We start from the raw sequence: 48,418 nt of genomic DNA on the forward strand, positions 1-48,418 counted from the left end.
AGACGTTCCCGAGACGTTCTGCAAGACGGAGCAATCCGAGTTTGTTCCCGATGAGTTTCTGTTGCGTGGTCATCGTCACACGGTCCTTTCATGTGGTGGTTGATGATACGCGTCTGTCAGATATTATCCTAACTTGTACACTTGTCACGTGTTACGTGTCACGTGTTACGTATTTCGTCCTTCCACTTTGCTACCTTGCTACTTTGCTACATTCAACCAACCCCGCAAACTTGTAGCTTCCCCGCACTCCTCATGGATCCCACCGCGCTCAAGATAAAAACCGTGATTCGTTGCGCCGACATCGGACGCTCGCGGATGTTCTATGAGATTCTGCTCGGGTTGAACGTGGTGGAGGAGTGGGAGGAGCGCGAGGGCGCGGGCTGCATTTTCGGCATCGGCGGCAACGGCGGCGGCGGACTGCTGGAAGTGTACGAGATGAACGACGCCGACACCCGCTTCGACGAGGCCTTCGCTCGTCCCGTCCCCAGCGACAAGATCGACATACAACTCTCCACCCCCTCCCTCGAACCCTGGCTCTCGCGCCTCGCCGGCAAGTGGGATGTGACCGGCCCCGAAACTATGCCCTGGGGCGAGACGCGCCTCTCCCTCCGCGATCCCGACGGGGTGCTGGTGGTGTTGGTGGAGGAGCCGGACACGCAGTCCGCACAACACGGCTGAATCACCCTCCCGCCAGCGCGCGCCTCACCTGCTTCAGCACCGCGCCCGCGATACGGCGGAAAGAATCGGATACCATGGTGTTATTTTCGAGGTCCGCCCAGTAGGCCTCGGCGAGTGCACCCGTTGCCGACCAGCGCGCGGACTCGTATCGCTCGGCCGACGGCGCCGTGTACGACACCGGCGGCAGCTCGCCCCGCCGCGGCGCCCATGCCATCGGCAGCATGTCGTAGATGGGATGGACCGTAAAGGCGGATCCTTTGGGACGTACGGCGAGGTTGGCCCCGTGCATGTCGGTGTTCCCGATCCACGCGCCGAACAGTGCGAGCTCCGCGATACGCGCGGCATCGGACGCGCTCAACACACCGCGCCCGACAAGCGCCTCGGCGCTGCCACGCCAGGACGACATGTCGCCGGTATACTCGGTGGAAACACTCTGCAGCGACAGTGTGGGCACACGACCCATCTCGCCGCTCCGGTCGAAGCGCCTGCTCTCGAGGAACACACGGCCGCCGAAGGTACACACGGCCGTATCGGCGGCGGGGAAACCGTGACTGCGGAGAGTGGCTAGGGCCGCGGCCTCCGCCAGCAGCAGATCGCGCCAGCGCCGCGCCTCGGAACCCGCGCCCGCCGGCGAGAACTTCACGATGAGATGACCCGCCTCCTCGTCGTACACCGTGAACTTCGGCTGCTCACCGCCCGCGGACGGTCCCGGGAGACCCTCCCGCATGGATCGTGCTGCAAAGACGGGGTAGTCGACATCCCGCGAGCGGAGCACAAGACCCGGCGGCCGCGCCGCGCGGGCGCATGCGCCCTCACCGATGAGTACATCCCCCGGTGCCTCCTCGCCGAAGTCGAGCAGGTACGAACCCACGAGATCCGCGCTCCATACCTGTGTGTCCTCGGGATACCCGCGCAGGTCGGCGAGTCGGCGCGCAATACTGCGGCCGAGGAAGCCGCCCGGACGCAGATCCTCGAGGAAGTAGGGCAGGCCCGGGTACAACCCGTCTCCCCCCTCGCCGAGCAGCCAGGCTTGCGTTCCGTCCGCCTGCACGAGGAAACGCCCGTCGCGTAACGCGCGCAGCACACCGGCCTGGGTACACTTGCCGCTCCGGTTAACACGGTAGATGTTGTACGACAGCTCGCGGCCGAACACCGCGGCGGCCCGCGCATAGCGCGTGGCGCGTGCCTTGCCGAGACGTATCACCGCGTCACCCTCCGCGCGCAGCAGACGCGAGAGTGTCGGCTGGCTCACACCCAGCACACGGCACAGTTCCGGCGCCGTGCGGAATCCGTTCCCCAGTGCGGAAAGAAGAGATACGGGCATGTGTGTGTGAATGGATTTGTGAATAGATACTGGAATCGTCTCAATCAATATCGGCCAATATAACAGCGGCTCAACGAAATCACAACGAATAGATTCCCGGCCAGCTATGAATAGATACTGCAGGTCCTTCGTCGCACACTCACCCACCGCCGGAGGCGCGGAAATGAAGGGAAGTACGGCGGGTGGCGTGTGAGAATGCAGTGAGTGATCACGGAATATTACGTACGATGCGTGTTTGATTACACGATGCTGCCTTACATTACCAAATACGAGCGGTACACACAGCGATCGAGGAGCCATAGGCATGAAAGAGAGCGCACAGTACGTAAAGATTGTGGAATGGTCCACCGAGGACAGTTGTTACGTCGGGAGTGCGCCCGGGCTCCTGTACGGCGGCTGTCATGGACAGGATGAAAAGGCCGTCTTTGATGAACTGTGTTCGATTGTTGAAGAAACGATAGCACTATACCACCGGGAAGGGCGATCGTTACCGCCGCCAACGGCAGGCCGAGATTCTGCAAATCGTACGCAGCCCGCCGCGTAGGAGACGCGCCACACACTCCACGATCCCGACGGCCTGCCGGTGATGATGATGGAGAAGGGACGTGCGGAGGTGCATCAAAGTCTATAAACTGGTTGCACTTTTCTATAAGGTGCTCACAGAGTCACGTATTTCCCAGGACAGATAAGAATCGCCGTACACGGGGAATGCCTAATCACGAGCTTAGGCCATGTGACAGAAATCGAGACTTCGCATGAACAGTTGGAGTTTCAAGCAATAATATCGCGATAGTGGAATCGAGCGGTCAGGCTAAAGTAGTGCCGCTCGTTGGTTGCAGGTTCCGGGATCGTGTCATGAGCCAGCCGACTGGTAGGTGAGGACAAACCACATAGGGTACGTACGTCTTCGACATTCCTGTCATCGTCATAGTGAAATTCATACGCCGGATTTGGTCGTTGGATTATCCTACGTGAAGGAATACTCTGACGTTTCTACAGAGGAATTAAATCGTCTGACGAAATTAAACGGTTCAAATTGCGTTTGCGCTTTGTATTTGATACGTTGTGAAGAGCGAAAGTATCAACTAGAGATGACGAAGAGATTACAATGAACAGTGTCCTCCAGGTGGACTGGGAGATCGCCCATTCGGGTAGGATTCCATTAAACCGTTCAAGGCCTTGGATGGTAGCGCTGTACGTTCTTTGGAAGACAACCACACAAAATATGGTCTTCTGACCTGAACTAAAGAGTGGTCGCAGTAAACACTTTGTTCAAGCTGCTGTTGGAATATCCGAGGAGTTAATATATGTCGATACCTGATCGCGTTAGGCTGCTACATGATCCAACTCGCATCGGTGTGCTAACTGGCCGCGAGCAATACAGAAGAGAAAGAAAATTGGTTCAAGTACAATTCTCTGACGGACTTAGATGGGTTGCAGAAAATAAACTTGAATATATAAGCGAAATTCGACTTTCGCCGCTGGATATGTTGGAACGGAGAAAACTTGGCCGTGCGATTGATATCCGACGAACACTAACACATGTAAAATTATCCGGACGCCTCGCCGACGTTATATATAGTATGGAGGCAACTAATACCGAATTCTACGCTTATCAATTCAAACCGGTTATTAAGATACTCGAATCGCCGTCAAATGGGATATTACTCGCAGACGAAGTTGGGCTGGGTAAAACGATTGAGGCTGGGTTAGTCTGGACTGAACTTCGAAGCCGGTTCGATATGCGACGTCTTGTTGTAATTTGTCCGGCAGCTCTGCGTGAAAAGTGGAGGCGTGAGTTAACGACGCGATTCGGTGTTTCAGCACAAATCTCGAATGCAAGCGATTGTTTGAAGATATTGAGTGACGATAATTCAAGAGTGCATGGATTCGCATTGATATTAAGTATTCAAGGGATTCGACCCCAGCGTAGATGGGAGGATGCTGACAGTAAAAAACCCAATAGTGAACTTGCTCGCTATCTAAGTGCTATGGAGAATGAGGAGAAATTAGTCGACCTGCTAATTGTTGATGAAGCACACCACCTTCGGAACCCAGAAACCCAAACCAATGAGATCGGCCAACTCTTCAAAAACGTATCCGATTATACCATTCTGCTTACAGCTACGCCAATTCACAATCGCAACGAAGATCTTTTCTCGCTTCTTAATCTAATTGATCCGGATACATTTACGAGAGTAGACGTCCTCAATCAGATCCTGGAAGCAAATGCGCCGCTTGTGGCTGCACGTGAACACATCCTTGGTCATAATCCAAACTCTCATACGCTTCGGCAATTATTAGAAAAGGCGCAGGAGAGTCCATTACTCCAGACAAATCGCCAACTATTATGGATATTAGAAACTGATATCCAGCCCGATAATTTAAAACGTCTCGCATTTAGAAGCCGTCTTGCATCGAGGATCGAAACTGTGAACCTGCTAGCGCATGTTATAACGCGCACTCGCAAGAGGGATGTTCTTGAATGGCAAGTGGTACGAGACCCAAGAGCGGAGTTCGTTAATCTTTCGACGGTCGAGAGCAACTATTATAACTTAGTAAGTGCAATAGTTATTGAGTATGCAGCACACCGCCACGCTAACGAACGCTTTCTTCTTGCACAGCCTCAACGGCAGATGACTAGTAGCATGCCAGCATCCTTGAGTGCATGGCAAAAACGCCTAATTGAAGTAGAGGAGGCTGATTATTCAGATAATAGTGATGATGATAAGCGGCCAATGGATGTGCTCGGACCACTAGTAACAGAGATTGTTCGCCGCTCACATGATTACGTTGAATTGTCTCAATTAATAAAGTACGACTCAAAATATAAACGGCTCATTTTCGTACTCGCCGAACTTCTAAAACAGAATCCTAGAGAGAAGATTGTTGTATTTTCGACGTTTCGCGCTACTCTAGACTATCTTCGAGGTCGTCTTAATGACGACGGTATTAACTGCATAATATTAAAGGGTGGGCAAAAAGAAAGCAAAGACGATGTCATCACACGTTTCAAGAGTTCAGATGGACCGAGTGTCTTATTATCTTCGGAGGTCGGTGGTGAGGGTGTCGACCTGCAATTCTCAAGAATTGTCATCAATTACGATCTCCCATGGAACCCGATGAGAATAGAACAACGAATTGGACGAATTGACCGTCTTGGGCAATCGGCAGAAAAGGTGATTATATGGAATATACTTTATGCCAACACAATCGATGCACGCATTTATTCTCGTTTATATGAAAAACTGGACCTTTGCAGAACGGCATTGGGAGACTACGAAGCGATGCTTGGTGAAGTAATACGTAAACTGGAAATGGATCTCCTTTCTTTGCAGTTGACAGCTCAAGAACAGGAGCTACGCATCGACCTGGCCGCTCAGGTTCTTGAGAGCCGGCGTCAAGCTGAACAAAGACTGGAAAAGGAAGCAGCTCACCTCATTGCCTATGGTGACTATATCTTGAGCCAAGTACATGCAGCTCGTGAACTAAATCGCTGGATTACTTCGACAGATATCAAAAACTATGTCTTTGATTATCTCCGACTGCATTTTCCAGGATGCGAATTGCTAAAATCTGAATCTGACAATGATATATATGATATTGAGTTGTCAAATGAAGCGAAAAGCGCCTTATCAGAATATATTAAAACCAATAAAATTTCTGTAGCAACGCGTTTGACGATGGCTTCGTCCCGTCCCGTAAGGTGCTGCTTTATAAATAGGTCAATAGATTCTTCAAAAAATAATCTAGAGGCTATTACACAGTTCCATCCTTTAGTTCGTATGATATGTTCTCGCATTTCTGAAAGTGATGAACAGCTTACGCCGGCAGTAGCTATCAACATAGATAAGCAGAGTGTCGACTCCACAATCAATACGGGCCTATATATTGTGGCTGTCGCTCTTTGGTCCTTTCATGGTCTACAGGATACAGAAAAGTTGGCGTATGCAGGATGCATGTTCGATTCCGATCATCAGCTTCTACCGCAAGAGAATGCTGAAAAAATGGCGCTGGCGGCGGTACAATGCGGACAAGATTGGTTGGAAGCTAGAAATATTGTCGATTTAGATCTGGCGTATAAAATTATTAATGAAACGCTTTTTGCGGAACTCGACGAGGAATATGAAGAATATGCTAGAGAAATTAGCGCAAAAAATCATGATCGGGCTGATATACAGCTCAGGACTCTAGAACAACACTTGCGTCAACAAGAAGGTAAATTATTGGAAATTCGAAGCAAGCATTACGAACACGGGCGTGAATCCCTTGTAAAAGCTACCGAGGGCAGAATACGAGCACTGCGTAACAGTGTCGACTTACAACGCTTAGGAATCACCCGACGAAGAGAAATCAATTCAGAGTCACGAGAAATTGCTGTGGCTATCATCAACATCAAATAAATACGAGGAGAATCAGCATGAAGTCGGATGAAAAGGTGTTACAGTACGTCCAGCCCGGAAATGAGGGGGAGGGTGAATTAATTATTGGGCTGGACTTTGGTACATCAGCCTCGAAAGTCGTAATACGCGCGACGGATGTACCGGGCAGACCCGGTTACGCAGTGAATTTTGGAGATTACGCACATCACACAATGCCATTTTTACTTCCAACAAAACTATCAGTAAAGAAGAATGGAGCATGCTCGCTCACTCTGACAGACGATGCGCAGTGGGTTAATGACATCAAGCTCGAGCTTTTCTCCAAGCAACGGCAAATGTTCAGTAATCGTGGTGCCACAGAGCTTAGTTTATCCTCGGAGGCGGCAGCAGTCACTTATCTCGCTATTCTGTTCAGGTATGCACGACGCTGGTTCCTTGAGACACACCATGATCTCGTAGGACACTTTTCAAATCTTCGCTGGCAGGTTACGATGGGGGTGCCATCGCCGTGCATCGAGGAAAACGAAGAAAATCAGAGGTTTTTACGAGTTGGAAAAGCGGCATGGATGCTTTCTACGTTGCCGGAAGATAAAATAACTATGCGCCGAGCATTTGCGGAACTCGAGGAAATTGACGATCCCGAGTACTGGAATTCGGACAATTCCGACGCCTGTGAATATGATATACTCCCCGAAATCGTTGCGGGTGCGGTTAGTTATGCCCTATCAGATCTCCGCCGCGACGGACTACATCTGATGATCGACATTGGAGCTGCTACTATTGATGTATGTAGTTTCATCTTGCACAAGCAAGATTACGGAAATCAGTTCAGTTTGTTAATTGCAGATGTACAACAGTACGGTACAATTCGACTTCACTGGGAAAGAATTAATGCACTCACAAGGGCACATGAAAAACAATCAAGTAATTTGCGCGACAATCACGATCCGTTGTCGCCACTCGCAGAGGACCACATATCGTATTTGATACCACATGATCAACTTGTGACGGAGATTAAACACTCTGAAGCTGAATTACGAAGAATGGTAATTCAGAAACTTCGAGGTGTTATATGGAAAACAAAGGTCATGCGAGACCCAAACTCACCGATTTGGCGACAGGGGCGTCTTCCTATATTATTGATTGGTGGTGGGAGTAAGCTAGAATTCTTTTCTGCAGCTGTGTCGCAGCTCCACGATTGGCTATCTACGGTTACACATAATGAAGGGATACAGCTAATTCCTATTCCCGTTCCAGATTTACTAAAAGAAGATAATATCGAGTATCATAGACTTGCTGTGGCATGGGGTCTAAGCTACGGTGTCGTGGACCTCGGCATGTTGACCCCCGCAGATCGTATCGACGATGTTCCACCGCCCGATCACAAAGAATGGATTACTTACCCATATATAGATGATTAGTAGTTAGATGAAAATGCGCGCAAGAGGGTTTATTAGTTCATAGAATCTAGAAAGAACATCGACACGGATAATATACGCGATCCATGCAGAACAGACGGTTCTTCCGTCATTTCTGCGGTATTATTTTCGTAAAAGATTACATAATGTTGTGGCGTCTCATCGGTTTTCTCCTGGTTGGAGAAAAAGTCGATGTGATAGTATTCATAGTTATCAAATCATCGCGCTGTTGATTTGATCTCCTGAAAAGCCGAAACCATGCTTCCGGTAATGTCGTTAATGATTCAATATAGAACGTCCGTAAAATAATCCTGGAGAAGCTGCACCATCGTCTTCGCCGCTGCGATCTTAGGCCGTAGTATACTTTGGGGTGGGGTAGTAGTATCACCGCGTGAAGTACGGGAACGGCTTGTGCCTCATGCCACGAAAGATGGAGGATATCTCTCGTCTTGCTGATCGATTGGACACGCAACGTCCTTACAAGCACGATCTCTTCGAATGGCAGCGACCAGCGCGAGTGGGCTGCATTACAAAGAATTGATGCCGTGTGTGCAATGGGAACTAGACTGTTGCAATACGGCACGTGGCAATACAGGTAGGATTGATGCCGCATTATATCGAGATGGCGCCATACCAAGTTCCTGATGCTGATTCCTCAACCTGACATCTTTCCAGCGGGAAGGGATGTTTCCGCTACAGTCAACCAGCCGCTTTGGAGCAATGTCGCTACGTTGTTCCACAATGACACGAGGTCCGATGGTGATATTCTGTGGCGCACGGAGACTGAGGAGACGACTGAGTATGGGACCATGGTTGCATCAATGACCATAATCCGGTCTCCGACCATTTGAGATTGGTGTTCCGTATCATGCGTGCCTCTATCAAAACCACTATGAACAGCGTAGCGCAACCAATACTTGTCAAAAAACGGAATGCAGGCCTCGAGAAATTCAAACAATTATCGGTCGGGTGCCCGGCGGCGACGTTTCTGGGGCCATGTTATTTTACGTTGGCATGTTCATTTGCTGAGGCGAAAAGCGGCATATCGTCGTACGGTGGCGCGGCCCGATCAAGCAGCTTGATAAAGTCCGCCCATGTGTCGGACACTTTCATCAGGCCCAAAACAAGACCTAGATGTTGGAGCAACTGAGGATTACCCACATCCTCACTCAGATATTGGAAATGCTTTGCCGTTCGATGGCCGGATTCGGTTTTCTTATTGCGTTTTTGGAGTTCGGTCAAGACGTATGGTGCGAGCCTTTTGTAGACCACATCATTCGTAAGGTGGCCGAAATACATGGGTAGTTTCATGTCGGGACGATATGTCGTATTTCGAAGACGGCAGAGTTGTCGGAAGTATTCGTTTGGGAAAGTTTTCACCCACCGTCGAAGTTCCTCAGAAAGAAACTGTTTAAGAAATTCCTGCAGGTCTGACTTTTGTCTTTCGTATTGATATCCTGTTGCTTCGTCAACAAGCGCGACAATACCAACCTGCGCAAGTCCGCGTATGAGGATCTCCGCTTTGTCCGCGATCAATTGTTGCGTCGGTCCTAATACGCCGGCTTTTCGAGCATCAAGCCAGACATCGCAAATCTTCGGAAGTACCTCCGCCTTTATCCCTGAAGTATTTAACGCGCCCTTTTTTGTTCTGTACTGGATAGGTGTGTAGTGTACACCTCCGAAGTGTTTGATCACAAAGGGCTTCAGGTTTTTATGGGCCAAGGATAGCGGGATTTGCCCCCCGTCTTCTTCCGATTTGCGTCGAACAGATAACGCACCACTGCGGTACATTCCCATCGCTTCCATGAAGTTCGATTCAGAGATAACCCGTGTCCCGTCGTCGAGCACGGCGCAATCGAAGGTGATGTCGCCGATGGTAAGTGGACCATCGTGAGTTGCCTTAGGCACCTCTGCATGCTCCTTGTGCCACCTTGCCATGACCGCATTTCTAGCGATTTCCGAACGTTCTTCTGGAGTGAGCGACTCGGCTCTCGCCTTTCCACCTTTGGAAGCATACCCTTCAAGTTCGTTTTTCTTCTTGGCCATTTTAGCGTCTCCATTGTTTGTTAACACGAAGATACAAGCCCAGCAAGTATAAAGCAAGTACCGGTGCACCATACATGCATTATTCATGCCTTGTAAGAATAACGGCGGTTCAGGCAAAAAAATGGACGTGAAATTGAAGCGTCCGTTCGGATGTCTCGGATAGAAACGCAGCAACAAAGAATGGAGCGTGTCTACGCAAAGGACATTTGGGTCCTCGATGGAATCCAGCAATTTCTCTAGAACAAAAAACCCGTCTCGGGATTTGAGCCAATCCGTGGAAGGGGATAGTAACATAGCCGAGGTCTACCCCACCCCACGCTCCTGATACAGGTATTTCTGAAAGCCCACGAACACTTTCCTGATCTCGTCGGGGTCGCCTAGTTCGGCGATGGCGTCGTGGATCGAGTCGTGGTAGCGGAGCATGAGGAGCGGCGTGAGCTTCTCCTGGTCGAGTTCCTCAACGCCGATCTGCACGTAGTGCATGAGTACAAAATCGAGAAACGCCTGGACTGTGCTGCTGAATTGCGCGGTGATGATGATCTTGGCCTTCTCGGCGCGCTCTTCGCGTGTGAGGGGTGGCCGGGAGTACGCAATATGCGTGAGCACATCGAAGAGGTCGCTGTTTTCGGCATCGATCACATGCTGCATTTCAGCGAGTTGCTCTGATCCGAATCCCTGTTCCGCCAGTTGGATTAATAAACGTTTCCGTGTCTCAGGTATGCTCCACAGGGCGCGGAGTTCCGCCTCGTCCTTGAAGAAATCGGGGAGTCTGCCGAACAGCATTTCCATGAACCGCTGTGCCGACATCGGTGTGCCGTCAGGATGCCAGAACGTGGTCATCATCATGTGCTGTATGTTGCGCTCCTTGCCGTCGGCGAGTTTGATTTTTGTCTTCTTCGGCCTTCTCTCGCAGGTGCAGGGTCTTTCGCCACATCGCGGGCAGGGACATTCGCAAGGCTTTTGCCCGCAAACTTGACATGGTTCCGGCTCCAGCTTCTCACATACACAAGGGTACTGCCCGCATTTCTCACACTTCTCCGGTTCGATGGGTTCCCCGTCCCATTCCGGATCGTTGAAGTGATGATGCGCCTTCACAAAATCGTAAATCGTGAAGTAGTTCTTGCTGTCGAATAATCGCGTGCCGCGCCCGATGATCTGCTTGAACTCGATCATGGAGCCGATGGGACGCATCAACACGATGTTGCGGATGTTCCGCGCATCTACGCCCGTGGAGAGTTTCTGTGATGTGGTCAGAATAGTCGGGATGGTCTTTTCATTGTCCTGGAAATCGCGCAGATGTTGTTCGCCCAGGCCGCCGTCGTTCGCTGTCACGCGATGGCAGTAATTCGGATCGGTACTGCTTTTTATCTGATTCACAAGGTCGCGGACCGCAAGTGCGTGCGCCTGGTTCGCGCAGAACACAAGGGTCTTCTCCTTCTGATTGATCTCCGACATAAAAATCTCGACGCGCTTCTTCTCCCTTTCCTTGATCTCGATAATGTAGTTGAAGTCGGGTTCCTTGTACATCTTCACAGGATCGACCTCGCCTTCGAGCACTGTATCGTCGGGCGTGTACTTGTACTCGTCGAGGGTGGTGGAAATCTGCTTCACTCGGAACGGTGTCAGGAAGCCGTCGTTGATGCCCTCCTTGAGCGAGTAAATGTAGACCGGCTCACCGAAGTAGGCGTAGGTATCCACGTTGTCCTTGCGCTTCGGCGTGGCTGTGAGGCCGAGCTGTACTGCAGGCGAAAAATACTCGAGGATGCTGCGCCAGGTGCTCTCATCATTGGCGCCGCCGCGGTGGCATTCGTCAATGATGATGAGATCGAAAAAATCGGGGGGATACTCACCGAAGTACGGCGACAGGTTCCCGTCTTGCGGCGGTCCGCTCATGAAGGTCTGGAAGATGGTAAAGAACAAACTTCCGTTTTTTGGAACCTTGCCCTTTTTACTGATCTCTCCCGGTGCGATACGCACCATGGCGTCTTCGGGGAAGGGCGAGAAGGCGTTGTAGGCCTGATCGGCCAGGATGTTTCGATCCGCGAGAAAGAGTATCCGTGGTCGGCGTACGGGCTCCGTCTCCATCTTCCAATCCGACAGATTCCAGCGGCTGTGGTACAGTTTCCAGGCGATCTGGAATGCGATAAAGGTTTTCCCCGTTCCTGTGGCGAGAGTGAGGAGGAGGCGGTTGTTATTCCCGGCGATGGCATCAATCACCCGCTGTACGGCGATATCCTGATAATATCTGCCTTGGAAGTAGCCGCTCTTGTCTTCGAACGGGACGGCTGCGAAACGATCGCGCCAGATATTACCGGTTGCGAAAATTCGTTGCCAGAGTTCATCAGGGCTCGGGTACTGCGCGATCTCTCCCTCGGATCCTGAATCCATGTCGATGCCGTAGATGCCCTGCCCATTGGTCGCGTAGGCAAAACGCAGTTTCATCTTCCCCGCATAATCCTTCGCCTGCCCTACCCCTTCGGTCAGTTCTTTGTCCCACGCCTTGGCTTCAACCACTGCGAGCTTGGTGTTGTGATATTCCAGCACGTAGTCCGCCGTCAGTGCCTTGCCGCGTTTGCCATGACCCTCGATGCGCCCGAGCGTGATGGACACCTCACGGCGTATTCGACTCCCCTCAACAAGACCCCAGCCGGCTGCTTTTAAGGCGGGATCGATATGTTCAGCACGGGTTTCGGCTTCGTTCATGACGTCAGGAGGCGGTAGAGATTAAGCACGTATGTGCAGCTATAACAAGGACTTGCGGCTGTGTCCTCGGATGAAATGGATTTGCTTTTAAGCACTATTACGCCCAAAACGGAACATAGCGGGCATATCGAGTAGATGAAGACTCAGAGAAGTCGGCCTTGATCAAACCAGCTTCCTTGGTTGCGCTGATTATTTGTGAGGCGGTTACCAGCTTTGTTTCAGGCAGATTAAATCTCTTTCTGAGAGATTGATTCGACATTCGCTGGCTGCTCACGTACTGGAGGCAGCAGTGTTGATAACACGCCCGAACTTTGTCATCCCTTCCCATTTCGGAAAAATCGATATGGGCAAAAAGCACCGCGGTAGTGCGCGTTTCACCAACTCGAAAATCCGGTGCTGGGAGCTGATAAACCTCTGCAGCAGTAACAACCTTGTCTATACCACTACCCCGCTCCTCACAGAAGCCAAGTCGACGCATCAGATCGGCAAGTCTTTCATTTCTAGAGCGGTACTCATCGATGAACCGTTCAACACGAATTGGTGGTACTCCTGGATTCGAGACTTCAAGCCGATCCGAATACATCTCCACCATTACAGACGCGCCCGAGGTCAAGAAATCCTGATGAATCAGTGCATTCGCAACCAATTCACGAATGGCTTGTCGCGGGAACATCTTTACTTCTTTGCGAATAGTCTCCTCCACATATCGATTGTTCGGAGCGGATTCATGAATAAAATTTACGAGATGTTCAAATCCGACAGCGTATCCCCTATTGCCCTGCACATCGTTCCGCATTTCGATTTTATTCTTGCCTGAGTAAAGAATCACGCGCACGGCTTTTCTGGATATTGTTAGTGGAAACTCATCAAGCTTTTTGGCAAACACGATGGCTGCCAGGTTTGTTATCGTCCAATTCTGTGCCGTGTTCACGATCAGTCCCTCTGCACTGAGCCTGTCGAGGACTCCGCTTTGCGTAGTTGGATACGGGATTTTCATCAAATCGAAAAAGGCTTGTGTGTCGAGGAGGCGAATCACCCCATCCGCGCTAACATCGTAGTGTGCAGCCTGAGAAAACCAATCAAGGGTTCCTTCTGCAAAAACCCGTCTCAATTGATCATGTGTCATCTTACGCACTTCTTCGCCGACACGCATAAAATGCACCGCATTATAATCGATAGGGAATCCGGCCGGCCTCGATGGTATATCAAAAACAAGAACTCGGCCATCCGGATGAAATAACTCGGTGACGTTCACTCGAATATGCAACTGCGAAACGATGTGCGCCTTTATTGAGTTCAAGTCCTTCAAGGCTGAGAAGGCGTTTGTACTGACGACTTTCCTGGGTGGCCTGTCAGAGACCCCGAGGATGAGGTGGCCGCCGCCTTCATTTGCAAGTGCAACACAATACCGGAGTAACTTGTCCGTATCAAACTGTATCTTTGCTTCCTTGAACTCCAAGTGTTCATCCTCTGCGGGAGCAATTAACCAGTTCGAGAGAGTTTCGAGGCTAATCATAAGAAGCGAAAACTAAGGATTTCTGTTGCACGTTTCATATAGCAGAGACAGCTTCAACATCACCAACGCGGCCTGCTACTGCGCGGAGAACGTGGCGGGGTGTTGTGTTTCGGCGGTGTTCACGGCTGCTTCTCCTTCACTCCCCCATAACTCACTCGGTCGATATACAGTCGCCCGTGATTCACGGAAATCTCCAGTTCGTCCCGCATGAGTCGCTTTGGCAAATGCCGCAGATTCCCTACCGGAATATTAAAATGCGCGGACCAGGCCTTCCCTGTTGCCGGCATCGGTAATGCCTGATCACAGCATAGGATTGTCAGCACTGTGCCATCGAAGGTAAACTCCACTGTTGCCGTGTCATCTGTATCGGCGAAGATCATAGACAGGTTTTTCAAAGCAAGTCGTAACCAGTCTCTTCGGACCATACAACGCGGGCGGGTCTCATATACGACCTTATCCAGTTCCCAGGGCAACAAATCCCGATTTGCACGGCCCTCATCCAGCCAGGCAACGTGCTTCATGGGGTGGAACAGATTCCCGCGAGCGGCATTGTCCAGATAGTACACGAGCATCGCCGCAAGCTGTTCCCGCGATGCGACCAGACGCGGGAGTTCGAAACAGACCTGCGTCAACGATCGTTGCGAGGCAAGTACGCCGGTAAACAACACAGTCGGTTGGAAATACTGACCCATCGCGACGCTGGCAGTGAGTTTGAAATTGCCGAAATCATAACTGAGTCCGGGCCTGACATCCGACATCACAAACACGTCCGGTGCGAAACCAAACTCCTTGAGTACATCCCAGGTGGCGGTGTGTTCAGTGCTTATCATGTCATGCTACTAAAGTTCACCGTTAAATGCTTGGTGCAGCAGTGATTGCTTCAATGCTGCCAGCGCGAAGATTTTGCGGGTATAGATTCTGGCGAGGTGTTGGGTTTCTTCGGACAAGGCATCGAGCTTGGCGACAATTTGTTTCTGGTCGGCGAGAATTTTCGGAAAAGAAATCTCAATCGTCTTGAGCAGGCTCGCCTTTATGCCTTGGACGGTCGCGCCAGTCCCTTTGGTGCGGATGCGTTCCTGCACCGGCTGCGACAACAGGAGGTATTTCAGGAAAGTGCAGTCGAGCTTTTCTGCGTTCGGCTGCATGATGATTATGCGCTGGGCGAAGGCCACCTTCCCGTCTGTGTCGAGTTGCGCGACATTGGCGAGCGGTGCTTCGGTGGTGAAAAGTATGTCACCCTTCTTCGGAATGCCGCGCGTCATCCAGCTTTGGTAATTGTCGGCGGCGATGAACTCCATCGGCGATTCTTGGACATAGCCCATCTTTACGTTCTTTGCGGTGATGAGCCGAATTCCACTCGAGGTCTTCACTGGCGTCTTGCCGCGATAATCAATAAAACGGTTTTCCGATCCAATGGTCGTCTCCACCCACCCCTCGCCCCGTTTCGTGAACACCTCATTCAGGTGGCTCTCAAACAGCGCGCGGGCGTTCTTGAGGTTCTTCTCGGCATTGGCCGACGCATTTGCCAAGCCTGCAAACGCCTCGTCTAAAATCTTGACTATGCGTTGCTGTTCGGTGAGATGAGGTAGAGGAATTGGAACCTCCTTTAATTTACCGCCAGAAAGTTCTTTGAATGTCGCGCCTGTTCCGAGAGACTCCAATAACTCAACTATACTGCTTAAATAATAATATAAAAACTTGTATTCAAGTTGGTTGCTCGGTATCAAACTCTTGCAACCTTGATTTGTAGACATTGGCTCCGTGTTAATAATCAAATGACCGATCGGCGCACGTGAAGAAAGGACGACCGAGAACGGGGGCAACATCCTTGCTGAACTGTTGCGAAGCCCTGCATCAGTTAGCCTACGCTCCGTATCATGCACATACGGCGATTCACGCTTACCCATTTCAGCGGGCGTGATCCAGCGATGTTCCCCGCCCCAGTATTCAGGCACGTTTGTCCTTGGTGTACCCCCGTTTACAACTTCGCAAACATCACCAATGCATTTCTTTTGCCAGATATGTTTCACTTCAGCGATCCCTTGATGTGCTCCAGCACTTTGGCACTCTCAGCGTCGAGCGCGGCGATCTCGTTTATGATCTCACGCGGACTACGGTGAACGACGGCCTCGCCACCATTCGGATTCTTTACAGAGAGATCACACGAGTCGGGATCCACTTCCTTGACATCGATACTCCAGCTCTTGGGTGAATCGGCGCAGGTCTTCTGTAGCGTGACGAATTCCGCAAGATCGTCGTCGTTGAGTGGATTGGTCTTGCCAAGATTGCGTCCGGGATCGAGCTGGTAGTACCACACCTTGCGCGTCTTTGTACCCTTCTCGAAGAACAGCACCACCGTCTTCACTCCCGCACCCTGAAAGGTACCGCCGGGGCAATCGAGTACGGTGTGCAGGTTGCACGTTTCGAGAAGATGCCTCCTGAGACTCACAGAAGCTTTGTCAGTGTTCGAGAGGAAGGTATTCTTGATCACCACGCCGCCGCGTCCGCCCGCCTTCAGCATCTTGATAAAATGCTGCAGGAAGAGGAAGGCGGTCTCACCCGTGCGAATGGGGAAGTTCTGCTGCACCTCCTTGCGCTCCTTTCCTCCGAAGGGCGGGTTTGCGATCACAACATCCACACGGTCCTTCTCTTGTACGTCCGCCAGGTTCTCCGCGAGGGTGTTTGTGTGAATGATGTTCGGTGCGTCGATCCCGTGCAGAATCATGTTCATGGTTGCGATCACATAGGCGAGCGACTTCTTTTCCTTGCCGTAGAAGGTGCGCTCCTGCAAAACGCGATCCTGCGCGGTGCTGCGTTTCGGATTTGTCCGCTTCAGGTAATCGTACGCCTCGCAGAGGAAGCCCGCGGACCCGAGGGCGCCGTCGTAGATGCGTTCTCCGATCTGCGGTTTTACAACCTCGATGATGGCGCGGATCAGCGGGCGCGGGGTATAGTATTCTCCGCCGTTCCTGCCGGCGTTCCCCATGTTGCGGATCTTCGCCTCGTAGAGGTGCGAGAGTTCGTGTTTCTCCGTCTGCGAGCGGAAGCGCAGCTCGTCGATATGATCGATTATCTCGCGTAGATTGTAGCCGCTATGAACCTTGTTTTTGATCTCGCCGAAAATCTCGCCGATCTTATAGTCTATCGTGTTCGGACCGCTTGCGCGCTGTTTGAAGCCGTGCAGATAGGGGAATAACCTTCTGTCCACGAAGTCACGTAGATCGTCGCCCGTCAGCGCCTTGTTGTGGTCCGTTTTGCCGTCTTTCCCCTTCGGTGCCGCCCACGTGTCCCAGCGGTAGGGCTTGTCGAGAATATAGCTGTACGACTTTCCGTCCAGCTTGGCCTTCATTGCGCGGTCCTGTTCCAGCCCGTCCAGGTATTTCAGAAAGAGCAGCCAGGACGTCTGTTCCGTGTAGTCGAGTTCCGTCGTACATCCCGCCTCTTTCCACAACACATCATCGATGTTCTTGAAGGCTTGTTCGAACATAGTCACCAATAGCGTACGATTTGAGAGCAAAGCAGGAATTTCGGGCAAGATACGGCTAATTCAGATCGTGACGAAGAGATATCAGAGTTGTCCATCTCTTACTGCGAGGCCGGGATTCCTGAAAACCGTGTAGCACCGTCCCAACAGGGACACAAACAGATCCACAGCTATTGCGCTGTGCCACCGGCGGAATCCCGATCGCGAGAAGTTGTATTTTTACATACCGGCGGAACGTGGTTGCTTCGGACTGTCCGGTTGATACAGCACCTGAATCATTCAGCAGAGTGAGTGGACCATGAACAGCACCTCCCGGCAGTCGATGAACAAGCGGGCTCTTACGTCGATGTTCATGTTTTTTTCCTTCGTGTGCCTGCCCGCCTCCGGCATCCCGCTGCACTACTGCCGCTCCGGCGATTTCTCCACCGCCGAACACTTTCTCATGAGTGTGCACAACATGGCCGCGACGATGTTTGTGATCGCCACGGTGTTGCATCTCGTGTGGAATTGGACCGCGCTCACGAAGTACATCATCGACAAGCAGCGCGAGTTCTTCTCCTTCAAACGCGAGATGCTCATCGCCCTGTTCGTCGTCGTCCTTCTCGTGGGCCTCTTCTCGTCACACGCCCTGCACGTACATTGAGCGGCAAGCGTGGGGTCTGTTCTGCTCCGTTGTAGGCGGACGGCCGGTGTCGTTCTGGAGATGTACCAAGGTGGGAAAGTAGCAAAGTGGGAAAGTAGCAAGGTGGGAAAGTAGCAAAGTGGCAAAGTGGAAAGGCGCTGGCCGGCTGGATCTTCTACTTTGCTACTTTCCACTTTTCACGTTCTTCTGCCTTGCCACTTTTCACCTTCAACGTTCTTTCACTTTCCCCGTTTACCGAAGAGCCACCCGCTTCAACACCTCCGCGAATTCGGCGGCTGCAGCCGTCGCCTCGACAAGGTATAGCCGCGCGTTCGTGCCGAGACGCACGGCGCGGCGCCGGCCGTCCTGCTCTCGAATGCTCCAGGATGTTGCATACACGGCTTGTTCGTCGAAGCCCGCGTGGCGGAGGAACGTCGCGCGTGTCTGTGTGTCGCGGAAGGTGATGCGGGCGATGAGGCGCAGACCTGCGGGAGCGGAGATGTCGATGGTCTCGACCGTGTAGCCGTCGAGTCCGTCGAAGAGCGCTTCGAGCGCGGGGAAGGCGCTCTGCAGCCCGAGCGGACCATAAATACGACGATGTTGTCCGATAATATCCGGACGGCCCGGACGGAGCAGCGGAGCCGGCGTGAAGCGCTCGGCGCGGTACTGACTGCGGAGCGCGCGCAGCAGCGCGGGCAGCACGGTGAGTGCCGTGTCGGGCGGCGTGATGGTGAGTTGTATCCACCGCCGTCCCACAAGCGCGCTTGCGCCGTGTGCCCCTATTTCGTCACGCTGTGTGTGCTGCGCCGTGATTCGTGCACCCGGACCACTCGCGCGCAGCGACACGAGTCCGTACGCCGCGGCCGCGTCGGACATCTGGTACACATCCACCGTCGCTTCCATGTTGCCCCGCCTGAAACGCCGTACATCGAGCCGCACAAAGCCGTATTCGTGATACAGCTCCGCGCCGCCGTTGATATACCCGAACAACTGCTTGCCCGCATAGGCCTGTGAATCCACCACCGCCCAGCCGCGCAACACCGGCTGCGCGGCGGCGATCGGTGCAAGGAGGATAAGGGCGAGAAAGAGCTTCATGGTGGAAGGTGGCAAAGTAGCAAAGTGGAAAGGTAGCAAGGTTACAAAGTAAAATCTCGCCTTCACGTCTTTACCCCTTCACATCTTTACGACTTCACGCCTTTATGACCTCAATCTTCGCACGATCCGCCACACCGAGCTTGTACCCCTCGGCCATGGTCATGAAGCCAATGCCGCGCGGACTTTCCTCCTTCTGCACGCCGGTCTCGATGCGTTTTTTCAGGACGATTTCATAGCCGATACGATCGACGGCCACGGGGTCGGATCCGGCGAGAAGGGTTTTGTATTCGGTAAAGAATTTTGGATCGGCTCCGGGACCGCCGTTGTAACACCCGATGATGCCGTCGACGATGTTCAGCACCACCTTGTCGCGCAGCGGCGGGAAGCAGGGCACCTGCGCGCAGGTCTCGGCCCAGAGTTGTTTGTGCAGGCGTCCGGTGTTGGTGATGGCTCCGTACGCGAGATTCTTCAGGCACAGCGTCACGGTGGGGCCGGCATTTTTAAGGATCGGGATATTGATGATCTTCGTCACTTCCTTGGTTACAAAACTCGCGAAGTACGAGTGTTTACCCTGGTTCACCATGTAGGGCAGTGTTTCCGCATCGTAGCTCTCCTCGCAGTCTGCCCAGTAGAAGATGTCGCGGTCGATGCGCTTCTCGCTGTGCAGTTTGCCCTCGGCGTCGTAGAACGATCCGGCGTCGTCCTTGCACTCGGGACCGGTGATGCGTATGCCGGGGAAGGCCGCGGCTGTAAAACCCGCCTCGTGGAGTTCGAACTCGCGGCGGTCCCAGATCACGATGTTCTTCCGCGGGATGCCCGCGTCCTCGAGCTGCGCGATGATGGCGTGCACGAGTTCCGGACTTGTCGAAAGATCCTTGCCCGCCACCGGATTTACCTTCAAGCCGATCACGTCGTCGGGCGTCACGAAGGTGCGCCATGCGTCGGCCAGACTGCCGGCGCCGGTGAGACTCAGCATCGTCGCCTCGAGCATTTTTTTCATCGCGTCCGCGTCTGGACGTCCGTTGCTGATGCAGGTGTCGGAAGAGACCTGCGCCACGCGTCCGGGATATTTGCCCGGCATCGACATCTCCGTGCGAGGGATCTTCAACGCGTCCTCGATGTTGGTCGCGGGTTTGTCCGCGCGCAGCGCGCGCGCCGCCGGATGTGCGCTCACAAGCGACGGCAGCACCGCCGCGGTGGCCGCTCCGCCCGCAACCAGTCGGAGAAAATCTCTCCGCGGAATTCCATTCTCAGGTGGCTGGTGGCTCATGGTGGGGTCCTCCTCACGCGTGTGATGGTGGGTGTTTGGTTGGATCTTCGGAGGGTGAAAGTAGCAAAGTGGAAAGTGGAAAGTGGAAAGTAGCAAAGTGGAAAGTGGAAAGTAGAAAGTGGAATGCGGGATGCCGGACATCGAGTATCTGTTACTTTGCTACTTTGCTACCTTGCTACATAAAACGTTACAACGTTGTTCCACCGACATATGGAATTGGATCCGAATAGCCGGCTTGCGCAAAGCCGCGCAGGCGCAGGGCGCAGGATTCGCAGACGCCGCAGGCGTGGTCTTCGTTTTTGTAACAACTCCATGTGAGGTGCAGCGGCGCGCCGAGTTCGAGTCCGCGACGCACGATGTCGGCTTTGGAGAGATCGATGAGCGGCGTGTGTATGATCATGGGGCGCTCGTTTTTTGTGCCCGTTTCGATCACACGCTGCCAGGCGTCGTAGAACACGCGGCGGCAGTCGGGATAGCCGCTCGAATCCTCCTCCACCGCGCCGATGAACAGCGCTTCCGCGCCGATCACCTCGGCCCAGCTCACCGCGATGGCGAGCATGTTTGCGTTGCGGAAAGGCACATATGTGTTCGGAATCCCGTCTGTCGATTCCGACGCGTCGTTCACATGCAGGGTGGTGTCGGTCAGGCTCGAGCCGCCGATACGTGCCAGATGTTCGATCGACACGATCATACGTCGCGAGTCGGGCACGCCGTAGTGATCCGCTATCGCCTGGAAGGCCTCGAGCTCGCGTGTCTGTGTGCGCTGTCCGTAATTGACGTGCAGAAATGCCAGCGTGTACGTCTCCGCCGCAATCGCGGCGGTGACACACGAGTCCATTCCGCCGCTGGCGAGCACAATCGCGATTGATTCGTTGGGCATCGTTGTCTTTACGTTACACGTAGCACGTATCCATGTGACACGTTGTAGGTAGGAAAGTGGGTAAGTAGCAAAGTGGCAAAGTAAAAGATTTCCGTCGCGATTGATTCGTTGGGCATCGTGGTCTTTACGTTACACGTAGCACGTATCCATGTGACACGTTATTGTGGGAAAGTAGACAAGTAGCAAAGTGGCCAAGTAAAAGATTGTTCCATTACACCTTTACCTCTTCACGCATTTACCTCTTCACGCCTTTACGCCTTTACTCCGTCATACTCCGCAGTGATCACCGAATAGATTCCCCCGCGCGTGTTGAAGGTGCCTGTGACCTTCATGCGGCGGGGTTTGCACACGTTCACAAGATCGTCGAGGATCTGATTCACGGCGGTTTCGAAGAAGATGCCCTTGTTGCGGAATTCGAGGTAGTAGTACTTGAGCGATTTCAATTCGATGCACAATTCGTCGGGCACATACCATACTTCGATGGTCGCAAAATCCGGCAACCCCGTCATCGGACACACCGACGTGTACTCGGGATTCACGTGCCGGATCTCATACTCGCGGTTCGGATACTTGTTCGGAAATACTTCGATCATCACTCCACCTCTGTCAACGGATACTTTCTCCCACGAATATACCGCAGCGTGTGCATACAAGCACGGAGAGCGGGAGCGGAACAACGACATGGTGTCTCGCTGAGCGGAGTCGAAGCGCGGCGGCATTTCTACCTTCGTTTGCTTGCAGATCCATTTCTGCATTCCGAAAGCTGCCGTACCGATTCCATGTCTCTTGCAATGAGGGCTGACTTCTTCGCCCGGCTCCAACCCTTGATTTGTTTCTCTGCACGAATAGCTTGTTCGATCAAGAGGTAGTCCTGCAAGAACACGAGACGCACCGGTCTGCGTTGCGCGGTATATGACGTAGGGTCCACAGCGTCCTGATGCTCTATAAGTCGACGAGTTATATCATTCGTGACACCGGTGTAGTATGAACCATCTGCACATTCAAGGATGTAGACGTAGTACTGTTTCATGATGTGCCCCTTTAATGGCAATGATGTACCCGGGCTTTGTACGCGCGGCGTAAATACTTTGTTCCCATGTGGCGAGGGTGAGGGGTTTTGTACAGATGTCTCAGGGCTTGCAGGCCCGATCCCGTTTCACGGTTACTTCGCGTTCCGCTGTGTGTGTCAGGATGAACGTAGTCGAAGCCGACACGCGCATCAGTCGCGCTTTCCGCCCAAGGCGGATCCTGCGAGACACCGAGTCGTCGCGCTTCGACTCCGCTCAGCGAGACACGGAGTCGTCGCGCTTCGACTCCGCTCAGCGAGACACCGAGTCGTCGCGCTTCGACTCCGCTCAGCGAGACACCGAGTCGTCGCGCTTCGACTCCGCTCAGCGAGACACCGAGTCGTCGCGCTTCGACTCCGCTCAGCGAGACACGGTGTCGTGTTGACGTTGCTCCCTGCGGTGATTTTCCGTAGTTTTACGAACAGAGTTTTCCGACCAACAACGGATCAATCATGCAGTTCTTCTCGACACATTCCGGAACATTGAGTATCGTGCGCACGCGCACGTTTTCACACACCGCGGCTATCGGCGGCTTTGCGCTGCTGACGGCTGTCGGCGCACAGATTGCCATTCCGACTGTTCCCGTTCCCTTTACGCTGCAGACCGTGTTTGTGCTGCTCTCGGGCGCAGTGCTCGGCGCGCGGCGCGGTGCGGCCGCCCAGCTCGCCTACCTCGCGATGGGCGCGGCGGGCCTGCCGGTGTTTGCGGGCTTCAGCGGCACCTTCGTCCATCTGCTCGGACCGACAGGCGGCTACCTGCTCGCCTTCCCGCTCGCCGCCTTTGCGACCGGTTTCCTTTTTGAGAAACTCCGCGCGCTGCCGCGTTTTGCCGCTGCCCTCGTGTCGATGACAGCCGCCATGGCGCTCGTCTTCGCGATCGGTGTGTCGTATCTGAATCTGATGTATATGCACGACTGGAACGCCGCCTTTACCGCCGGCTTCCTGCATCTGCAGGTGTGGGACGCGGTGAAAATCGTGTCGGCTGCCGGTATCGCCTCGGCCGCGCGCCGCTCCGCGTAAACCGCCGCGCGCGTCGATGAGCAGACTCGCGCTCAACGAAATATTTTTCAGCATCCAGGGTGAGGGCAGCCGCGCAGGGCTGCCCTGCCTGTTTGTGCGCCTGCATGGCTGCGGACTGCGCTGCTCGTGGTGCGACACCCCGTACGCGCTCGAACATGGCGGCAGCGGGAGCGAACTCGTGTCCATCGAGGAGGTGCTCGCGCGTGTCTCCTCGTACGGCTGTTCCTTCGTGGAAGTGACCGGAGGCGAACCGCTCGAGCAGGAGGCCTGTCTGCCGCTGCTCGCGGCCCTCTGCGACGAGGGCTACACCGTGGCCGTGGAAACGGGCGGACATGTCGACATCGCACAGGTCGACAGCCGCGTGGTCATTATCATGGATCTCAAGGCGCCCGGCTCGGGCATGGAAAAGAAAAACCGCCTGCGGAATCTCGACTACATCAAACCTTCGGACGAACTCAAGTTTGTGCTCGCCGACCGTGCGGACTATGAATGGGCGCGCGACCTCATCCGTGCGCGGCGCCTCGATGCCATCACAAAACACCTGCTCCTCGCGCCCGTCTTCAACACACTCGATCCGCGTACGCTCGCCGAGTGGATACTCGCCGATCACCTCCCCGTGCGCCTCGGATTACAATTACACAAAATCATCTGGCCCGCGGATATGCGAGGAGTGTAGTGGAGTAGGGAGCTGGGAGTAGGGAGTAGGGAGTAGGGAGTTGGGAGTAGGGAGTGGGGACAGCGGGAGAGCGGGACAGCGGGACAGCGGGAGAGCGGGAGAGCGGGACAGCGGGAGAGCGGGACAGCGGTGTAGTGTCACGCCGAGCTTGTCGAGGCGCGATGACACTGCGAGAATTTTACGCGTGTCGGCTTCGACTCCACTCAGCCTGACACGCGCGATGAAGAGCACGGTGACAGCAGGATCAATCGCCTGAATGTAATCTGCTGTTGCGGTCCATGCGTGTGCGGACGGATTTCCAGACGTCGGAGACAAGGACGTTATCTTCCATGCGTTCGGCCATGGTGATGAAGGCGTGCCAGGGCAGGGCGAAGGAGACGGCTCCGGCCTCGATGTAATGACGCGCCTTCATGTCGAGCATGCCGATGAAGGCCTGTGGTCCGTGCTCAGGCACCGCGCGTCCCGGATGATACACAAGCGACGAGCAGCCGGAACAGTAGAGCGAGGCAACCGTGTCCGGCGCGGCGCCGGGTCCGTGCACCAGGGTCATGAGACCGGACAATGCGTCGGGCTGCGGGAAAAAGACAACCACCTCCGGAATATCGGTTTCGCGGAGCGCCGACCAGGGTTTGCAGATCAGGTAGCGCCGCCGCTGCGGCAAACCCGGGTAGGCGGCATTCAGAGCGGCCGTCTCCGATCCCGACACCACCACACGTTCGCCGCTGATTTTTCCCGGCATGCCGCAGGAGGGGAAGGTGTCGTGGAAGGGGCGCAGGTTGGCGCCGAAGCCGAAGTACAGGCGCGCGCCGTTGCACGAGGCCGTGTCGTCGACAAAGTACAGCGCCTGTCCGGCGCGGACGCGCGCGATGTGATCGAGCACGCAGTGCTGGCCTTCGATCGCCTTGATCGGCTGCGCATCGCAGGTCTCGTCGCAGTGGAAAAACACGATGGGCAATTCCTCATTCGGGAAGAAACCCTTCCAGAGCATGCGGAAACGGTGAATCAGAGTCTTGTCCATGACCTGCCCCCCGGGGCTGTCGGCGCGCTGCGCCGTTCATCGATGTTCGTGGAATCACAAACTACGGAAAAACTCCGCTTCGTCCACCCGGCTCACTCGACGCGTCACACCATAGCGGCTGTGAGCGGATCGCTGAACAGTGCGATGTAGGGAGCGTAACGGAAACGCCTGTTCCTTGAGTGACCCGTCATTTCGGAGAGGATTCCCAGCGTCTCGAGTTTTGATACGAGACTGTTGGCCGCAGAGTATGTCGTACCCGTCAGCGCCTGCACTTCATTGACGGAAACGATGGGCCGGTCGAATAACGATTCGAGCACCCTGTGCCCGTTTGCGGCCGCGCGGCCAAGCCCGATTGTGATGTCGTTGCGATGGACCTCACGTAACTGGAGAATACGCCTCGCAGTCTCCGTTGCTTCGGTGGCTACATCAATCACACCGCGGAGAAAGAAGGCGAGCCACCCTTCCCAATCGCCTCGATCACGCACAGCCTGCAGGTGATCGTAATATGCCGCACGGTGCTGCCGGAAGTAGTGCGATAGATACAAGACCGGCTTTTGCAGCACCCCGCGCTCGGTGAGCAGAAACGTGATGAGCAGACGGCCGACACGGCCGTTTCCATCCAGGAAGGGGTGTATCGTCTCGAACTGCACGTGCGCAAGTCCAATTTTTAGCAGCGGTGGAGATCCATCATCCTTGTGAAGGAATCGCTCCAACTGTCCAAGCAGCTCCGGCACCATGTGAGCGGGTGGTGGTACAAACGTTGCCGTGTTGAGCGTGCTGCCCGCGGGACCGATCCAGTTCTGACTCGAGCGCAGGTCTCCCGGCTGTAATCTCCCGCCGCGCACGCCCAGCAGCAGCCGTGCATGAATCTCGCGGATGAGCCGCACAGACACGGGCAGTTCAACGAGCCGCGCCAAGCCATGATTCATCGAAGCGACATAATTGATAACCTCGTCGACATCTTTCGGTACGGTCTGATCGTACAGCCTCGCCTCCGCTGCAAGAAGATCCTGCAGAGAACTTTGGGTCCCCTCTATCTGGCTGGAGAGGACGGCCTCCTTCCGAACATACATAAAGACAAACAGGTCCGGATTTGGCAGTGTGAGCACCGAGCCATCCAAACGGCCGAGCGCACGATCCGCCTCCGACAACAGCCCCTGCAGTTTTCCGCTGAGGGAAACGGGAGGATCCGGCAGCAGCGGTTCGGGCACAAATGCGCTGTACCCGGTCGGCTGTTGTACGTAGCGACCTGCACGTCCCGCGCTGTTCGTCTTTGATTCCATAGTATTGGCTGCCTGCAATAAGGATCAATTATTCGTCCATATTATACGCAGCCTATAACATGGAGTCAATTCGCCGTCCATATTATAGGCTGAGGCACATACAGGGCACCAATTCCGCCGATCCGCGGGATGGTATGATGGGGGTGAAATCTCCGGTCGGCGGGCTTTTCCGTGGATTCGGTGTGGAGATTTCGCTTTCACTCCAACAATAAGGTCACATGCTCATAGGGTCCGAGCACGCCAGTGCGAAGCGTCGTTCTCTCCTCGTCGGCCGTCTTCTGATGTGGCTGTCGGACTTGCAACACATACTTCTGCGTCGTTTCCGTCGGATTGAAGAGGCGCAAGAAAGCTGAAGCGGCATTCGATGCGGCATCAGAAGGATTTGGACCCGCATCAGGATACTGGTCGAGACTGCCCATCCGCAGCAGCACGACACTCGGATTGTCGATATGTACTCGCAACTGTACCGGAGTCGGTTCTCGATTTTCCCGCGCGGGACGGGCAATCAGGAGAGGAGTGGAAATGAACGGCTGCGCCTGCTCGATGCCGAAACGCATGGCGGCCGCGGCATCGTAGCCTCCGTGCGGACGGATCGCGTAGCGGAAGCGGAGCTCGCCCTCCTGATCTGCGCGGAAATTCGTGTGCCAGTGATTGTTCAGCGCCCAGGAGTAGAGTGTCTGTGAAGGCGGAAGAGTGCGTATCCACTCGGGCGATTGCCACTGCGCTCCGAGCAGACGCGCTGTGATGCCGCCCACTTCCATCAGCGGCGCGTCGAGTGTGGCCCAGGTCACACCCATCGTATCGTTCGAGATGTCCACATGCCGCTGCACCGTCAACCAATTCTTGCAGGAGCCGGGGAGCTGATCCTTCTCCGGGATGATGGTCGCCCAGGGGGCGTCGATGCGCATCGTGCCGCCGGGTATCCTGAAGCCGAAGCCGAAGTGCACCCCTTCCTTCTCGCGTATGGCGATCTTGTCGAGGCGATTTTCGATTTCCAGAAAATCGGCCTCGGCCGCGAGGCGGATTTCGCGCTCCAGCCAGTGGCAGCCGGGTGCAGGTGATCTCACGAGGAGCGCGGCTCTCAGTGGTCCTTTTTCCTTCACCGTGATCGTCGCTGATCCGGATCCCAGCAGCCGCGCGAGTGAATCGCCGGGGAGATAGAAGTAGGCGTTCATGCCTGCCGCGGAACCGGAGTCGACGTACTCCCGCTTTGTACGCAGATCGATGATCGAAGCAATGTTGCCTGTAACACTGTCGAGGCGGATACGGAGGATGCCGTTCGACAGTTCGTATTTCTCCGCGCGTGCCACATGCTTTGGATACGCGACTTCACCCCGCAGCACGTAAGATTCGAAGCGGAAACGCTCGACGCCGAAGGCGGGAATCCCCTTGGAATACAGAGCAAGACTGCTGTCGGCAAGCACCTGGTGTCCGATCGCGTGGACGCTGTCCATCACGGTGCCTGTCTTGCGCGAATAACCGGGCGGCAGGATAATCAATCCTTTGCGGGTCTGGTCGAGCGTGTTGTACACGTCGGCAATTCGCGTGTTCGTGTATGGATGACGTTGGGGCCCGGTTATTATTCTTGCGCGAGCGAGGGAAAGAGTTGAGTCGCGAAAAGAGCGGGCAAGTGAATCCGCTGTTTCTGCGAATCCGCGCTTGGTGTGCCACTGCTGCCGCACGGCTTCGTTGTCCGGCTCCGAAGTGCTGTTCCATGCACCCCAGGTGTGTTCCGAAAACAGCGCCACAAAGCGCCACGCCTCATCCGAGGATGCCGCGGGTTCAAAGCCCGTCATGGTCCGAAGAGTTTCGGTTTGCAGCAGCGTTTCCACCGCTCCGCGTTTCAGCGCCGTCTCCCGCGCGCCGCTGCCGATGCCGTCGGTCCAGTACTCGGTCATGTCGCCGCTGTAATGCGGAAGCACCGCGCCATAGCGCGCCTCGAGCACCGCGCAGGCGGTTGCGGTGGACGAGATCAGGATGCGTGGTGAAGCATAGCGTTCGTTCCAGGCGCGCACGGCGTCGGGCAGGTCGGGATCGATGGCGGCGTTGTCGCTCAAGGCCCACGAGAGCGCGATCATATCGTAGGGATACCGCTTCGCGGAGAGTGTGGCGAGATGATCGAAGAGATACGGATCCAGAAATCCTTTTTCCGGATCCTCACCCGCGATGGCGCGCACGGAATCGTGCCAGAGCCGGTTGCGGATGCGCTGGCCCTTGAGGCCGTAGGCGAGCGAGTACGGTTGTATCTGCCAGTACAGCAGGGTGTCGCGTCCGCTCTGTGAAATCCAGTAGAAGGGTTTGTCCTCCCAGGCCTCGCGCACGAGGCCGATGCGGTCGGAATTGTTCGGAGCGCTGACGAAGTACCGTATGCCCGAGCGCGCGGCCGCGGTCACCACACCCCACGCGGCGCCGGGAATGTCGACCTGCATCATCGAGGTGACGGGGATGTTGTACTGCGAGGACATCGCGCGCGCGGGGCGAAACAGATCAATCAGCTCTTCGGCATTGTTCGTACTGGTGTTGGTGTTTGTATACGTGGCGTCGAGATGCAGCCAGCCTTTTTTGAGCGCGTCCTTCAGACGCGGGTCTGGGATCCGTGGCGTGGATCTGCGCAGTCGGTCTTGCGGATGCCCGTATCCCCACAATGCCCAGGCCGTCTCGAGATTCCACACGAAGCGGCTGCCCTCGGGGTAGTTCTGCGTACGCTCCGCGAGATCGATCGCCGCCTCGATGTTGTTCCAGTGAATGTCCTCGACACGATGCTGCTGATCCGTGTAGCCGATGTCGACGTGTGAATGCGGCAGCAGGTACACCGTGTAGCGCCGCACGGGTTGAATAACATGAACGACCTCGTGGAGGGGCGGGCGGCCGTCCGATGTGCGATGGGGCGGACGGCCGTCCGATGCGTGTACGGGCAGACGACCGACTGATGTGCGTTGGGGCGGACGGCCGTCCGCCCGTACACGCGTCCCCGCGTCCGCCCCAACACGCACGACCATCTTCCTCGGCGCATCGACCGGCGGCACGGGGAGAGGAATCTCGGTGTGACCCGGACGCAGCACAAAACGATGTTCCGCGAGGAGCACACTGTTCGAATCGAGCGCGGAGAGCACGACGGGTTGCGGCGCGCCGAAATGCCAGATGCCCGCGCGCAGGCGTTGCGACTCGCTGCCGTCGGTCGAGCGAAGCAGGCACTCGTCCGTCCGCACGCGCAGGCCTTCTGCCAGCGGCATCTGGAACACCATGAACCAGCGCCGGTCGTTCGCGTGTTCGCCGCGCACGGCGATGTTCTGCGCACCCGCGCGCAGCAGCGCCCGCGGCATCGACAGTGTCAGCAGACCGAAGGCGTCGCCATGGACATCGATGAGCAGTGTGTGAAAAACGAGGCGCATGCCGTTGGCCGCAGTGGTGTCGAAGCCCGTCCACGACGAATCGCGCGGATTGCGGAAGTGAAACACTTCAGCGCCGTTCACCGACAGACGAAACAGCCGTCCCCCCGGCTTCGTGTCGAAACCCGCGAGCATTACGAAGCGCGCGGTGTCGCCCGTCCACCCGGCGGGCACTTCCTCTGTCTCCCATTCGATGTACTTCGACGAATCGATCGCGCGCACCAGCAGCGCGTCCGTTGCTCCCGGGAAGCGTCCCGCGTAGTCGATCACTTCGCCGGTGATACGCGTGTTGCAGCCGGAGAAGGAGAGCGGGACAGCGAGAGAGCGGGAGAGCGGGACAGCGAGAGAGCGGGAGAGCGGGACAGCGAGAGAGCGGGACAGCGGGACAGCGAGAGAGCGGCCCTGTGTCACGCCGAGCTTGTCGAGGCGCGACGGAAGAGCGTACCCACGACACAGTGTCTCGCTGAGCGGAGTCGAAGCGCGACCACATGGTGTCAGCGCCTCGTTTTCATTGGCTGCGAAGCCAAGGCGCGGCGGAGCGGCAAACACCATCTGTGTCAGCATCACACCGCTTGTGACGAGTGCGAGGAACAGAACACTCACGCGGCGTTTGCACGATGCGCTGCGGCGCGGGAGAGGTGATGAAGGAGGCATGTGCGTTGGGCTGATAGGAAGGAAGCGCGGTGGTGGTGTGCCTGCGTATGCGCGGAGGAAGTGTGTACGGCGCAAACTTACGATAGCGGGGGATGAGACGGGAGGGGAGCTCGTCATGTACGAGCGGAACTACCGGTTTTTGAAGCATACTACTCAAGTGTACCGCTGCAACACGGATGTGTGCCGTGTGTCGCCCTCCGCTGCGCTCCGGGCTCTATCGTGTCGCCCTCCGCTGCGCTCCGGGCTCCGTTGAACGTAGCAACGTGGAAAGTAGCCACGTGGAAAGTAGCCACGTGGAAAGTAGCCACGTGGATCGTAGAACGTTGAACGTGCGACGTGTTACGTGGCACCGTGGAAAGTAGCAAGGTGGAACGTGCTAACGTGTCACGTGTCAACGTGTAACGTGTTACATCTCACGCCTTCACGCCTTTACCCCTTCACGACGATATTCACCAACCGATCCGGCACCGCAATCACCTTCACGATGGTCTTGCCTTCGAGGTGCGCGGCGACGCGGTCGCTGGCGCGGGCGAGGGCTTCGAGGTCGGCGGCCGAGCCGCCCTTGGGGACGAGGATCTTGTCGCGAAGTTTGCCGTTCACCTGCAGAATCACCTCCACTTCGTCGTCGACGGTGAGAGCCGGATCGTACACGGGCCAGGACACGTCGGCGGTCGAGCCGGTCTTGCCGAGCAGGTGCCAGAGTTCCTCGGCCAGATGCGGCGCAAAGGGCGCAAGCAGCAATGTGAACGTTTCCATCACTGAGCGCGGACGCACATCACGTTTCGTCATGTCGTTCACAAAAATCATCATCTGCGAAATCGCCGTGTTGAAGCGCAGTCCCTCGATGTCCTCACCCACTTTTTTGATGGACTTGTGCAGCAGCTTCAACGTCTCGACATCCGCCTCGGCATCGACGATGCTCGCGTCGAGACGCGCCACCGTGGCTTCGGCATCGTCGGCCACGTACAAGCGCCATACGCGGTTCAGGAAGCGGTGCACACCCTCCACACCCTTGGTGTTCCAGGGTTTGACCTGTTCGAGCGGACCCATAAACATTTCGAAGAGCCGCAGCGTGTCGGCGCCATAATCGCGGATCACATCGTCGGGATTGATCACGTTGCCGAACGACTTCGACATCTTGCGCCCGTCTTCCCCGAGTATCATGCCCTGATTGACGAGGCGCATGAACGGTTCCACCGTGTGTACGTGCCCGAGGTCATAGAGCACCTTGTGCCAGAAGCGCGCGTAGAGCAGATGCAGCACCGCATGTTCGGTGCCGCCGACGTAGAGGTCCACCGGTCCCCAGTACTTTTCCTTTTCCGGATCGACAAAGATCCCGTCGTTGTGCGGATCCATAAAGCGCAGGTAATACCAGCACGAGCCCGCCCACTGCGGCATCGTGTTGGTCTCGCGTGTCGCGGGCGCGCCCGTCTCGGGATCCGTCGTGTGCACCCAGTGTTCGATGAGCGCGAGTGGTGATTCGCCCGTGCCGCTGGGTTTGTAGGTTTCGACTTCGGGCAGGGTGACAGGCAGCAGCGCCTCGGGCACGAGTTTGTGTGTGCCGTCCGCGAGGTGCAGCACCGGGAACGGCTCGCCCCAGTAGCGCTGCCGCGAGAAGAGCCAGTCGCGCAGTTTGTAGTTCACCGTGCGTGTACCGAGCCCCTGCGATTCGAGCCAGGCCGTCACTTTCTCGAACGCGTCGCGATAGCCGAGTCCGTTGATAAAGTCCGAGTTCACCGCGACACCGTGTTCCGTATCTGTGTAGGCGGCGTCCTGCACATTGCCGCCGGACACGACTTCGACGATGGGCAGATCGTATTTTTTCGCGAAGTCCCAGTCGCGTGTATCGTGCGCGGGCACCGACATGATGGCGCCGGTGCCGTAGCTGATGAGCACGTAATCGGCCACCCACACCGGGATGCGCGCGCCGTTCATCGGATTCACGGCATAGGCGCCGGTGAACACGCCGGTCTTGTCCTTCGTCAGTTCCGTACGTTCGAGATCACTCTTGCGCGCGGCCTCGGCGATGTACGCATCCACAGCCGGGCGTTGATCCGCGGTGACGATGGACGCGACCAGCGGATGCTCGGGCGCAAGCACCATGTAGGTGGCGCCCCAGAGCGTGTCGGGGCGTGTGGTGAAGACGCGGATCACACCCTCGCTGTCGGCGATGCGGAAGTCCACCTCCGCGCCCTCGCTGCGGCCGATCCAGTTGCGCTGCATTTCCTTGAGCGACTCGGGCCAGTCGAGGTCGTCGAGATCACGCAGCAGGCGTTCGGCGTAGGCGGTGATGCGCAGCATCCATTGCCGCATGGGTTTGCGCACGACGGTGAAGCCCTTCTCCACCTGTTCCGGCACTTCCTCGTTCGCGAGCACGGTGCCGAGTTCCGGGCACCAGTTCACGGGTACTTCGGCGATGTAGGCGAGTCCTTTTTTGTAGAGCTGCGAGAAAATCCACTGCGACCACTTGTAGTACTTCGGATCGGTGGTGTTGACCTCGCGGCTCCAGTCGTACGAGAAGCCGATCATCTTGAGCTGCCGGCGGAAGTTCTCGATGTTCTTCTGCGTGGTGATGGCGGGATGTATCCCTTCCTTGATCGCATACTGTTCGGCCGGAAGGCCGAAGGCGTCCCAACCCATCGGATGCAGCACGTTGAAGCCGCGCATGCGTTTGTAGCGCGCGATGATGTCCGTCGCCGTGTACCCTTCGGGATGACCCACATGCAGGCCCGCCCCTGATGGATACGGGAACATGTCGAGCACGTAGTACTTCGGTTTCGAATAATCCTCTGTGACAACGAAGGTGTTGTGTTCATCCCAATACTGTTGCCAGCGGGATTCTATCTCGGCGAATGGATAACGCATGATGCTGTCCTGTGTGAGCGTACGCGGCCCGCGGCCGCTGGAATTGCGTAAAATACGAAGATGAGTCGGGAGTTGGGAGTAGGGAGTAGGGAGTTGTGTGATGCCGAGCTTGTCGAGGCACGACGGGACAGCGGGACAGCGGGAGAGTGTCTCGCTGAGCGGAGTCGAAGCGCGACGACACTGTGTCTCGCTGAGCGGAGTCGAAGCGCGACGACACTGTGTCTCGCTGAGCGGAGTCGAAGCGCAACGAAACTGTGTCTCGCTGAGTTCGCATTTGGTGGTACGATACGTGACAGCGGGGACAACAGATCAGACGGCCGCTCATTATTCAGCATCACCGTGTTGTGATGGAGGAAGCGATCTCGTATGTGTGGCGTCCGATGATGATCCTCCTTGAATGCGCACAAGTATACGTCTCAACAAATGAGACATGGTGAATCCCATACATAATAATGGTACATTCCCGTGCTCGATTTTTGCAGCAACTCTCATGCGTGTGGCCCGTCTGTTTCTCCATGAACGCGCACTCACTGATAGCTTCGCCCAGCGGGGTGGCGTTTTATTCCACTTATTGGAGAAACCATGAAAGCGATGGTCCGTGCCTCCCTGCTTGCCGTTCTCACACTTCTTTTTTCACGCTGCAGCGAGGATAACACAAGTGTTCCCGCCCCCACCGACCCCGCCGCGTACCTGAGTGCCAGCGCCTCGAAAGGCGGAATACTGTATGACAATTTTTTCAGCACCGAGGGTGGTTTTAATCAATCAGATCCGAACCTTGCCACGTTCAAGACCTTCAGCGATTTCTTCCGCTGCAAACAGTGCCACGCGTGGGATCTGCTTGGGACTGGAGGTTCGTACAACAACAGAGCGCCGAAAAACAACCGACCCAATGTCTCGAGCGTAAATCTTTTTCAAATCGCGAAGACAAAAACTGCACAGGAACTGTTTGACGCCATGAAAAGGACGACCAACAGACGTGCAGCGACGGCCGATCTGTCAACGTATAATCCCGCCACATTTGCGACGCTCGGTGATCAGATGCCGGATTTCAGCAGCATCCTCACTGATGCCCAGATTTGGGACCTGGTCAAGTTCATGAAGGCGGGCGCGACGGACGTCAGTCTGTTGTATGACGCCACGTATACAGGGACGTATCCCGCGGGGAAGGCGACGTACAGCAACCTGGGAAAAGACGGAAACGCTGCGAATGGAAACACGTATTACAGCGCCAATTGTGCGATCTGTCACGGTGTAAAGGGCGACACCTTCCTTATGGAAAACATGACGGTGGGTGCGTTTACCCGGTCAAAACCGAATGAAGTGCAGCATAAAGTGCGCTTCGGTCAGCTCGGATCCGTCATGGTCGGTAAATTCGATATCACGCTGAGCCAGATGAAGGATCTGTACAAAGCTCTTGCCGACACTGTCGCCTTCCCGAAGTAAGTGAGCGGGGGACCGGCCATCGCTCCGTCCCCACGTACGATCTGTCTCCACGCAGAGGGCTGTCGATGACAGCCCTCTGCGTTTCTGCACTGCGCGCAAGAGACCACTTCGATCCGCATACCGTGTGACAGTATCCGCACACTCCTTCTCGACGCACGGTCGGGCGTTGGTGATGGTATTTTGCTTGGATTGGGATTCGGTTTAGCCGCAAGTGCCATGCTCGCCATGCAGGATGCAAAGGCGCATTCGCTGCCGGACGATCCCGGCGAGAGGTTCCTTCTCGGGCTGAAAACTGTGGGTGCGCCGGCGGTTGTCTGCGGGTATCTGTTAGGTCTGCTTCACTCTGATTGGGAAAGAGTGTGCAAACCCTCGGAACCGGATTTCGAAAACACAATTCGGAATGCATCGTACTTCGTTCGAGACATTCCGCCGGAATTGACTCTCTGGAAGTGACTCAGGGTCGGAGAGCCGGACAGCGGGACAGCCGGAGAAAACCTCCCCTTCTCCGTGCCTCCCTGTTGCTGTTCTCCTGTTCTCCATTCCCTCCGGCACTCCACGCTCCTTCGTCATTACATTTTTTCTTCCTCCGCGCCAGGCCCTACATTTCCTTATGCATGAACTCTCCATCGCCGAGAACATCATCGACATCATCCGCCAGTACGTGCCGGAGCACGAGCTGCCGCTGGTGCGCGATGTGCGGCTGGCGATAGGCGCGCAGTCGGGCATAGCGCCGGAGGCGCTGGATTTCGGATACGCGTCTCTTATTTCAGAGACGCCGCTCGGCGGCTCGGCGCTGCGTATCGAACTGGTGCCGTACCGCCTGCGCTGCCACGGCTGCGAGGAGGAATTTGTCAGCAACGACGGACTCGTCGTCTGTCCGTACTGCGCGGAAACACGCTGCGACACGTTGGCCGGAACGGACATGCGCGTGGTGGATATCACGCTGGCGGAGGACGGATCCTGATGCAGCGCCTCCGCATCGTGATCTTCGGCGCGGTGCAGGGCGTCGGCTTCCGCCCCTTTGTCTATCGGCTCGCGACGGAGCTGGCCCTCGCCGGCTGGGTGCGCAACACGTCGCAGGGCGTGGTGATCGAAGCCGATGGCGGCGATGGTCCGCTGCGCGCCTTCCTCACGCGTCTGCGCACGGATCTGCCGCCGCGCGCTTTCATCCAGAGCTTCGAAAACACCTGGCTCGACGCTGCGGGCTACGCCGGCTTCGACATCCGCGACAGTGACACGTCGGGCGCACCCACGGCGCTGATCCTGCCCGACATCGCCCCGTGTCCCGACTGCCTCGCGGAAATGTTCGATCCGGCGGACCGGCGGCACCTGTACCCCTTCACCAACTGCACGAACTGCGGTCCGCGCTACACCATCATCGACGCGCTGCCCTACGACCGCGCATCCACGTCGATGCGCGGATTCACGATGTGTGCGCGCTGCGAGGCCGAGTATCACGATCCGGCAAACAGGCGCTTCCATGCGCAGCCCAACGCGTGTCCCGACTGCGGACCGGTCCTCTCGCTGCACGACGCCGAGGGCCGTCCGCTCGCTTCGGCGCGCGAGGCGCTGCTCCACGCCGCGGACGCCCTGCGCGACGGCCGCATCGTGGCGGTGAAAGGTGTGGGTGGATTCCACCTCATGACCGATGCGCGCAACACCGAGGCTGTTCTGCGCCTGCGCGCCCGCAAACACCGCGAGGAGAAACCACTCGCGGTGATGTTCCCCTCCATCGAATCCGTCCGGCAGTGGTGTGATATCACCACGCAGGAGGAACTGCTCCTTACCGCCCCCGAAGCGCCGATTGTTCTCGTAGCGACGCGTACAGACATACCTCACACAGCGAGGAGTGTAGGGAAGAAACTATTCGTGCAAGATACCGCTGAGACGTCGATCGCGTTCCCCGCCTCTCTACTCCCTACTCCCCACTCCCCACTCGATGCGATAGCGCCGAACAATCCGACGCTCGGCGCCATGCTGCCCTCGTCGCCGTTGCACGCGATACTGCTGCGTGAGTTGGATTCTCCAGTGATCGCCACAAGCGGGAATATTTCGGACGAACCGATCTGCATCGACAACGACGAGGCCGTCGCGCGCCTGCACGGTGTAGCCGATCTGTTCCTCGTGCACAACAGGCCGATACGCAGGCATGTGGACGATTCGATCGCGCGCATCATCGACGGGCGCGAGATGCTGCTGCGGCGCGCGCGCGGCTATGCGCCGCTGCCTGTTGTGGTGTCCGGCCTGACCGCGCAGGTTCTGGCGCTCGGCGCGCATCAGAAAAACACGGTTGCGCTCGCCATGGGCGGCAACGTGTTCGTGAGCCAGCACATCGGCGATCTCTCCACTCTGGAAGCACACACGGCTTTTACACGTGTGCGGAACGACATGCTCGATCTGTACGGCGCGCACCCGGAACAGGTCGTCTGCGATCTGCATCCCGACTACCATTCCACACATGCGGCCGACGCCGGGGATCTACCCGTCGCGCGCATACAGCATCACGCGGCGCATGTGGCCGCGTGTAAAGCCGAGAACGGACTTGCGGGACCGGTGCTCGGTGTTGCGTGGGACGGGACGGGCCTGGGTATCGACGACACGATCTGGGGCGGCGAGTTCCTGCGAATGGACGACGCGGGCTGGAGCCGCCTCGCGACGTTGCGCGGTTTCCCCCTGCCGGGAGGTGACGCCGCGTCCCGTGAACCCCGCCGCGCCGCGCTGGGGCTGCTCTACGCGATGTCGGGCGAAGACGCCTTCACCGCGCCGCATTTGCGCGATGTTTTTACGCCGGACGAAACTGCGATGCTGCGTTCGATGCTGTTACAGGAGCGGAACACCCCGCAGACACACAGCGCCGGACGCCTCTTCGACGCCATCGCTTCGCTGCTGCATCTGCGGCAGCGCTGCGCCTTTGAAGGGCAGGCGGCCATGGAACTCGAGTTTCTCGCCGCGGAGACCGAGGCCGCGCCGTATCCGTTCGAACTGCGGGAAAACAAAGGAGCAGAGGATCCGATTATCGGTGATGGCGACACGGCACGGCCGCGCTGGATACTCGACTGGGAAATGATGCTGCGCGGCATACTCGCCGATCTCGACACGGACAGGGATAGATCCGCCATTGCGGCCGCGTTCCACGCGACACTTGCCGATATGATCGTTGCCGTGGCGCGTGCTGTGGCTCTGCCGCGCGTGCTGCTCAGCGGCGGGTGTTTTCAGAATCGTCTCCTCAGCGAACTGACCATCAGCCGCCTGCGCGGCGCCGGCTTCCAGCCCTATTGGCATCAGCGCATTCCGCCGAACGACGGCTGCATCGCGCTGGGGCAGGCAGTGCTTGGATCTGCTGCGCGTGTGAGAATCGATTTGACGTGATGGATCTGTTGAGTGTGGAAGGTAGCAACGTGGAAAGTTGAAGGGGAAAGAGGGAAGGGGGAAGGGGGAAGAGGGAAGAGGGAAGGGGCGGAATGCGTTTTTCACACCGTCATTGCTTCGTGTATTCGCGCCGCGCTGCGCAATCCCATGAGCCCCGGAGGGGCGGCATTCACCAACCCACACCGTGAGAAGTCTGCTGCGCGCCACGCGATCCCACCTTCCACTTTCCCCGGCCCCCGCCCACTTTCCACTTTGCTACCTTCCACTTTCCACATTCCATTGACCCAACTACCCTCCATCACCTAACTTGCACAAAACGGACCCCACCATGTGCCTCGCGATACCAGGAAAAATTCTTTCGATCGACACAGCCGCCGCGCCGGTGATGGGGGCGGTGGATTTTGCCGGCATCCGCAAGGATGTGTGCCTCGAGTGGCTGCCCGAAGCGCGGGTGGGGGATTACGTGATCGTGCATGTGGGATTTGCACTGAGCATAGTGGACGAAGAAGAGGCCCGCGCCACACTCGAGCTGCTTCGCGAGATGGGCGAGATGCCGGAAGAGAGCGCGGGTCCGCCGTCGTGAAACATGTGGACGAGTATCGTGACGCCGGCGCCGCGCAGGCGCTCGCACGCCGCCTGAAGTCCGTGACAACACAGCCGTGGACCATCATGGAAATCTGTGGTGGTCAGACCCACGCGATCGCCCGCTACGGCCTCGAGGATCTGCTGCCGCGCGAGATCACGCTGGTGCACGGCCCGGGCTGCCCCGTGTGTGTGACACCGCTCGAGACACTCGACCGCGCCATGGCCATCGCCGCGCTGCCCGGCGTGATCTTTACGTCCTTCGGCGACATGCTGCGTGTGCCCGGATCCACGACCGATCTACTCGCCGTCCGCGCGGAAGGAGGCGACGTGCGCATGGTCTATTCACCTCTGGACGCGTTGCGGCTTGCGGAGGAAAATCCGGATCGGGAGGTCGTTTTTTTTGCCGTCGGCTTCGAGACCACCGCGCCTGCCAACGTGATGGCGGTGAAGACAGCCGCCGCGCGTGGCATCCGGAACTTTTCGATCCTGTCGTCACACGTGCTGGTGCCCCCGGCCATAGACGCCATCCTTTCCTCTCCGGACAACCGCGTGCAGGCCTTCCTCGCCGCGGGTCACGTATGTACGGTGATGGGCCTCAACGAATACCATCCCCTCGCGGCGCGTCACGGCGCGCCCATCGTGGTCACGGGTTTTGAGCCGGTGGACATTCTCCGCGGCCTGCTGCGCGCCGTCGAATTGCTCGAGGCGCGCGAGGCGCGTGTCGACAATGCCTATGCGCGGTCGGTGCGCGAGGAGGGGAATCCCGCCGCGCGCGCGCTGCTGGCCGACATGTGCGACGTGTATAATGCCGCGTGGCGCGGCATCGGCACGATTCCGCGGAGCGGATACCGGCTGCGCGAGGCCTTCGCGTCCTTCGATGCGGCGCTGCGATTTTCTGTCGACACGGTGACCGCCGCCGAATCGCCCCTGTGTATCGCGGGCGACATTCTGCGCGGCAATCGTCTGCCCGCGCAGTGCTCCGCCTTCGCCACACACTGCACACCCGAACATCCGCTCGGCGCGCCCATGGTGTCGTCGGAGGGTGTCTGTGCCGCGTATTACCGGTTCCGGCGCGGATCAGCGCAAGAGTAACGGGCGTTCCACGCTGCTCTCCGAAGTCTGCGCACGCACGAAGTACAACCCGGACGGCAGACCCGTGAGGACCGCATGAATTTGAAGATCGGCACCAGTAGCCATTCCGTCGAAAATGAGTTGAAGCTCCTTTCCATCCAGAGTCACCAGTGACAGTCGTACATGCCGTGGTGATGCCATGCGGCACTTGAGCGTCACACTTCCGTCAGAGGGATTGGGATACGGAACAGCAAGTTCCAGATCATCAGGTGGCGTCGCAAGGGAACCATGAGGTAAGGTGGTGACACCTGTATCGGTGATCAATGAAATACAGACGCGTGGCTTCGTGTCCTGATAATCGACCCATGACACGATCGCTTGCCCGGGAACGTGTGCAATGATATTTGCGCTTTCAGGTTGGTTCCGCCCGGGACAGATGACCCGGGCCGAGTCGCCGAATACCCGGCGCCCGTACTTGTCAATCCACTGAATGTATAATCCGCCGGTGAGTCCACGCGACCAGGTGATGAACGCTCCCCCGCTTCCGTCGGGGCACACCGTGTGATCCTTGCCGCTGTTGTTGTACACGGAGACGAGAGTACCGGTCGTTCCCCACGGACGGTCGCCGGTCCGCGTGATTTTGTGCAGCACCGCGGGGTTATCAACAACAGTGATGCAGCCACCCTCGCCGTCGATGCACGTACGCGTGTGCGAGTAGCTGGTCGCAATGAGACCTGGATCCGACAACACCTGGCCCTGCTCGCCCAACAGTCGTTCTCCCATCGCGTTGAGCCGCTGCAGCGTGGTCTTTCCTTCCTCGTCACGAAATGTGACGTATACTCCCCCTGCCGCATCCGATACCGCTGTTACTTCCACGAACAAGCCGGGACTCGCGCAAGGGACGCCGCGTGGATTCCACTGCAGAATCCCGTCCGCGCTGACACGCTGAGCGAATACTCCCGCTGCGCCCTGCGTTTCGTTCCAACAGATCATGGCACCTCCTGATCCATCAGGCACAATCGCATAGCCGATACCTGTCGCTCCCTTCACCGTGGAAAGAGACACGCCGCTGTCTCCCCACATGCGTTCGCCCTGCGCATCGAGGCGCTGCGCGCGTGTATCGGCGCATGCAATGATGACGCCTCCGGCGCCGTCGCTGATGGCACACGCTGCGACGATTCCGAGATTGGCGACGGATACGCCGCTTCCGCTCCACAGAGGCGAACCGTTTTCATCGAATTTTTGGGCGAGGGTTGCACGCGAGGCCGCCCAGCACACAATCGGTTCCATGCCGCACCCGCTGGCCAGCACTGGTTGAAATTGATCGCCTGTGCGGGGACCAGACACCCGCACTCCGTTCGACATCCACACGGGGCGTCCCTGCGGTGTCAGTTTTTGGATGTACACATTGTCGGTACCGGCAGTGCGTTTGTCGTTCCAGGCGAGATACACCCCGCCTGCTCCATCCGTTTTGCTGTCGGTGAACACAGATCCCCATGGTGCGGCAGTGTCGCTGATGACTCGGCCACACGGGATTACAGCGGTCTCATGCTGAAATTGCTCTGAGATCTCCGTGCTGCTTGAGACGGTATTGCCTTCCAGCATGCTCTCCGCGGATATGGTTCTCTCCGGGAAGGTATCGCCATACTGCCGTGCGAGATGCACCTGTGTCGGATCCACTTTCGACGAGGGCGCGGTTGCCGCGGCCGTGGGGACTCGGGGCAGGAAGAGTGATGCCGTGTGGAGGGTTGGGTAGCTTGGATCGTCACTGTGATCCGTCCATGCCAGGATGGCGGTACCCGTCCGACAGAGTATGATGCGCGGCCATTTTGTGAGACCGGCCGATGCCGTTACCACCAGACCCGAATCGCCGCAGCGCTGTTCGCCGCGCCTGTCCAGCCACTGCGCAAAGATTGTCCGCTTGTCGAGTGCAGTCCAAAGACATAGTGCGCCACCCATGCCATCGGCACAGATTCCATGCGAGGTGAGGAGTCCGCCCGCAGGGGTGACAATTTCACCCTCGGTATTCCAGCGGTGAGTGCCATCCGGACCGATCTTGTGTACGACAAGAGTCCCGGTCGTATCACTGCGCCGAAGAAAAAGCAGCACGCCGCCATTACCATCGGAACACATATTTCTCTCGAATGAATGACCGGCGAGGCGCAGACCTTTCGATCCACACGTGATTCTCCCCGCGTTGTCGACATGCTGGAGAATGACGCCGTTGTTCTCCTCCATCCAGGAGACAAAAACGCCAAAGTTGCCGTCGGACACTGCGCGCAGCAGAAAACGCAGCGTGGGACGAACGCTGAGCTGCACCCCGGTTCCCCGCCAATACAATGTTCCGGATCGACTGATGTGTTGCACATACGACTGGGATGGCTCCGCACGCGAGGACGGTTCGGTCCAGCATGCAAACACACCGCCGAATCCATCATCGACCACATCAAATTCCTCGGTCTCGACAAACGCACGGCGCGGACTGAGGCGAATGCCCTTTGGTCCCCACAGCAGTCGGCCGTCGGCGGAAACCCGCTGCACGACGGGGCTGTAATTGTCCCGCCACGCAAGTACCACTCCTCCATCGGGGTGTGGATGCAGCACGGGTTCAAAATCGGATTCAGGGGTGCTGCGTGGTATACGGATACCACCTTGTGCCCACAGGGCGGTGCCTGTCGAATCGAGCCGCTGCAGGTACAGGGAGGCCGATCCCTGCCACACGACGTAATGGGTGGCGTCTGATCCTGTCACAATCGACGCATTGCTCTGCGATCCGGCCGCAGCCAGGGAGAGGCGCACTCCGAGCGGCTGCCACAATGGTGTCGCCGCGGATCCAACCCGTTGCGCGTACATCTGCCACAGGTCGCTGTCGCGCCTGTCGCTCCACACCACAAGCGCACCGCCTCGTCCGTCGGGGCAGAGTTGCGGAAGCAAGGTTGTGACCTTCCCACTGAAGTGGGCTATCCGCGCGGAGACGCCGAGCACCTGGCTTGCAGCGGACGTCGCTGCCATACAGAGGAGCGCAGCGCACAGGGCTGCCGCACAAAGGTGTGTACGCCCCATGTCGTGCCTCCCAGCCGAAAAGCGTAGCTGATGTTTCATCGCCGTATGCTTCGTGAGTGATCCCGTCAATCCAATCACAATACAATCTGTACTCATGCCGACGCTCCGCAAAACCAATATTGTATAACAGAAGGTAGATAACTCCCAATTGCCGCACAATGATTTTCTTCGGCGGGGTTCCGTGTCACGGATGACACCCATCGCGCACATCGCGGAGTGAGCGTAGTTTGAAACCGCTCCGCGACTTTACATCTTGTATGTTGTGGTTACGTATGAACACATGGAGCGTTCTCCCACTCGATCTTTATGGTCGCGTTGTACGGAGTAAGGAAGCTCAGAAAGACAAGGAGTCTGCATGACAAGATCTCTCGGTGTCCTCACAATATTGTTTTTCATGCTGATCGGGATCTGCAACGCCCAATCCACGGCGCACACGCGGCTCGAATCGATGGGCCGGAAGGGGATTAATCTCGCGAACTGGCTCGAGGCCGGCTGGCTGGGGTCGGCGTATCCGAATCCGCGCGAGTACACGCGCGAGGATCTCGAGGCCCTTGCCCGCATGGGCTTCCGCACGATCCGTGTGCCGGTGATCTTCGAATGGATCACCAGCGACGAGCCGCCCTATGGCGAGGTGGTCGACAAAACGCCGTTCGATCTGATCGATTCGGTGGTGGTGCCGGTGGCCGAGAAGTACAACCTCGTTGTGATACTCGACAATCATCACGGATACGAACTCACCGAGGCGACCTACCTGTCGGACATCCCGCGGCTCTGCGGCATGTGGACGGCGCTGGCAAAAAAATACAAACACCTCCCGCCCGAGCGCTATTTCTTCGAACTGCGCAACGAGCCCACCTACGAAATCGAGAACGGACACCTGCATCAGGTGCAGCAGCAGATCATCGACAGCATACGCGTGGTCGATCAGGACCGCACGCTCATCGTCGGGGCCAACTGGTGGAATGCGGGCGGCAGTCTTGCCGAATCGGAACCCTACGACGATCCGTCCGAGAACATCATCTACACGTTTCACAATTACGATCCGTTTCCCTTTACACATCAGGGCTTCAGTTGGAGCGGACTGCCCACCGGTCCCACGTTCAGCGCGGCCGATCCGGAGGCGGAACCGATTCGCGAGGTCGTGCGCCGCGTGAAGCAGTGGTCCAACCAACACGGCGTGCCGGTTTTCCTCGGGGAATTCGGTGTGAGCTGGTTTGCGGATGCCGCCAGCCGCTGCGCCTACATCACGTTTATGACCACGCTGATGGCGAACACGGAAATACCGTGGCTGTACTGGGATGTCAAACACGGCTACGACGCCTTCGGCATTTTTACCGGCACCGAGGTGCGCGCCGACGAGCTTATCCCCTGTTTCAAGGACGCGATGGGACTGACCGTCACCGGCGCCGCCGACGCGCCAGTGGCGCATCGTCTCGTCCTCGGCATCAGTCCGCAGCCCGTGAACGGCAAGGCGCGGGTGTCGTGTACACTGCCCGCCGCGGCGACGCTGCACCTCACCGTCCACGACCTCTCGGGGCGCGAAGTGGCACGGCTGGCTGCCGGCGAGTATGCGGCCGGGACGCTCGAATTCCGCTGGCAGGCAGGGGCGCTGCCGCCGGGCTCATACTTTCTGCGCCTCGACGCGGGCGGACTCCGCGCCGAGCGGCGTGTGCTTGTGACACGATAAACACGGCATGTGTATATTTCGAGACACAGGAAAGGACATCCCATGAACCGATACATCCGATATGCCGCTCTGATATTCACGGTGTGTGCGATGGCGCACGCCCAGACTCCCGCGAAACCGTCCGCGCAGGAGTGTTTCAAGGCGGTCGAGAGTGACTACAACTTCGGGAAGGTGGACGGCGGCGTGCCGGTGAAACACACCTTCGTCTTCAAAAACACCTGCACGAGCGTGGTGGAAATCGATCAGGTGCGCGCGAGCTGCGGGTGCACGGCGGCCGTGATCAGCGAGAAGTCGGTGAAGCCCGGCGGCGAGGCCAAAATCGACGTCACGTTTACGCCGCCCAACGGCACGCGCGGAACCGTGAGCAAGACGGTAAGTGTGTACCTGAAGGACGCCACGGAGGCGCACACGACGCTGCGTTTCTCGGCCGAAGTGAAAAGCTATTACGACATCGAGCCGCGGAGCTTCCAGCTCCAGGGCGCCGAGGTGGGCGCGCCCGTCAACGCGCGGGTGACCATGAAAAACACCGGAGAAAAGGATCTGGATGTCCGCAACCTGGTGCTCAGCGTCACCTCGTACAAGGATACGGTGATTTCGGGACGCAAGAGCAACATCGCCCTCGTGTCGTCGGGCACAATCCTCACGCCGACCTCGTTCACGCTCAAGCCCGGCGAGACGCGGCCGCTGGAGATACAGGTGACGCCGCAGTACCCGGGACAGATCCTCGGTTCGCTGCGCATCAGCACGCTCACCGCCGAGGAGTCCGTGCCCATCACCGGCGTGGTGCAGCAGCCCTTCATCCGCCGCTGACCGCAAATACCAACGTACCAGCGGCACGGGTCGACGGCTACGATTCGGACGCCGACCGTGTGAAATGGGTGTCACATTTTACACGGGGCGTGTTTCTATCCCACAGGAAACCCGGAAGAGCCCTATTATTCTTCTATCGCAGAGAAACAATTTGGGATTTCACCAGTGAATGTGTGCATGCTACCAACTACGATCGCGCAGATGCCGCGTGCAACTACGACCCCTCCTTATAAAGCGTATTGAATTGCCAAATCAATCGTGATAATACTCCTTTAGATTCGGTAATGCCTTCCGAATCCTCTCGATCTCCTGACGGCTGATTGGATTGTTATTGACATCTAATAGCCACAGTCTTTTCAGTTTATGAATGCTATCCGGTAAAACTGTTAGATGATTATCACTAAGGGTGAGAACACCCAATCCCTCCATATTGCAGATTTCATCAGGCAAATAGTTCAGGTTATTACTTGAAACACCCAATTCTATTAAATTCTTGAGCTTTCCGATCTCCGGTGCTATGGTGTCTATGGTATTATTCCGAAAGGCCATCCTTAGCACAGATTGTAGGTCTCCAATAAATGAGGGAATTGACGTAAGATGTCCCCTTCGCCATAATAATAACTTCATATTAGGCAACAAATTCAATTGAACAGGCAAGGCTGTTGCAGTATCTCCTTCAACATCAAGCGTAATCGCACGTTCGGGATACTTCAGTGCCTTTTCAAGAGAGTCGAAGCGAGTGCTATCAGTAGTATGATCTTGATTTGCGAAGTATAGGTTGTTATCATCGCAACTCATCATAACCGCTGTGAAGACAAGCGCGAGGACGAGGAGCCCGCTACGAGTATTCATGATATTGACTCCTTCTGAGTCCATGCATTTCCATATATTTCTTCAATAACATCATTTCACCGCGAATCAAGTTTTTCAATCGGCTTAGGGCAGCGAGGTAGAGGTGAGTTCAGCCACAAGTCGCTACGATCAACTGGATTCGTACCACGACATTCCCGACAATCACTCTTTGCGCAATAATATATCTGCTTAGTCTGTTTCATTGTTTGCTGTTTCAGGAGTTTTTGACGCTCGGCAGCAGCACAAAACATTTCAAGTCTACGCCAATACATCTCGCAATATGCGTTTTTGAGAACTTCAAGATCACGCTCGGTACAGCCCCCAGTTTCCTTATCTATTTTAGTCAAATGCTCTACCTCGTGTCCCAGCTTCCCTCGTCGGTCGCAAATGCAGCGTATCATAGCCCCAAAAGCTGCACTCCCTTGCAACAGTTTCTTCAATTCCGGCTCAAGATCAGAAGGGATTTTCCATATGTCCTTGCTACCGTAGTAATCATGTAGGTTGCATATCTCCCCAAGCTTATGAACAAATTCTTTAACAATCTCAGACGGATATGCTGCAGCGCCATTAAACTTGCTCTTGGCAGTCTTTAAATGTGTATCAAGATAGTCAACGTCTGTATACTCATGCATCTTCTCATTATAATAACGGCTCAATATAATATACGGATATGCTGATCGTCCATTAGCAATCTCCTTCATGTGCTCCCAGCCGACACGTTGATCCGAGTCGCCCATGCCACCAGTTGCATACCAAGGCCCGTCATACCCAGTGTACATTAATATATCTGCTAAAGATTCAAATCCATAAAATTCATTTTTCCATGTTTTATCGAAACCCAAAGGCAGCACGTATGCACCTAATGCGATATTCTGCTTCAATTTCGGTGTAGTTCCATCTCCCAATTCCACTTCATGGATTATTGTTACTGCACGTATATATGCCCTGTAGCACTCTTCTCTATTTTCATCAAGTTCATGCGGTTCACCGAAACATACTGCATAAAATGCTCCAGGCGCACCACCAGCAAATCCTACACCTCCTCTGATCCATTCAGACAATTTCGCCTTAAGGTCGTCACCCAATATCAGTTCCTTACTCAATTCAAGTATGATATCACCGTTATCCAGCTCAAATTTTTTAATATATTTTTGGTCGGCAAGACTCGCCGTAAGAACGAATTTATTAAACCCCATATTTTTCAAACGATCGATGTCTTCTTTTGTTGTTACGCAAATATCCAAATGAGTAAGATAGCAGAATAGATTGACCCCATCCTCCTGTGTACGACCTTTCCCTGAAGGGACTTCTACATAGTCATGGAATTCACATTCGCTGCTGTAATCTTGATAACACTTCAAATCTGCCATTTTCATCAGCTCCAAAGAATATGAAATCACCTTGACAACAACGATCACATCGATGATGGGTGCATGCGTCCCGCCATTTGACCTTCATGCGCATGCACCCATCAGCCGAGATGCGATTATTCTACGACACAATCATCCACTCCATATCGAACATGTAGTACGTCGAGCCGTTCTTCAACCACAATCCCATGCGGACGCTGCCCGGTTGGAGCAGGACGACATCAAACGCGATGCTTCCACCCACCCAACTGCCGGAAAAGAGGATCACCGGGATCGTTCCCTGCGCATCGCCGCGTGTCGCTGCATTGTTCAGGAAGCTCAGTTGGGCCTCCGTAATCGTCGCTGGGAACGTGAAGTACAGTGTGTTTTTCCATTCCGTGCCTGCACGCAGGAATACAGTGCGTCGAAGCGGCAGTGGCACCGCAGAGGCGCTATCCCATGTCAGATGTGAGAAATTCCACTGTGCCGCCTCGGCGACTTTCTCGAGATTGTCCGTCCCAAGCGCTGTAACAACCGGCTTGGCATCGATGCGAACGGCGCCGTTGATCTCCGTCCACGTCACATCACGGTAGTTCGTACTGCTCGCCAACGATCCCGCGATACCGCCCAGCGATGCCGAGGCGATCAAATCCAATGGGCACTTCGGGGAAGTATTCTGCATCCCATAGAAACTGTCGATCTGCCTGGAGCCATTTCCACAACTCATACTAACCTCCTATCGGTTCATAGAGTGCTTAAGGGCGCATTTTCAGGTTCGTGCTTTGTTTCGATTCTACTTC

33 protein-coding genes are annotated in these 48,418 nt (G+C 56.3%); 13 read left to right on the forward strand and 20 right to left on the reverse strand.

What is annotated here, in order from left to right; genetic code table 11:
• Positions 1 to 252: 252 nt before the first annotated feature.
• Positions 253 to 678: a VOC family protein gene (locus HY962_11240; protein MBI5647495.1), complete on the forward strand. Its 426-nt coding sequence runs from the start codon at positions 253 to 255 to the stop codon at positions 676 to 678.
• A gap of 1 nt (position 679) precedes the next feature.
• Here the strand turns inward: HY962_11240 and yjjJ are convergent, their stop codons facing one another.
• Positions 680 to 2,002: a type II toxin-antitoxin system HipA family toxin YjjJ gene (gene yjjJ, locus HY962_11245; GenBank protein MBI5647496.1), complete on the reverse strand. Its 1,323-nt coding sequence runs from the start codon at positions 2,000 to 2,002 to the stop codon at positions 680 to 682.
• Positions 2,003 to 3,309: 1,307 nt separating this feature from the next.
• Between yjjJ and HY962_11250 the strand changes: the two genes are divergently transcribed.
• Positions 3,310 to 6,405 (forward strand): DEAD/DEAH box helicase, encoded by a 3,096-nt coding sequence (locus HY962_11250; GenBank protein MBI5647497.1) that lies wholly within the window; start codon positions 3,310 to 3,312, stop codon positions 6,403 to 6,405.
• Positions 6,406 to 6,422: 17 nt separating this feature from the next.
• Positions 6,423 to 7,805: a hypothetical protein gene (locus HY962_11255; protein ID MBI5647498.1), complete on the forward strand. Its 1,383-nt coding sequence runs from the start codon at positions 6,423 to 6,425 to the stop codon at positions 7,803 to 7,805.
• Between the two features lie 996 nt (positions 7,806 to 8,801).
• Here HY962_11255 and HY962_11260 read toward each other — a convergent pair.
• From HY962_11260 to HY962_11285, 6 genes are all read right to left on the reverse strand, one after another.
• Positions 8,802 to 9,848 carry a P63C domain-containing protein gene (locus tag HY962_11260; GenBank protein MBI5647499.1) on the reverse strand — a complete coding sequence of 349 codons (1,047 nt, stop codon included), beginning with the start codon at positions 9,846 to 9,848 and terminating at the stop codon, positions 8,802 to 8,804.
• A 303-nt stretch (positions 9,849 to 10,151) separates the two neighbouring features.
• Positions 10,152 to 12,551 (reverse strand): DEAD/DEAH box helicase family protein, encoded by a 2,400-nt coding sequence (locus HY962_11265; protein MBI5647500.1) that lies wholly within the window; start codon positions 12,549 to 12,551, stop codon positions 10,152 to 10,154.
• A gap of 97 nt (positions 12,552 to 12,648) precedes the next feature.
• A complete protein-coding gene (locus tag HY962_11270) occupies positions 12,649 to 14,067 on the reverse strand; it encodes a putative DNA binding domain-containing protein (protein MBI5647501.1) in 1,419 nt (472 codons plus the stop codon).
• A 119-nt stretch (positions 14,068 to 14,186) separates the two neighbouring features.
• Positions 14,187 to 14,897, reverse strand: a complete 711-nt coding sequence (locus HY962_11275) for a hypothetical protein (protein MBI5647502.1) — start codon at positions 14,895 to 14,897, stop codon at positions 14,187 to 14,189.
• 9 nt (positions 14,898 to 14,906) lie between these two features.
• On the reverse strand, positions 14,907 to 16,097 hold the full coding sequence (locus HY962_11280; GenBank protein MBI5647503.1) for a restriction endonuclease subunit S: 1,191 nt from the start codon (positions 16,095 to 16,097) through the stop codon (positions 14,907 to 14,909).
• Positions 16,094 to 17,554 carry an N-6 DNA methylase gene (locus HY962_11285; protein ID MBI5647504.1) on the reverse strand — a complete coding sequence of 487 codons (1,461 nt, stop codon included), beginning with the start codon at positions 17,552 to 17,554 and terminating at the stop codon, positions 16,094 to 16,096. Before HY962_11285 ends, HY962_11280 begins: the two co-directional genes overlap by 4 nt.
• 295 nt (positions 17,555 to 17,849) lie before the next feature.
• Here HY962_11285 and HY962_11290 point away from each other — a divergent pair, with 295 nt between their 5' ends.
• Entirely contained in the window at positions 17,850 to 18,194 is a 345-nt protein-coding gene (locus HY962_11290) for a DUF4405 domain-containing protein (GenBank protein ID MBI5647505.1), read from the forward strand.
• 231 nt (positions 18,195 to 18,425) lie between these two features.
• On the opposite strand, the gene HY962_11295 is transcribed toward HY962_11290, so the two are convergent.
• The 5 genes from HY962_11295 to HY962_11315 all read right to left on the reverse strand — a co-directional run bounded on the left by HY962_11295 (position 18,426) and on the right by HY962_11315 (position 22,448).
• Positions 18,426 to 19,268 carry a hypothetical protein gene (locus tag HY962_11295; GenBank protein ID MBI5647506.1) on the reverse strand — a complete coding sequence of 281 codons (843 nt, stop codon included), beginning with the start codon at positions 19,266 to 19,268 and terminating at the stop codon, positions 18,426 to 18,428.
• 94 nt (positions 19,269 to 19,362) lie between these two features.
• Positions 19,363 to 20,511: a DUF362 domain-containing protein gene (locus tag HY962_11300; GenBank protein ID MBI5647507.1), complete on the reverse strand. Its 1,149-nt coding sequence runs from the start codon at positions 20,509 to 20,511 to the stop codon at positions 19,363 to 19,365.
• A 214-nt stretch (positions 20,512 to 20,725) separates the two neighbouring features.
• On the reverse strand, positions 20,726 to 21,418 hold the full coding sequence (queC, locus tag HY962_11305) for a 7-cyano-7-deazaguanine synthase QueC (protein ID MBI5647508.1): 693 nt from the start codon (positions 21,416 to 21,418) through the stop codon (positions 20,726 to 20,728).
• Positions 21,419 to 21,669: 251 nt separating this feature from the next.
• Positions 21,670 to 22,011, reverse strand: coding sequence for an NADPH-dependent 7-cyano-7-deazaguanine reductase QueF (gene queF / locus HY962_11310; protein MBI5647509.1), 342 nt, complete (start codon positions 22,009 to 22,011; stop codon positions 21,670 to 21,672).
• A gap of 128 nt (positions 22,012 to 22,139) precedes the next feature.
• A complete protein-coding gene (locus tag HY962_11315) occupies positions 22,140 to 22,448 on the reverse strand; it encodes a GIY-YIG nuclease family protein (protein ID MBI5647510.1) in 309 nt (102 codons plus the stop codon).
• Positions 22,449 to 22,937: 489 nt separating this feature from the next.
• Here HY962_11315 and HY962_11320 point away from each other — a divergent pair, with 489 nt between their 5' ends.
• Both HY962_11320 and HY962_11325 read left to right on the forward strand, forming a co-directional pair.
• Complete coding sequence (locus tag HY962_11320) at positions 22,938 to 23,504, forward strand: biotin transporter BioY (GenBank protein ID MBI5647511.1); 567 nt, start codon at positions 22,938 to 22,940, stop codon at positions 23,502 to 23,504.
• Between the two features lie 16 nt (positions 23,505 to 23,520).
• Positions 23,521 to 24,180 carry a radical SAM protein gene (locus HY962_11325; protein ID MBI5647512.1) on the forward strand — a complete coding sequence of 220 codons (660 nt, stop codon included), beginning with the start codon at positions 23,521 to 23,523 and terminating at the stop codon, positions 24,178 to 24,180.
• Positions 24,181 to 24,424: 244 nt separating this feature from the next.
• On the opposite strand, the gene HY962_11330 is transcribed toward HY962_11325, so the two are convergent.
• From HY962_11330 to HY962_11345, 4 genes are all read right to left on the reverse strand, one after another.
• Positions 24,425 to 25,198: a DUF169 domain-containing protein gene (locus HY962_11330; protein MBI5647513.1), complete on the reverse strand. Its 774-nt coding sequence runs from the start codon at positions 25,196 to 25,198 to the stop codon at positions 24,425 to 24,427.
• A 104-nt stretch (positions 25,199 to 25,302) separates the two neighbouring features.
• Positions 25,303 to 26,481: a Fic family protein gene (locus HY962_11335; GenBank protein MBI5647514.1), complete on the reverse strand. Its 1,179-nt coding sequence runs from the start codon at positions 26,479 to 26,481 to the stop codon at positions 25,303 to 25,305.
• A 197-nt stretch (positions 26,482 to 26,678) separates the two neighbouring features.
• A complete protein-coding gene (locus tag HY962_11340; protein MBI5647515.1) occupies positions 26,679 to 30,473 on the reverse strand; it encodes a hypothetical protein in 3,795 nt (1,264 codons plus the stop codon).
• Positions 30,474 to 30,953: 480 nt separating this feature from the next.
• Positions 30,954 to 33,389 carry a leucine--tRNA ligase gene (locus HY962_11345; protein ID MBI5647516.1) on the reverse strand — a complete coding sequence of 812 codons (2,436 nt, stop codon included), beginning with the start codon at positions 33,387 to 33,389 and terminating at the stop codon, positions 30,954 to 30,956.
• 582 nt (positions 33,390 to 33,971) lie between these two features.
• On the opposite strand from HY962_11345, the gene HY962_11350 reads away from it, so the two are divergent.
• From HY962_11350 to hypD, 5 genes are all read left to right on the forward strand, one after another.
• Positions 33,972 to 34,832 carry a c-type cytochrome gene (locus tag HY962_11350; protein ID MBI5647517.1) on the forward strand — a complete coding sequence of 287 codons (861 nt, stop codon included), beginning with the start codon at positions 33,972 to 33,974 and terminating at the stop codon, positions 34,830 to 34,832.
• A gap of 610 nt (positions 34,833 to 35,442) precedes the next feature.
• Positions 35,443 to 35,796 carry a hydrogenase maturation nickel metallochaperone HypA gene (locus tag HY962_11355; protein ID MBI5647518.1) on the forward strand — a complete coding sequence of 118 codons (354 nt, stop codon included), beginning with the start codon at positions 35,443 to 35,445 and terminating at the stop codon, positions 35,794 to 35,796.
• Positions 35,796 to 38,201, forward strand: coding sequence for a carbamoyltransferase HypF (locus HY962_11360; GenBank protein MBI5647519.1), 2,406 nt, complete (start codon positions 35,796 to 35,798; stop codon positions 38,199 to 38,201). The genes HY962_11355 and HY962_11360 overlap by 1 nt, the downstream gene beginning before the upstream one ends.
• Before the next feature lie 328 nt (positions 38,202 to 38,529).
• On the forward strand, positions 38,530 to 38,784 hold the full coding sequence (locus HY962_11365) for a HypC/HybG/HupF family hydrogenase formation chaperone (GenBank protein ID MBI5647520.1): 255 nt from the start codon (positions 38,530 to 38,532) through the stop codon (positions 38,782 to 38,784).
• Complete coding sequence (gene hypD, locus HY962_11370; protein MBI5647521.1) at positions 38,781 to 39,878, forward strand: hydrogenase formation protein HypD; 1,098 nt, start codon at positions 38,781 to 38,783, stop codon at positions 39,876 to 39,878. Before HY962_11365 ends, hypD begins: the two co-directional genes overlap by 4 nt.
• Here hypD and HY962_11375 read toward each other — a convergent pair.
• Positions 39,864 to 42,869, reverse strand: a complete 3,006-nt coding sequence (locus HY962_11375) for a T9SS type A sorting domain-containing protein (protein ID MBI5647522.1) — start codon at positions 42,867 to 42,869, stop codon at positions 39,864 to 39,866. The two genes, hypD and HY962_11375, sit on opposite strands and share 15 nt — an antisense overlap.
• A 406-nt stretch (positions 42,870 to 43,275) precedes the next feature.
• Between HY962_11375 and HY962_11380 the strand changes: the two genes are divergently transcribed.
• Positions 43,276 to 44,607, forward strand: a complete 1,332-nt coding sequence (locus tag HY962_11380; protein ID MBI5647523.1) for a cellulase family glycosylhydrolase — start codon at positions 43,276 to 43,278, stop codon at positions 44,605 to 44,607.
• A gap of 42 nt (positions 44,608 to 44,649) precedes the next feature.
• Positions 44,650 to 45,417 carry a DUF1573 domain-containing protein gene (locus HY962_11385; GenBank protein MBI5647524.1) on the forward strand — a complete coding sequence of 256 codons (768 nt, stop codon included), beginning with the start codon at positions 44,650 to 44,652 and terminating at the stop codon, positions 45,415 to 45,417.
• Between the two features lie 252 nt (positions 45,418 to 45,669).
• On the opposite strand, the gene HY962_11390 is transcribed toward HY962_11385, so the two are convergent.
• The 3 genes from HY962_11390 to HY962_11400 all read right to left on the reverse strand — a co-directional run bounded on the left by HY962_11390 (position 45,670) and on the right by HY962_11400 (position 48,345).
• On the reverse strand, positions 45,670 to 46,269 hold the full coding sequence (locus tag HY962_11390) for a hypothetical protein (GenBank protein MBI5647525.1): 600 nt from the start codon (positions 46,267 to 46,269) through the stop codon (positions 45,670 to 45,672).
• Positions 46,270 to 46,325: 56 nt separating this feature from the next.
• A complete protein-coding gene (locus tag HY962_11395; protein MBI5647526.1) occupies positions 46,326 to 47,687 on the reverse strand; it encodes a hypothetical protein in 1,362 nt (453 codons plus the stop codon).
• Positions 47,688 to 47,760: 73 nt separating this feature from the next.
• A complete protein-coding gene (locus HY962_11400; protein MBI5647527.1) occupies positions 47,761 to 48,345 on the reverse strand; it encodes a hypothetical protein in 585 nt (194 codons plus the stop codon).
• Positions 48,346 to 48,418: the final 73 nt, after the last annotated feature.

The organism is Ignavibacteriota bacterium (genome assembly GCA_016218045.1).
GTDB lineage: Bacteria > Bacteroidota > Ignavibacteria > SZUA-365 > SZUA-365 > JACRFB01.

What these genes read in the sequence shown, in the direction of transcription:
- HY962_11285 (MBI5647504.1), bottom strand. Translation starts at nt 17,554, where the DNA reads ATGTTCGAACAAGCCTTCAAGAACATCGATGATGTGTTGTGGAAAGAG.
- HY962_11255 (MBI5647498.1), top strand. Translation starts at nt 6,423, where the DNA reads ATGAAGTCGGATGAAAAGGTGTTACAGTACGTCCAGCCCGGAAATGAG.
- HY962_11335 (MBI5647514.1), bottom strand. Translation starts at nt 26,481, where the DNA reads ATGGAATCAAAGACGAACAGCGCGGGACGTGCAGGTCGCTACGTACAA.
- HY962_11265 (MBI5647500.1), bottom strand. Translation starts at nt 12,551, where the DNA reads ATGAACGAAGCCGAAACCCGTGCTGAACATATCGATCCCGCCTTAAAA.
- HY962_11360 (MBI5647519.1), top strand. Translation starts at nt 35,796, where the DNA reads ATGCAGCGCCTCCGCATCGTGATCTTCGGCGCGGTGCAGGGCGTCGGC.
- HY962_11275 (MBI5647502.1), bottom strand. Translation starts at nt 14,897, where the DNA reads ATGATAAGCACTGAACACACCGCCACCTGGGATGTACTCAAGGAGTTT.
- HY962_11400 (MBI5647527.1), bottom strand. Translation starts at nt 48,345, where the DNA reads ATGAGTTGTGGAAATGGCTCCAGGCAGATCGACAGTTTCTATGGGATG.
- HY962_11240 (MBI5647495.1), top strand. Translation starts at nt 253, where the DNA reads ATGGATCCCACCGCGCTCAAGATAAAAACCGTGATTCGTTGCGCCGAC.
- HY962_11390 (MBI5647525.1), bottom strand. Translation starts at nt 46,269, where the DNA reads ATGAATACTCGTAGCGGGCTCCTCGTCCTCGCGCTTGTCTTCACAGCG.
- HY962_11345 (MBI5647516.1), bottom strand. Translation starts at nt 33,389, where the DNA reads ATGCGTTATCCATTCGCCGAGATAGAATCCCGCTGGCAACAGTATTGG.
- HY962_11385 (MBI5647524.1), top strand. Translation starts at nt 44,650, where the DNA reads ATGAACCGATACATCCGATATGCCGCTCTGATATTCACGGTGTGTGCG.
- HY962_11375 (MBI5647522.1), bottom strand. Translation starts at nt 42,869, where the DNA reads ATGGCAGCGACGTCCGCTGCAAGCCAGGTGCTCGGCGTCTCCGCGCGG.
- HY962_11325 (MBI5647512.1), top strand. Translation starts at nt 23,521, where the DNA reads ATGAGCAGACTCGCGCTCAACGAAATATTTTTCAGCATCCAGGGTGAG.
- HY962_11250 (MBI5647497.1), top strand. Translation starts at nt 3,310, where the DNA reads ATGTCGATACCTGATCGCGTTAGGCTGCTACATGATCCAACTCGCATC.
- HY962_11330 (MBI5647513.1), bottom strand. Translation starts at nt 25,198, where the DNA reads ATGGACAAGACTCTGATTCACCGTTTCCGCATGCTCTGGAAGGGTTTC.
- HY962_11320 (MBI5647511.1), top strand. Translation starts at nt 22,938, where the DNA reads ATGCAGTTCTTCTCGACACATTCCGGAACATTGAGTATCGTGCGCACG.
- HY962_11260 (MBI5647499.1), bottom strand. Translation starts at nt 9,848, where the DNA reads ATGGCCAAGAAGAAAAACGAACTTGAAGGGTATGCTTCCAAAGGTGGA.
- HY962_11350 (MBI5647517.1), top strand. Translation starts at nt 33,972, where the DNA reads ATGAAAGCGATGGTCCGTGCCTCCCTGCTTGCCGTTCTCACACTTCTT.
- yjjJ (MBI5647496.1), bottom strand. Translation starts at nt 2,002, where the DNA reads ATGCCCGTATCTCTTCTTTCCGCACTGGGGAACGGATTCCGCACGGCG.
- HY962_11365 (MBI5647520.1), top strand. Translation starts at nt 38,530, where the DNA reads ATGTGCCTCGCGATACCAGGAAAAATTCTTTCGATCGACACAGCCGCC.
- HY962_11315 (MBI5647510.1), bottom strand. Translation starts at nt 22,448, where the DNA reads ATGAAACAGTACTACGTCTACATCCTTGAATGTGCAGATGGTTCATAC.
- HY962_11290 (MBI5647505.1), top strand. Translation starts at nt 17,850, where the DNA reads ATGAACAGCACCTCCCGGCAGTCGATGAACAAGCGGGCTCTTACGTCG.
- HY962_11380 (MBI5647523.1), top strand. Translation starts at nt 43,276, where the DNA reads ATGACAAGATCTCTCGGTGTCCTCACAATATTGTTTTTCATGCTGATC.
- queC (MBI5647508.1), bottom strand. Translation starts at nt 21,418, where the DNA reads ATGCCCAACGAATCAATCGCGATTGTGCTCGCCAGCGGCGGAATGGAC.
- HY962_11295 (MBI5647506.1), bottom strand. Translation starts at nt 19,268, where the DNA reads ATGAAGCTCTTTCTCGCCCTTATCCTCCTTGCACCGATCGCCGCCGCG.
- HY962_11355 (MBI5647518.1), top strand. Translation starts at nt 35,443, where the DNA reads ATGCATGAACTCTCCATCGCCGAGAACATCATCGACATCATCCGCCAG.
- HY962_11270 (MBI5647501.1), bottom strand. Translation starts at nt 14,067, where the DNA reads ATGATTAGCCTCGAAACTCTCTCGAACTGGTTAATTGCTCCCGCAGAG.
- queF (MBI5647509.1), bottom strand. Translation starts at nt 22,011, where the DNA reads ATGATCGAAGTATTTCCGAACAAGTATCCGAACCGCGAGTATGAGATC.